Origin of the sequence: Streptomyces cavernicola (assembly GCF_029968035.1) — a bacterium.
In the GTDB taxonomy this organism is placed as follows: domain Bacteria; phylum Actinomycetota; class Actinomycetes; order Streptomycetales; family Streptomycetaceae; genus Streptomyces; species Streptomyces cavernicola.
This window is the reverse complement of record NZ_JASCIQ010000043.1, coordinates 1-57004: the sequence shown is the minus strand read 5'-3', so window position 1 is coordinate 57004 and position 57004 is coordinate 1. Positions and strand designations below refer to the sequence as shown.

Here is a 57004-nt window from a genome sequence, read left to right as displayed (position 1 = left end):
CGCATGCGTGTGGTCGTTGTGGCCGGGGTAGCCCGGCCCGAGGATCTCCGAGAAGCCGTGGGTCCTCGACTGCTGCGCGAGGCGGCAGAGGGTGGGCGAGCCGGTGAGGTCGGCGGCGTCGCCGTAGAGGTGGCGGCTGGTCGGGGAGCCGCCGACGGCGCTGTTGCAGGACTGCGAGCGGAAACCGCTGGAGATCGTGAGCGGGACGTCGCCGAGGGCGTGCCGCATCGCCTCCAGCTTCCACATCGTCTTCAGCGCGTTCGCCTTGGCCGTGGCCGCCGGGACCGCGCCGCCGGACCAGTCGGAGTTGCACTTGTTGAGTTCGGCGTACGTGAAGTGGATCGGCGTGCAGTCCGCGTCCTGGAGGGCGTAGATCTTCTCGAAGGTGGCGGGGCCCGCGACGCCGTCGGCGGTCAGGCCGTACGCGGACTGGAACTTCTTGACGGCCGCTGCGGTGCGGGCGCCGTACTGGCCGTCGTACGAGAGGCGTTCGCCGGAGGTGACCCAGCCGGCGACGCGGATCTGGAGCTGCGTCACGTCACTGCCGGAGGCGCCCTCGGACAGCGTCCGGCTCCACGTGTAGCAGCTGTCGGCCTGGGCGGTGCCGGCGGTGGCGCTCACACCGAACACCGCGCAGGCCATGGTCATGACAAATAATCCGAGCGTACGTGCCGTGCGTCTGAGCATCTCGGCCTCCCGACCGTCGAACCCGAGTGCACCGCCCCGGTGGCGGCCGACCCAAGAGTGGAGGCGGTCAGCTACGCGCGTCAACCCGTCCGGGGCCCGGCGGCCGAGAGTTCATCCGCGCGTCGTCGCCGTGCGGTCAGAGGGGCCACTGGGACGTGGCCGTGGTGCCGTCCGGGCCGCCGTCGTCGTCCACCGTGAGGATCAACCCCGGCCGCCCGTCGGGGAGTCGGGCGTCCGCGTCGACGTGCACGCGGATCTCGGACACGTTCGGGCGGCGGGCCGCCGCGGCCAGGGCGTGGTGCAGCGCGGCGAGCAGTCGGGTCGCCACGGGCTCCGGGACGCGGCTGTCGACGGCACCCCTGAACTGCGTCGACGGCGTCACGCCGAGCACCGCCGCCGCGCCCGCGGCCTCCTTGAGGACCTTGCCGCGCAGGCTCGTCGGGGCGTCGACGGGCGGCTGCTGCAGGGCGAAGATCGCCGTGCGGACCTCCTGGATGGTCGACTCCAGCTCGTCGACCGCCTTGCCGATGGCCGTGCCGATCTCCGGGGCGACCGCCCTGCGCTGGGTGGACTCCAGCATCATCCCGGTCGCGAAAAGCCGCTGGACCACGAGGTCGTGGAGGTCGCGGGCGATCCGGTCGCGGTCCTCGAAGACCGCGAGGCGCTCGCGGCTGCGCCGGGCGTCCGCGAGGACCAGGGCGAGCGCGGCCTGCGAGGCGAACTGGCCGGCGAGTTGCCGCTCCACCGACGTGTAGCCGCGCGCGCCCCGGGTGCGGGGCAGGGCCAGGGTGCCGATCAGCCGGCCGCCGCTCTGCAGCGGAAGCAGCAGGCTCGGGCCGAACCGGCTGCGTACATGGGTCGTCATACGCGGGTCCGTCGCCGAGTCGTCGACGAACACCGGCTCCCCGCCGAGGAGTTGCTCCAGAACCGGGCTGCCCGGGGCGATCGTGGCGCCGACCAGGTCCGCCGGGTCGCCGTGCGTGGAGGCCGTCACGATCTCCATGCCGCCCTCCTCGGTGGGCTGCAGGATCACCCCCGCGTCGGCGTCCGCGAGGAGCCGCGCCTGCTCGGCCACCACGAGCAGCGGATCGTCGCTGCGCGCACCGCTGAGCAGGGCCGTCGTGACCGCAGCCGCGCCCTCGATCCAGCGCTCGCGCTGCCGGGCGTTCTCGAAGAGCAGCGCGTTGCCGATCGCGATGCCGGCCTGCGCGGCGAGGATCCGGACCAGGCGCTCGTCCTCCGCCGTGAACGGCCCGCCGCCGCGCTTCTCCGTCAGATAGAGGTCGCCGAACACCTCGTCCCGTACGAGTACGGGCACGCCGAGGAAGCTGTGCATCGGGGGATGCCCCGCCGGCGTGCCGCAGGAGCGCGGGTCGGCCGCCAGGTCGTCGACGCGCAGCGGGCGCGGGTCCCGGAGCAGCGCGCCGAGCACACCCTTGTCGCCGCAGGGCAGGTCGCCGATACGGGCCTTCGCCGCCTCGTCCAGGCCGACCGTGAACAGCTCGGTGAGCCGGGGGCCGCCGCTGCGCTCCGGGTCGACGACGCCGAGCGCGCCGTACCGGGCGTCCGTGAGGCGGGTCGCTGCGGTCACCAAGTCCTGGAGCGCGGTGCGCAGTTCGAGGTCCGTGCCGAGGCTGAGGACCGCTTCGAGCAGCAGCGGCTCCCGCTCCGGTGCGGGCCGGTCGTCGCCGGGTGCGGGCCGGCTGCCGCCCGGTGGGGGGTGGTCGCCGCCCGGTGCGGGGTGGGCGCCGCCCGATTCCGCTGCCATGCCCGTCCCCTTCCGGCCCGTTCCGGCCTCCGTCACGCGGCTTCGCGGCCGCTGATCGGGCGGCCGCGGGCCCAGTCCACCAGACCGAGCAGCGAGTACAGGCCCCACGCCCCTTCGAGCAGGGCGAAGCCCCACTGCTCCCCGGCCACCGCGTCGATGGCGAGGAGCGAGGAGCCGATGAAGTTCAGCCACAGATAGCAGGCCGAGCCGAAGGCGAGCCGGCCCGTCTGAGCGAGCACGAACGACGCCAGGATCAACAGGGCGCCGACGAGCTGCAGGGACATGGACACGATCAGGGCGTTCCCTTCGGGTCAGGCCGGACCTGGTCGGCGGTGCCGTTCGGTCGAGTCGAGCGGGGTCATGGGGGTACCTCCCTGCTCGAGCGAAGCCGAGAGCTTGGGGGCGCGTGCAGCTGCAAGGCGGAGGAGGGCGACATGGCGGAGCCATGGCAACCGACGACAACGCGGCAGATGTGCGTGCCAGGGCCCGCGACCCCGGCAGGATCCGAAGGGGGCGCCCTGCCCTACCCGGCCAGCGGGTCGAGGCGCATCGGGGAGATCTTGCCCTCGATCATCTCGCCGAGGCCGCGCACCGCGCAGGTGTCGGGGCGCTCCGCGATGTGCACCGGCATCCCCGTCGCCGTACGCAGCATCTGGTCCAGGCCCGGCAGGAGGGCGCTGCCGCCGACCATCATGATGCCCCGGTCGGCGAGGTCGGCGACCAGGTCGGGCGGGCAGTGGCGGAGCACCTTGCCGAGGCCGTCGAGCACGGCGGTCAGCGGGGTGTGGATGGCCTCGCGCACGGCCGAGGTCTGGACGTGCACCGAGCGGGCGAGGCCGGTGGCGACGTCGCGGCCGTGGATCTCGGTGGACTCCGGGCCCTGTGTGGTCAGGCCGTTGCCGCTGAGCGCCAGCTGCAGCGGGCGCACCGACTGGCTCGGCAGCATCAACTCGTGCTGGTGGCGCAGGTGTTGGACGATCGCGTTGTCGATGGCGTCGCCGCCGACCGGGATCCGCTCGGCCGTCACGATCGCGCCCATGGAGAGCACCGCGACCTGCGTGGTGGCCGCCCCGCACACCAGGATCATGGTCGCCTCGGGCTGTTCCACCGGCAGTCCGCAGCCCACCGCCGCGGCGATCAGCGTGTCCACCAGCTCCACCCGGCGCGCGCCGAGCCCGATCAGCGTCTCGGTGGCCGCGCGCTGCGCCAGCGGGTCGGCGTCGTGCGGCACGCAGGCCGCCGCGCGCAGCCGGGGCTTGCGGCGCAGGGTGCGGCGCAGCTTGTCGTCGAGCAGGTGGCTGAGCATCCGCTGCGCCATGTCGATGTCGACGACGGTGCCGCCGGAGACCGGGCGGACCACCCGGATGTAGTCGGGCGTACGGCCCGTCATCTGTTCCGCGAGCGCGCCGACCGCGATCAGCCCGCCGGTCCTGGTGTTGACGGCGGCGACGCTCGGCTCGTCGACGACGAGGCCCGCGCCCTTCACGTACACGCGGGTGCGAGCGGCACCCAGGTCGACGCCGAAGTGGCAGCGATGCAGCTGCTCAAGGCTGACGGTCATGGCAGTTCCTCCCGAGAGCGCAAGACCATGTCTGGTGGTTGTCTCCTGGCATCGTCCGGCGGCCGGAGCGATCTCGCGCGTTGAGAGCGGCCGGGCGGGGTGCCGCCGTACGGGTGGTTCCGGTCGCGGTCGGTGCATGGAGGTGCGAGGGGGGCGCGGGGGAGGCGTGAGGAGCGGGCGTCGGGGAGTGCGGGAGGGCGCGTCGGAGGGTCGGCAAGCGTTGCTCTTCGGCCATTCGCGTACGTGACCGGGTCGGCGGTGGCCCGTAACCCCTTGGGTAGAGCGTCTACGGTCCGCTGCTTTTTGGCCGTTGATGTTGAAAGTTGGTCACATGCTGTGTTGTTGCGGTCACGGTGCGAATGGAAATCTCCCTCTCGGTGCTCGGAAGGCACCTCCCGGCCGGGCCGCCGCTCGCTGAGCGCGACCCGGCCGGGCCGGGGCTTCGGCCACTGTCGTGGGGGCGGTGGTCGGGGGCTCGGGGGGAGAGAAGGGGAGCGGTCCCGCCCCGCCTTGCATGGGGCGGCGGGGCGGGATCGCCGAGCGGGCCGTGCCGACACACGGCCCGTGCACGGACTACGAGGAGGGGCGAGGCCATGGGGGCGCGCCGAACACCCAACGACCGTCTGCGGGAGCGCCTCGAGGAGGCCGAGTGGAACGGGGCCGAGCTGGCCAGGGCCGTGAACGCGGCGGGCCGGCAGGCCGGGGTCCGGGTCTCGTACGACCGGTCCAACGTCTCGCACTGGCTGGCCGGCACGCGGCCCCGGCCCTCGGCGCGCGATCTGCTCGTACGGGCCTTCGCCAAGCGGCTCGGACGCCTGGTCACCGTGGAGGAGCTGGGCTTCGGGACCGTCGGCACGGCGCGCGGCGAGACCACGGCGGGCACGCGGACCGGCTGGGTCCCGTCGTACGGCGGCGGAACGTACGGCGGTGGGCCCCACGGGCAGGGGACGGCGCCGGCGTGGGTGCGGGCGGCGGCGCGGACGATGCCCGTGCAGCGCGGGCCGGGCGACGCGGCGGACGCGGGCACCCCGGGCGGCCTCGCGGGCGCCGTGGGCCGGGGCGGGGCGGACGGGGCGTGGGGGCGCTCCGGGGACGCTCGGCGGGAGCTGGCCGAGCTGGTCCTGGAGCACCGCGACCCGAGGCAGCTGAAGCGGCTGCGTGAACTGCCGTACCGCGCACCGAGGTTGCCGCAGCTCGGCGGCGGTGCGGCGGCGACCCGCGGTTCGGTGGCGGCCCGCAACCCCCTGAGGTCCCGCACCTCCCTGGCGGCTCGCGCCTCGATGTCAGGTCGTACGGAGAGCGGGCCGGGAGCGGGAGCGGGGAGCGGCGGGGCGGACGGCCTCCGGGCCGGGGCCACCGTGCTCAGCGCACTCGACCTGCTCGAACGCAGCGGGGGCCGGGCCGTGCGCGAGCTGATCGTCGGCGAGCTCTCCGGGGCGGACCGGGCCGAGGCCGCCCGGCTCTGCCGGATGCTCGGCCGGGCCTGGGCCGACGACCTCGCCCACGGGGCGGCGCAGCGCGCCCTCGAACTGTCCGCCGCACTCGCCGCCGAGGCCGGCCGGCCGGTGCTGCGGGCGGCGGCGCTGCGCGACATGAGCGTCATCGCCCTCGAACTGGGCCGCACCACCGAGGCGTCGGTGCTCGCCGAGGCCGCCGTCGACCTGGGCTTCGACGGGGCGGGCGCGGGCACCCGGGCGTTCCTGCTCACCCAGCGCTCGGTCGCCCGCGCGGTCACCGGGGACGGGGCGGGGGCCGTGAAGGACATGGACGGCGCGGAGTACTGGATCGACCGGGGCGAGGACGACGAGAACGGCTCGTACTCGCTCGGCGCGCTCCTCTACCAGGTGGCCCGCATGCACCGGGCCGAGGGCGACCTGCGCCGCTCGGTGTCCGCGCTCGAACTCTCCCTCTCCCTGCGGCCGCCCGCCGAGCAGCGCTCCCGGGCGCTCATCCGGATCGAGCTGGCCCATCAGCGGCTCGGCTCCGGCGACTTCGCGGCCGCCGCCGACGAGCTGCGGATGCTGGTGCCGGGGCACGAGTCGCTGCGCTCGGCGCGGGTGGACGCGGCCCTCGCGTATCTGCGCAGCCGAGCCATGAGCCCGGACCCGGCTCCGCTGCCGCGGATCGCGTACCGGGGGCGGTGCTGAAATCCCCGGCAGGCCGGGCGGGCGTGCGCGTTAGCATCGCCTGTGACCAGCGAGACCTCAGCGAACAGTGGGCAGACGGAGACAGCGGACGCCGCGGCGGGGGCGGGCGCCGAGGCGGAGCGGGCGGTCAAGCGGAGGATCCTCGCCGACCTCACCCCGCTGCGCACCTCCCCGGACTACCGGCGGCTGTGGATCGGCAGCACCGTCTCCTGGCTCGGCCAGGCCATGACCGCGCTTGCGATCTCGCTGCAGGTGTACGACATCACGCACTCCAGCTTCGCCGTCGGACTCGTCGGGCTCTTCTCCCTCGTGCCGCTCGTCGTCTTCGGCCTGTACGGCGGGGCCGTCGCCGACATCGTGGACCGCCGCAAGCTCGGCCTCGCCAGCTCGACCGGGTTGTGTCTGCTGAGCTTCGTGCTCGCGGGCGCGGCCCTCGCCGGCTTCCACGAGGTGTGGCTGCTGTACTCGATCGTCGCGCTGCAGGCGGTGTGCGGAGCCCTCAGCTCCCCGGCCCGTACGTCGATGATCCCCCGGCTGCTCCCGGCGGAGCAGCTGCCCGCCGCCAACGCCCTGAACTCGATGACCACCACGTCCGGCATGATGTTCGGGCCGATGCTCGGCGGGCTCATCGTCGGAGTCTGGGGCTACCAGGCCGCGTATCTGCTCGACGCCGCGTCGTTCAGCGTCGCCCTCTACGCGATGTGGCGGCTGCCGTCGATGAAGCCGGACCGGGCCGCGGGCGCCGCCAAGCGGGCGTCCGTCGTGGACGGACTGCGCTTCCTCGCGACCCGGCCCAACGTGCGCATGACGTTCTTCACCGACCTGTGCGCCATGGTCCTCGCCCACCCGCGCGCCCTCTTCCCCGCCGTGGCCGTGCTGTGGTTCGGCGGCGACGCGCGTACGACGGGACTCCTCGTCGCCGCCCCCGCCGTGGGCGCGCTGCTCGGCGGGGTGTTCTCCGGGTGGCTCGGGCGGATCAGACGGCACGGGCTCGCGATCCTCCTCGCGGTCGGCGCGTGGGGCACGGCCATCGCGGTCTTCGGGCTCACCCGGAACCTGTGGCTCGGCATGTTCTTCCTCGCTCTCGCCGGGTGCGCGGACACGGTGTCCATGGTGTTCCGCTCGACGATGCTGCAGGCGGCCACGCCCGACGACATGCGGGGCCGGCTCCAGGGCGTGTTCATCGTGGTCGTCGCGGGCGGCCCCCGACTCGGCGACTTCCTCGCGGGCTCGGCGGCCGACCTGACCTCACCGCAACTGGCGATCACCGGGGGCGGGTTGGCGTGCGTGGTGGCGGTGGGGCTGCTTGCGCTGAAGTGGCGGGGGTTCGCTCGGTATGACGCGCGGTCGCCGGAGGCGTGAAGGTTCTCATGGCTGGGGGTTCGTGAAGCCCTGCAGTTCCTCCAGCGAGTCGACGATCAACTCGCAGCCCGCGTCCCGGAGTTGACGGCGTTCCTTGGCCCCGCGCGCGTACGCGACGAAGTGCAGGCCGAGGGCCTGTGCGGCTTCGTACTCGGCTACGGATGAGCCGATCATCGCGGCGGTGCGCGGCGGGTTGTTCAGCGCTTCGAGCGCGCGGCTCAGGCAGTCGGGGTCGGGCATCAGCCGGTCGAGGCGGAGCGTACGGCCGTGGAATCCGCCGTTGACGGAGACGTCGCCGTTGCGCCCCAGCCACGCGTCCATCGCCTCCGGCGAGGTGTCGGAGACGATCGCGACGTCGCGCCCCGCCCGGCGCAGTGCGGAGAGCAGGGCCGTGCCGTCCTGATTGCGCGAGGCCTGGTAGACCGCTCGCAGCTCGATGCCGTCCAGACGGGACCGCAGCGAGTGGGCGAGCGGGCGGCCGGCGTAGGTGCGCAGCACGTCGAGGGGGTGCACCCCGGCCTCGCGGAGGTTGCGCACCACCGGCTCGCCGCGCAACGTCTCCTCCACGTCCTGCTGCTCGGTGACGCCCACGAGCAGCTCACGACAGGCCTGCGCGGCGGCCCGCTCGCCCGGATAGAGGTGGACGAGGGGGCCGTCGAAGGAGACCAGGACGGTCGTGGCTTCGGTGAGCGGGTTGACCCCGTCCAGGCGTGGGCGGCGGGGCGCGAGCCCGGCGGGGGGCCGTTCGGTGGTCAGGCTGAGGACGGCGTGCTGGGCTGTGACGCGGGGGGACTTGGGCGCGTGCAGTTCCTGGCGGAGCTGGTGCAGGGCTGCGGCGCTGTCGAGGGGTGGGTGGAGGACGGTGATGCGGGAGGCGGCGTCGCGGAAGGTGGCGACGAGTTCTTCGGGCTCCTGGCCGCCGGGGAGTTGGGGGCCGGAGAAGGTCCAGTTGAACTCGACCTGGGCGGTGAAGGGGCGGGACGCGTGTGCGCTGGGCAGGGTGAGTGTGCGCTCTTCCCGCCGGTTCGCGAGCTCCGGAGCCGGCCAGACGCAGTACCGGGCGAGGGAGCCGAGGGGGCGGAAGAGGCGTGCGTCCGCCAGCTGGTCCCGTACGACCAGGCTGTCGTACAGCTCGGGGGAGAGGGCCAGAGCGAGGGGCTCCTGGACCTGCTCGGCCGCCAAGGCTTCGAGCAAGTCCGGGGGCCGTACGTCGAGGAGGGCGCGCAGGCGCGGGTTTCCGGGGAGAGCGCGGTGGATGTCGCCGAGGGTGCGGACGGCTCGGGTCAGGAGGGCACCCTGAGCGGCGGTCACGACGAACAGCTCTTGGCCGTCGTCGGTGCGCTGCAGAGTGAGGCGCCCGAGGTCCGACAGGTTCGCCCGCAGTGCCTGATGGAGCAGCGCATTGAGTGTCTCTCGTGTCCGGGCGTCCTGGGGCGTCTCGGTGAACTCGATGTACAGGCGGGCCTCTCCGAGGCTCGCGGCGATCTCCCGCTGCAGACGGCGGATCGGCGGGTCGGCCTCGGTGGGCGAGTCCAGCTGGTCCTCGTAGGCCTGGTACGTGTTGAGGGCCTCCACGCGACGGCCCAGGCTGTGCAGGGCGCTCATGCGCAGGCGGGTCGCCTCGGGATGGCCCCAGCGCTCGCGCAGGACGTCCGTCGCGTAGTCGAGGGCCTGCTCGAAGTCGCCGTCGGCGTAGTGGAGTTCGGCTCGGGTGAGGCGGAGGGTCACGGACAGCGCGGCCATGCTGTCGCGTGCGACGGCGGCGCGGACGCCCGGCACTCCGGGGAGTGGCTCCCCGTGCATCAGGTCGAGGGCTTCCTCCACCAGGCGCAGGCTGTCGGCCGCGCGGCCCTGTTCGCGGGCGCGGATCGCGTCGGCGGTCAGTTCCTCGACGCGCACGACATCGGTGGTGTCGCCCTCCCCGAAGCGGAAGAACAGCATGCCGTCGGCGGCGTCGCCCACCACGTCGTCGCCGAGCTCGGCACGGAGGAAGTCGAGGGCCGCGCGCAGCTGTTCCTCGGCGGACGCGCCGGGCGGCTGTTCGCCGATGTCGGCGAGGAGTTGCTCGTACGAGACGAGTTCGCCCCAGCGGATGAGCAGCGCGTAGAGTACGGCGTTCTCCAGCGACCCCGGCAGGCCGACCTCCGTCACCCGCCCGCCCTCCTCGTACCGGGGCGGGCCGAAGAGGCGGTAGAGGCGCGGGGGGCGGGGCGGGGCGGGTTTGCGGGTCAGGGTGGTGAGCGCGGTGAGCGCGGCCCTGGCCTGGTCGAGGGACCCGAACCTCAAGTCATTGACGAGCGTGGCGAGTTGACCGCGCCAGGCCTCGGGCAGGGAGACCAGCTCGTCCGCGCGCAGTTCGTCGGACGTGGGAGCCCGGCCCGTCGCCATCGCCTGGACGTGCGTGCCGACCTTGGCCAGGTCCTCCCGTACGGCGCTGTCCACGTCCCTGGCGAGTGCGAAGCCGCAGAGAATCAGGTGGTCGTCGTCCGTGACGAGCACATGGTTGGCGGTGAGGTCCCGGTGCGGGAGGCTCTGGGCGTGCATATCGCGTACGACGACGGCCAGTTGGTGGGCCAGTCGCCGGAACCGGGCCAGGGGCACGCCGCTCGCACCGCTCTCCGCCAGCAGCTCCCGCAGGCTCACCCCCCTGACCCGCTCCGTGACCAGGAACGCCCCCTGGTCCGTGCGGCCCCGGTCCAGGACGCGTACGACGTTCTCGTGGTGGAGGGCGGTGAGCAGGTCGGTGGTGCGGGTGAAGACGGGGTCGTCCGCGTCGAGCCCCGAGAAGTGCTGGATCACCACCTCCTCGCCCGTCTCCTCCTGCCGGGCCCGCCACATCGTCAACCCCATGGGGCCGAGCGGCCGGTACGGCCACGGGAGGCGGGTCGGCCAGGCGGGGCCGATGCCTGATTCCAGGTCGGTGAGGAGTTGGCGGAAGCTCTGCGGGAGTTCGACGTCGCGGTCCCAACGCTGCGCGTACGCGAGGTTGATGAGGATCTGCCCCAGTGCCTGCAGGTCGTCCACGCGGCTCGCGGCCGGGCGTCGGTGCAGGGCGAAGCCGCTGATCTTCGGGGTGCCGTCGGGGGCGACCAGGATGTTCTCCGCGACGAGCCGGCCGTGCACCACGCCCGCCGCGTGCAGCGTCGTCACCGCGTCGATCAGGGCGGCCGCCATGTCCTGGGCCTCCTGCGCATGCGTGCGGTACGAGGAGAGCTTCGGGCCGTCCACGTGTTCCAGGGCCATGAACGGCCGGCCCTCGTGCTCGCCGACCTCCAGCACGCGGACCAGGTTGGGGTGTTCGGGCAGCGAGCCCGGCCAGGCGGAGAGGTCGCGGTCGGCGAGGCGGACGACCACCCGCTCACCCGTCCGCTCGTCCACCGCCGACCAGTACTTCTCGTTGCGGCCGAGCGCCGGGCCGAGGCGGTAGCGGGCGGCGATGAGGGGGGACGGGGGCGGGGCGCCGCCCAGGAGTCGGGCTGTGCCGGGGCTCACCGTGGCGATCGGGCCGTCCGACGGAGCCGGTTCGTCGCCGCCCGTCGTGGTCGCCGTGAACTCGGGGGCCGCGAGCCCCGCCCGCGCGTCGATCAACTCGCCCACGTCGGAGAGGAGTTGCTCCGTACGTCCCTGTGCCGAGCGCGGCAGGGTGCCGAGGAGGAGTTCCCGTACGCCGGGACGGAACGCGTACGCGCCCGGCGTGGCGGCGGGGGGTGTGCGCAGGAGGCCGCTGAGGACGACCTCGGCGAGGTGCTGCGGCTGTGGGTCGGGCTCGATCGCCGCCTGGACGAGGCGCATCACCGGGAGTTCGGGCCGGCCCACCGCCAGATGTCCGGCGAGCCGGAACGCCTCGGGGGAGGCGTGCGAGCGGAAGCGGAGGATCAGGTCGGAGGGGGAGAGGGTGTCCGGGGGTTCCGTTCCCGGCGAGCTGTGAACCGGAGGCTGCAGGCCCAACCAGGCGACCGCGCCCGGGAGTTGGCGGCCGCCCGGGTCCGCGATCAGCTCGGCCCAGTGGCCCAGCCAGGTCGCCGTCGGCTCCAGAACCGGAAGCGGGAGCAGATCCTCGGACGGGGAGCTGTCGCCGTCGTACGACTCGAAGGACAGGGACGCGTTCGGGGCCGCCGGGGCCGTGGCCGTGAGCAGGCCGGGCGTGGTCGGCAGGGCCGTGGTGCGCCACAGGCGTTCCGGCAGGGGCTGGAGCACGGCGAGCGGCATGCGCGCGGCCCAGCGCCGCAGTTGCGCGTACCAGAGGTCGCCCGCCGGGCCCGGCCGCCACTGCGGGCCCGTGCAGTCGCTGACGAGGAGGGTGACCGTGCGCCCGTCGGCGGGGGCCGGGGCCCCGGAGTGGCGGACCCGGCCGTCGGGCCCGGCCCGGTGCACGCTCACCGTGCGGAAGATGCCCGACTGGGCGAGCGCGTCCCGCAGTTCGCGGACGAGGGGACGCCAGACCGGCATCGTCGGGCCTGTGTCGTACACCAGGTCCAGGCGCAGCCAGCGCTCCGCGGCCGGGCGGAGCACCGGCAGCCAGCGGGCCGGGTCGCCGCCGAGGGCGGCGATGCGGTGCGCGGTGGCCGGCTCGTCGAGGACGTGCCCGGTGGGTGCGGGCACGGTGCGCTTCAGCGGACGCAGGGCGCGCTGCAGCGTGAGGGGGCGCGCGAGCATCGGGGGCGCGGGGACGTGCAGGGTGCGGTGCCCGCCGGTGCCCGCGCCGGACTCGCCGCGGGCGGGCAGGTGCAGGGGTACGCGCCCGTCCGCGCGCCCGTGTCCGTGTCCGTGCTCGCTCGGCTCCGGCCCGGCAGGGCGAGGGGCGCTTGAGGGGTCGGGGGCCGGTGGGGGCGTAGGGGGTGCGTCGGGGGCCTCTTCGTCCCGTACGGGTGACGGGGGCCGCGCCGCCCCCGCCTCCGTGGACCCTTCCCCGCCGCCCAACTGCCCGGCCAGCCACAGGAGTTCGGCAAGCTCTCGCGGGCCTGGGCGTGCGGCCGCGCCCGCCTCGGCGAGGAGGTCGGCGAGGCGGGTGACGGACGCGTCCGTACGGCGGCCGGAAGGCAGGGGGAGGTCAGAAGGCATCGGGCTCCTGCGCGTCGCCCGCGGCTCGCTCGCCGCCGCCCGCCAGGCGGCTCAGATACGGCATCAGCTGCTCGGCGAGCTCGTCGCGGGAGCCGGCGGAGAGACCCGCGGCGCCGGTCAGGTAGATCGCGTTGAGCAGCTGGTCGGTGGCGAGCTCGCCGCTGTTGCCGCGCTCCAGGAAACGGGCGATCAGGGTGCGCGCGTACGCGTCCGGCTCGCCCAGGTGCGCGCGGACGATCGCCTCCAGGTGCTCCTCGTCGGACCGACGCAGGCGCAGCGTGACGCAGCGGCGCAGGAACGCGGGCGGGAACTCGCGCTCGCCGTTGCTGGTCAGGACCACGAACGGGAAGGCGTGACAGCGCACCCGGCCGCCCCTGACCGGCGTCCGCTCGTCGGAGCCGTCGACCATCACATGCGCCTCGGGCGTGGTGCGGGCGGCGCGCAGCAGCTCCGGGATCTCGTACTGGCCCTCCTCCAGGACGTTCAGGAGATCGTTCGGCAGGTCCAGGTCGCTCTTGTCGATCTCGTCGATGAGCAGCACCCGGGGCCTGCGGTAGGGGAGCAGCGACGTGCCGAGCGGGCCGAGGCGCAGATGGTCCTGGAGCTCCCCGCCCGACGGCAGGTCCTGCGCGGCGGCCCGCCCGGCCGCGTACAGGCGGGACAGCGGGTCGTACTGGTACAGCCCGTCCGCGAGCGTGGAGCGGCTGGTGATGTTCCAGCGCAGCACGGGCCCGAGCCTCAACTCCCTTGCCACCGCGTACGCGAGGGACGACTTGCCGCTGCCGGGCGGGCCGGTCACCAGCAGCGGGCGGCGCAGGTACAGGGCCGCGTTGACCAGCTGCACCGCCTGCTCCGTCGGCCGGTACGTGTGAGCGCGGTGCGTGCGGTCGGGGGAGGCGGCCGAGCCGTCGGCGGGCTCGGCCGGCAGGTCGAGGGGGCTGTCGCCGCCGCCGTCGAAGGCCCGCCAGGGCGGCGGTGGGGGCAGCGCGTCGATGCCGTCGTGCGGCTCGGCGGCGCCGGTGTAGACGGGCCACTGGGACATGCGGGCTTCTCCTTCTGGGGACGGTGCGGTCAGCCGACCGGTGAGCGACGGAAGCCGGCGGCGGCAGGGTCGGGGAAGCAGCGCGGATCCTCCCAGAGGAGCGTCAGGTGCCGGGCCCACTCCTGCTCCGGATCCTGCCGCAACTGCCATATCTCGTACGGGAGTTCAGCGGGCGTACGACATTCGAGATAGCCGTCGAGGGTGTCGAGGAACGAGGCGCCGGGGCAGGCCTCGGCCGTGTCGTGGCCGCCCTTGCAGCCGGTGTACGGCCACAGGATGACCGGCACCGGCGCGTTCAGGCCCGCCTTCAACTGTTGTTTGGCGCGCGGCGCCTTCGGCGGTGCGGCGAAGCCGAGGAGTGCGGTGCGGCGGCGCAGCGCCTGGGTGAGCGGCACCTGCTCCTGGTCGCTGCCGCACTCGACGCGGTGCAGCACGCTCCCGGACTGCGCGTCCAGGGCCCGCCAGGAGTCGTGCAGGCGGTGCTGGAGCATCGCGTCGCGGCGGCGCGCCAGGTCCATGACGACGACCGGCGCGAACCAGCCGAGCGGCGTCGGGTCGTCCTTGCTGCGCTCCCAGGCGTGCACCGGCTGGTTGATCCACTTCTTGGGCAGCGCGAACGCGATCAACTCGTCCGCGCCGGGCGCGATCAGGCGGTACGCCGCACCGATCCGCTCCAGGGCGTACGCCCGCACCTCGGCGCGCGGCAGCGCACGCTCGCCGACGGGGTGCCGCTCGCCGTCCCGGCACAGCGACACCGAGACGTTGAACCGGTTCTGGTCGGCGCCGCTGTGGTCGATCTCCACGAGGACGGACTGCCAGGCGCGGACCGTGTGAGTGCGCGGGTGCGTGCGCGGGTGTGCTGTGGCGGGGCCGGCCGCCGCGCCGCTCGCCACCGGGCGAGCCCAGCTCGGCGGCCAGCGGCGCAGCCGCTCCCGGGCGTCCGGGTCGCCGTCGGCGAAGTCCGCGAGCCGGGCGGCGAACCGGGCCGCGGCCTCCGGGTCCCTGACCTCCGCGAGGACGTACCAGGCCGCCTCCCACAGCGAGGCGAAGCCGAGCGGCGGCAGCGGCGGGCCGAGCGCGTCCACCGCGTCCCGGTACAGCTGGTCCGGACGGCACTCGGCGCCCGCCGCCTCGGCCCGCGCGATCAGGTCCCGCAACTGCTCCTTGTCCTCGGGCTCGTAGCGCGGGGTGGGGATCAGGTCGCCCAGCGGGGGCCAGTAGCGGGGCAGAGCGGCCGCGGGCAGCATCCGGCCGCCGCGCACCCGCGGGTCCCGGTCGGAGGCCACGGCCATGCCGACCACCTGGTGCGTGTCGGCGCGCACCACGGCCGCGCCGCTGAACCCCGGCGCGAGCGCCTGCCCGTACGTCCCCCAGGCCTCCAGCTGCACCCACTCGCCGGCGATCAACTGGTCGGCGGTGGCCCGGCATTCGGCGATCTTGCCCTCGTCGTAGTGCAGCGGGAATCCGTGTACGAGGAGCTTCGGCGCCGGTGTGCCGTACGCCGCGGCGGGCGGGGCGAACTCGGCGGGCTTGATCGGCGCGGGCCGGTCCAGGGCGAGCACGGCCAGGTCACCCGGGTCGTTGACGGCGCCGGACCAGCCGCCGTGCGCGACGACGGTGGCGGCGTAGGGGCCGAGGCCGGGGCCGTCGGGGAAGGTGACGGTGAGGGGCGTGTCGGCGGGGGCGTGCTGGGCCGCGGCGACGACGTGGGCGCAGGTCACGACGTGCCGTTCGGAGACGAGGAAGCCGCCGCCCACCTCGTTGCCGCAGGTGATGCGGGCGTGCCAGGAGGTGGTGCTCATGTGGTGGGTTGCTGGGCGCGCCGGGGCTGCTCCGGCTGCTCCAGCTGTTGGGGGTGCTGGGGCTGCTGGGGTTGTTGGGGTTGCTGCGGGGTCCAGGAGAGCTTGACCAGGAGGTGGCCCTCGATCGCCGTCTTCGCGATCACCGCACCCGCCTCGGCGGTCAGCTTCACGCCGAACTCGATCTCCACGGCGTCCGGTTGGAGGCTGCCGTCGCGGAACACCCGCAGTGCGGACTCGGCGGCCGCGCGGGCGCTCTCCAGGGAGTTCTCGAACGTACGGGGCGCCTGGACCGGGCCGTTGTCGCCGCCCCGGGCGGCGAGCCGGGCGCCGCCGGTCGGGTCGTCGCCGGCCACCTCGACGACGACGTGTGCGCCGTCGGCCGCCTTGAACTCCACCAAGTTGTCCATGTGACGCCGTCCCCCGTGGTTCTGTCCGCGTGTTGTCGTGCGCGTGCCGCCTCGATCAATTGCATTGTCGCGGACGGGTGTTGGGGACGACAACGCGGCGGCGCCGCCTCCCCCTGGGACGGGGGGAGACGGCGCCGCGGCGTACTTCGCTCTGCGTCAGACTTCTCTCTGCGTCAGACCAGCCAGCCGATGAAGTGGACGACGCCGGCGAGGAGGTCGGTGAGGAAGTTCATGGTGGTGCTTCTCCTTGTGCTGCGTGTGTCGCGCATGAGGGACTCATGCGCTTGGGACTCGCAATCACGGTCTGCAGCCCGTTGCTTGCGCTCCGTAAGCATCGTTGGTCACTTGGGGCCGATGCAATCTCAGCGGCGACGATCACCTGTTCCAGGGAACACCTGCTCCCTTGTTCGTTTCCAGGGGCAACGTTCTCTCCCCGTTCTGGGACTGCCGCCCCCGGCCCCCGTTCTGGGGCTGCCGCCCCCGGTCCCCGCTCCGGGCTGCGCCCCCGTATCCCCGGTCGTCTTTCGGCTGCTGCGCCGTTGTGGCTGGTCGCGCAGTTCCCCGCGCCCCTTAAAAACCAGCCCCTGCCGGGGCTGAAATCCCGCCCCCACCCGCAAAATCCAGCCCCTCCGGCGTTTGAGGAGCGGGGTCCGGGGCGGAGCCCCGCGGCGGGGAGGGGATCGAAAAGGCTCAGGCCTGGCCCAGGGAGCGCTTCATCACCTTTCCCATGTCGTCGCGCGGCAGCTCCCCCACGTATCGCACGGCCCGCGGCCGCTTGTGCGGGGCGAGTCGGGTGGCGACGTGGTCGGCGAGTTCTCGCTCGCCGGGCGGGCGCGCGGGGTCGTACGGGACGATCCAGGCGACGATGCGCTGGCCGAGGTCCGGGTCCGGCTCGCCGGTCACCGCGGCCTCCCGTACGCCGGGATGGTCGAGCAGCGTGTTCTCGATCTCGCCCGCACCGATCTCGTGGCCCCCGCTGCTGATCAGGTCGGTGGCCTTGCGGCCGACGATGCGCACGTACCCGTCCCGGTCGTGCGCCGCCATGTCGCCGGTGCGGAAGAACCCGTCGTCGGTGAACGCCTCGGCCGTGGCGTCGGGCCGGTTCAGGTACCCGGTGAACAGGTGGGGCCCGCGCACCTGGATCTCGCCCACCTCGTCCGGGCCCGCGATCGGCGCGCCCGTCCCGTCGACGAGTCGCAGTTCCACCCCGCGCAGCGGTACCCCCACCGTGCCGGCGCGCGGCCTGGCGTCGGCCCTCGCGCTGGTGTTCATGAGGGTCTCCGTCAGGCCGTACCGCTCGATGACGCGGCAGCCCGTCGCGGCCGTGATGCGGTCGTGGTCGTGCACGGGCAGCGCGGCCGAGCCGGAGACCAGCAGGCGCGCCCCGGCCAGGGCCTTGGCGAGGGCACGGTCGGCGGGCAGGGCCTCGGCGATGCGGCGGTACATCGTCGGCACGCCGAACAACATCGTGGCCCCGGCGGCGAGTTCACGCGTCACGCCCTCGACGGAGAACCGGCCGAGGTGCCGCAGCTCGCCGCCGCGGCGCAGCGGGCCGAGCAGGCCGAGGATCAGCCCGTGCACGTGGAACAGCGGCAGTCCGTGCACCAGGACGTCCTCGGCGGTCCACTGCCAGGCGTCGGCGAGCGCGTCGAGGGTCGCGGCGAGCGCCCGGCGCGGCAGCACGGCGCCCTTGGGCGGCCCGGTGGTGCCCGAGGTGTAGACGACGAGCGCCGGGGCGTCTGGGTCGGGTTCGGGCGGCAACGGACGCGACGGTGCCGGTGCCGATGCCGATGACGGTGCCGATGTCGGGGCTTCGGTTGCTACGTCGATGCGCGTCCACTCGGCCAGCGGGCCAGGGAGTTCTGCTTCCTGGGCGGCCAGTACCGCGACCGGGCGGCTGTCCGTCAGGATGTGCTCCAACTCCTGCCCGCCGACCTTCGGGTTCAGGGGCACGGCGGGCGCCCCCGCGAGCAGCGCGGCGAGGACCGCGACCGCCGTCTCCACCGTCGGCGTGGCCCACACCGCCACTCGCCGGCCGCCGTCGAGCCGCGCCGCCAACGACCCCGCGGCCGCGGCGAGTTCCGCGTACGTGAGACTGCGCTCGCCGAAGCGCAGCGCGGGGCGCTCGACGCCCGCGACCAGGTCCGGGAAAAGCTCCGGATGGGGTGAACTCACGCGTTCCGACTCCTTGTTCTTCGTCCGTGGCACTGCCGTCTGGCTACCCGAGCCCGACCCGCCCACGCAACTTCTACGCACCCTCTCGCGCACCCTCGGGGGCGCCCCGAGTCGCCCAGGGCCGTCCCGCGCTGAACGAGGTCGGCTATCGCACACTCAGAGCCTGTTTAGCGCCTGGTCCTGGCGTCGTCCACGTACAGAGGCGGAGCACCGTCGTGTACGACAACGGGGCTGCCGCCTGGGGGAAACGCAAGGAGGCACAGCATGGCGCAGAAAGCACCGCAGGGCCCACCTCCTGGACCGCGAAAGGGCCGCCCGGACCCCGAGGTCGCCCGTGGCGGTATTCCGCCGAGGTGCTGTAGGGGCGATGCGCGGGGCGTGCTCCGGGATCATCGGGGGAGGTCCCGGAGCGCGACCCGCTGCAGCAATCCCCACGTGAACTCCGCGACGCACGGCCGCCGTTCGCCGCCCTCCCGCTCCGGTACGGACAGGGCTAGGGCCTGTCGTTTGGATCAGGCCGGATCCGGTCGGCGGCGCGGGTCGGTCGAGTTGAGCGGGGTCTGGTGCGTGCAGCTGCAAGGCGGAGGAGGGCGACATGGCGGAGCCATGGCAACCGACGACAACGCGGCAGATGTGCGTGCCAGGGCCCGCGACCCCGGCAAGATCCAAACGACAGGCCCTAGGCCCCAGCGGGTCGGCGCCGAGCCCTCCAGGGGGCGGGCCGGCGGGAACGCGCGGGCCGCCTCGTCGACCGTGCAGGACCAGGGCGTGAGGTCGGCCAGGGTGCGCAGCCGCGGGCCGGGGGCGCCGGGGGCGCGGATCAGCCACTCGTTCCAGACCGCGCCCGTCGGGGCGAGCAGCACCTCGAAGCGGAGGTCGGGCCAGAGGGGGACCGGCCAGAGCAGGGCCTCGCACTCCAGGTCGCCGATGGTGCGGCGGAGCCGTTCCGGTGTGCCGAGGACCGAGCGGTAGCGGGCCGCGGCGGACCGGCCGCGGGGCGAGCGGGTCATCGCCTGCCAGCGGCGGTTCGCCTCGCGCATCTCGGCGGTGGTGGCGCCGAGCGCGCGCCGGGCGTCCTCGACCGGGCCGGGGTTGTGGTCGGCCATCCGGCGGAGCAGGACCAGTTGGAAGTCGGCCGGGCCGAAGGGGGCGGCAGCGCTAGCGGGCATGCGCCCCATGGTCGCGTACCGCCGCCGTGCCTGGGCGTCTGCCGCCCGCGAGGAACAGCACCGAGTTCACGTACCGCGGGCCCTTGAACGGCAGGACCCGGCGGAGCAGGCCGCGGCGGACCACATGGGCGGTGTCCGCCTGGTGGGCCGCGAGGTCGAAGTCGTCGAGCGGGACCCAGGAGCGGCCGGGCAGCACCCAGCCGCGGTAGCCGTGCCCGGCGAGCAGGTCGACCACCGGGGACGTGGGCTGGATGCGGGCCTCCAACTCCACGAGCAGCGCCGGGTGATCGCGGTCGAGCAGCTCGGCCGCGCCGCGCAGTACGGGCAGTTCGTTGCCGTCGACGTCGATCTTCACGAAGTCGACCCGGCCCTCCTCGCGCAGCCCGAGCCCGTCCAGGGGCAGGCAGGGCACGTCCAGGGCGCGGGCGTGGATGTCCCGGCGTACGAGCGAGGAGACGCCGCGGTCGCCGCGCGCGGCCCGGTCGTCGTGCGGGAGCCAGAGGCGGGCCGTGCCGGGGCGGTCGGTGGCCGCGGCCCGGACGACGCGGACGTTGGCCGGGGTCGCCGCGTCCAGGGCGCGGGCCAGGTGCGGCACCGGCTCGACGGCGATCACCCGGCGGGCGCGGCCTGCGAGCCGCCGGGACCAGGGCCCGTACCAGCCGCCGACGTCCAGGGCCGTGTCGCAGTCGGCGGGGCAGAAGTCGGCGAGCCTGGCCAACTCGGGCTCGAACCGCGGGTACACGGCGGCCGCGAGGCCGCCGACGAGGCGGGCCGGGAGCAGCGGGCCGATGCGGGCGGCGACGGTCATGTCGAATCGCCCCCCTCCTCGCCGCCCACGACCCGCTCCGCGGCGCCTGCCCCCGCGGCGCCCGCTCCCGCGGTCCCCGCCTCGATGCGCTGGTGGAGCCGCTCGTGCTCCTCGTCGGCGACCTGCTCGCCGGAGGACGGCAGCAGCTGCGGGATGCCGTCGATCAGCGGATAGCGGCGGCGCAGCCGTGGGTTGTAGAGGGCCTCCTCCGGTACGAGGAGATGCAGCGGGCCCTTGTCGAGCGGGCAGGCGAGGATCTTCAGCAGCGGGTCGTCGGGGGTCATCGCGGAGTCAACTCCTGGGTGGGGATGGGGGGTTGGGTGATGCGGCAGGGGTCGTCGTGGTCGTGGTCGTGGTCGTGTTTGTGGTCGTTGTCGTGTTCGTTGTGGCGGCGGTGCGGAGCGGCCGGCGCGGCAGGGGCTCGCGTCCCTGCGACTCCTTGTCCGCCCCGGCCCCGGCCGTGCCCCGGACCGAGGCCCGGACGGCGGCCCGCAGCGGATCCCGGGCGGCGGGCCGGGGTCCGGGCGGACCGGGGGCCTGAAGGGGCCCGAGCCCCTGCACCGGCTCCCGCTCCGGCTCCCGACCGTGCACCGGCTCCCGCTCCTGAACGGGCCCGTGCTCCTGAGAGGACACCCGCTCCTGAGAAGACCCCTGCTCCTGAGAGGACCCCCGCTCCGGAATCGGCCCCCGAGCCGGCGGTCGGGGACCGGGCGGGCCCGGGGCCTGGATCGGCGGGGGCTGTGCGTCGTGCCGGGGCAGGGCGAGCAGTACCGACACGGCGAGCAGCGTGCCGCCGAGCCGCAGCGCGAGCCGTACCGGGTCGTCCGGCAGCGTCTCGCCGAACGCGACCGTCCCCAGGACCGCCGTGTAGAGGGAGGTCACCGTCGTACAGACCGGCACGATCAGCGAGGCGCGCGAACGCTGCAGCGCGGCCTGCGACATGACCAGGCCGAACGGGAACGTGAAGAGCAGCAGATACGGATACGGGGACGTCAGCAGCGAGCGCGCCGCGGCGGCGAGCCCGGAGGCCGTGTAGGTCGGCAGCGCGCTGGAGACGCCCTTGATGGCGAGCGAGCTGACGCCGTACAGGAGTCCCACGGCCACCCCGTACGCGGCGCCGTTGGTCGGCAGCCGGTGCAGCCGCCGGGCGCGCCGCTCCGCCGCCGCGTACAGCCACACGCCGAGCGCGAGGGACGGCACGCAGACCGCGAGGACCAGGTGGACGGGGGCGTGCAGGCTGACGGTGTCGGCGCCCTCCTTCAGGGAGAACACGACCATGAGCAGGGCGGCGAGGATCGCGGCGAGCGCGTACTTCTCCCGGCCCGAGGTCTGCTCGCCGAGCAGCACGGAGGAGAACAGGACGAGCAGGACCAGGCCCGAGACGAACAGGCCCTGCGCGGCCGCGATCGGCAGGGTCCGGTAGACCGCCAACTGGGCGGCGAAGCCCGCGAGCAGGGCCAGCGCGCCGCCGATCCACAGCGGACTGCCGAGCACGTGCCGCAGCAGCGCCAGCGGCCGCCGCGTGGACAGCGACGGCAGCCTGCCGAGGGCCCGCTTCTCCAGGACGAAGCCGAGGCTGGAGAGCGCGTTCGAGAGCAGGGCCGAGGCGACCCCCCACCACACGGTCAGGTCCTGACGGCGTGGACGAGCAGGATCGACGCGGCGCTCGGCCGGACGCAGGCGAGCCGGTCGAGGGCTCGCAGCGGCCGCGGCACCCCGTGGAACGGCGCGCCCGCCACCCGTACGACACGGAAGCCCGAGGCGGTGAGGAACTCCCGCAGGGCGCGCGCCGTGTAGAGCCTCAGGTGGCCGACCACCTCGGTGCCGGGTCTGCCGTGGATGCCGCGCAGGCTCACCTCGGAGAACACCGGCTGCACCCCGGCGAGCAGCAGGGCGCGGTTGTACCAGGCGGCGAGGTTGGGCGTGGACAGCATCAGATGCCCGCCCGGCCTGAGCACCCGGCGCAGCTCGTCCAGGGCGCTGTCCGGGTCGACGAGGTGCTCGATGACCTCGCTGAACAGCACCGCGTCCGCGCTGCCCGAGGCCAACGGGAGCCCGCCGTCGGTGAGTTCACCGCGTACGACGTCCGTCAGGTGCGTACGCGCGCGGCGCAGCGCGTCCTGGGACCAGTCCACGCCGATCACCCGGTGCCCGGCGAGCAGCGGGGCCGCCGTGCGGGCCGCGGTGCCGTCGCCGCAGCCCACGTCCAGGACCACGGCGGGGCTGCCGCCCGCCGGGCCCAGCGCGTCGGCGAGCATCCGGGCCTGGCGCAGGCTGCGGGCGTCCCCGGAGGCGACCGGCACGGCCGGGTCCTCGTAGAAGTCGCGGAGCCCGGCGGGTGGGGTGTCGGTGGTGCTCATGGGGCCGCCCCCTCGGTCGCGTACAGGTACTCCTCGAACAGCTCCCGCAGCCGCGCCCCGTCGTCCGGGCCGAGCAGGGTCCGCGACCAGCGCAGGGCGAGGTGCAGGCGCCCGGCGGTGGACGCGGTCGTCACGGTCAGGCCGCGCGGCAGTCGGGCCGGGGCCGAGAACCACACGGCGTGCGCCCGGCCGGCGTCCCCGAAGTCCAGGGCGTACGGGATGCGGCCGATGTTGCTGAGCAGCGTCGTCGACGTCCACGGCCCGGCCGCCCGGCGCAGCCCCCGGGTCAGCGCGGCCCGTACGCCCACGGGCAGTACGGGCGCGGTGAGCAGCGCCGCGCCGCGGCCGAGCTGGGGGCGGTCCAGGGCGATGAGCGCACGGGTGCGCAGCGCGGTCGTACGGAGCAGATCCGGTATCCGGCCGGGGTCCAACTCGTGGGCGGTGAACGGGACTTCGACGAGTCGGGTGCCGTTCCCGATGGGCATGCCCGCGTCCCTGGGCCGGTCGTCCACGGGCATGGTGATGCGCATCGGCCGGGGTGCTCTGCCGCGGTCCCGGTTCCAGTGCGCGATCATCAGCGCGGTCGCCGCCATCAGCTGGTCGTTGACGGTGTACGGGGCGCCCTTCGACCGCTTCGGCACCGGCAGTTCGGCGACGAGCATGCCGTTGCCGGGGAGCGGTTCGGGGTGGCGGCCGGGTGCGACGTGCGCGGGCCGGGCGAGGCCGCCGGGCATCGGCGGCGGGGCCGGCGCCTCGCCCGTGCGCACCGGGGGAGCGGCCGGCGCGTTGTCCCGGCCGCCGTACAGCTCGGCGGCGGTGGCGAGCACGCGCAGGCAGGCCGGGCCGTCGAGCGCGGTGTGGTTGATGACGAGGAACAGCACGCAGCCGTCGGGCCGTTCGGGGTCCCGCACCACTTCGAGCCGCACCGGGGGCGAGGCGTCCAGCGGCGGCGCCTCGGCGAGGGCGCGCAGCCGGGCCCGCTGGAGCGCGGCCGGGCCCGGCTCCGGGAAGGAGACCACCGGCAGGTCGGGCCCGGCGGTCAACTCCCAGGCGTAGCGCCGCCGGTACCAGGCCCCCGGCGCCTGGCGCATCAGGATCCGCGGATGCCTCCGCAGCGCCTCGGTGAACGCCCGCGTGAGGCGTTCGCGGTCCACACGGCCCGGCAGGTGCACCTCGATGTGGACGGTCTCCGGCTCGTCGTCCTGCAGACAGTGCCGGGCGATCTCGTCCACGACGGGGAACGGCACCAGTGATGTCTCAGTGTGCCGTCGCTGCGCCGAGGGGTGGTCGAGCGCGGTCATCGTCCCTCCCCGGACCCCGGCCCTGACCCGGGCCCCGGCCCTGACCCGGGCCCCGGCCCTGACCCGGGCCCCGGCCCTGACCCGGGCCGCTCGGGTGGCGTCGCCCTGAAGCGCGGCCTGCGTGGTGGGACGACGCGGGCCGTCGGCGGGTCGGCCTGTGCGGACGAGGGCCCGCGTGCCGACACGGTCGGTCCCGCCGTGGCCGTGCCCATCGCCGGGGTGGCCGGGTCGGGCCGGTGCCGCTGCGGCAGCGGCGGGTACGGGGCGGGTGCGTCCGGCGGGAGCGGCACCTCCTCGACCGGGCGCTGCCCGTCGCCGCCCCGGTGCCGCCCGCCCCGCTCCCGTACGCCCACGAGGGCCGCGAACAGGCCGGTGAGGGCGAGGAGTTGGGCCGTCGGCGAGAACGCGCCGACGCCCGCGACCGGGGCCGAGCCCGCGTCGAGCGCGGCGGTGACACCGGCCGCCGCCATGGCGAGGAAGGAGATCGGCACGAGCAGCGCGTGCCGCCACCGGGCGACGAGCGCGAGTACCGGCACCAGCAGAGCGAGCGGCCCCGCGATGGCCGCGCCCACCAGGGTCAGGGCGACCGTGCCGAGCAGCAGCCCCGGCGCGGGCGGCGCCTGCACGGCGCCCCCGTCCGGGTTCTCGGCGCGGCGCCGGAACAGCACGAGGCCGAGCAGGAGCAGCACACCGACGGCGCCGCCGAGCACGCCCGCCCGGTAGCTCCCCGCGGGCTCGTACTCCAGCTCCACCGCGCCCCCGGCGCCCTTCGGCACCAGCCAGCCCTGCTGCCAGCCGTCGAGCCGGACCGAGGCCAGCTCCCGGCCGTTCAGGGTCGCCTTCCAGCCCTCGTTGACGTTCTCGTACGTCGTCAGATACGAGGCCTCGCCCGCGCCGACCGTCAGGGACCGGGCGTCGCCCGACCAGTCCCGGACCGACACCTCACGGGCGGCGCTGGACGGTTCGGCGACCGTGCCGTCGGTCAGCGTCACGTCGGTGATCGCGAGAGGTCCGGCGTCCCCGGCCTCGACGCGGTGCGTGCCGCGCTCCAGGTCGACGCTGCCGTCCCGCTCCTTGCCCGCGCACAGCTCGACCTCGATCGGGCGGCGCTCCGTCAGGTCGCGGACCGTGCCCTGCGCCTTCGTCGCGTGGAAGGTGCCGTCGACGGAGAGCACCGGGCCCTCGCCGCAGGCGAGTTCGAAGCGGCGGTCGGGGTCGGGCTGCTCGGTGCGGTACTCGGCGAGGGCCGGCACGTACACCTCGGTGAGGCCGACCGGCAGTTGCAGCTTGTCGTCGGCGACCGGGTTGTAGAGGGTCAGCGGGGCCGTCTCGGTGACCGTGATGTCGAGCCGGTCGGTGGTGATCGGCTCGAAGCGGGCCTGTCCGTTCTCGTCGACCCCGGCGACCGTCGCCCCGTCCGGGGAGCTGATCTCCACCTTCGTGGGCCGCGACGAGAGCCCGCCGGCCGCGGCGAGGACGAGCTCGTCGACCGGCTGCTTGTCCGGCCAGCGCAGGTGGATCACCGCGTTCCGGCCGCTGCCGCCCGCGATCCAGGCCGTCGTCAGATCGCCGTCGGTGAGGTTGCGCGGCGAGATGTTCGCGCCCGTCCGCGCGGTCGAGCCGGCGCTCGCCTTCAGCTGCTTGCCCTGCTTCTTCCGGTCCTCGGGGGACGCCGCCTCGTAGAGCAGCTCGTCGAGTTCGCGCCCGGGGATCGGGACGGCGCTCGCCCGCACCTCGTACGAGCCGGACGCGCCCGTGGTGAAGCGGCGGTGCAGGCCGGGCTCGACTCCGGCCGGGTTGAGGCCGCCCGGGTCGGCGGCGCGGTGCAGCGAGAAGCGGGTGGCGTCCGCGTCGGCGTCCCGCGCGTCGGACGGCAGGCTGAGCATCCGCGTGACCTGCACGTCCGGCACGGACACCTCGGCGAAGCCCGCGCCGGACAGGCCGGGCTTGGAGGCCTGCGTGTCCAGGATCGTCACCTTCAGCCAACTGCTGCTGCCCGCAGGGGCGTTGACGCGCTGCCGCTGCCCGTTCGGCTGCAGCTGGCTGACGCGGCTGCCCCGCTCGGTCTCCACCCGCACCTTCGTGGGCGCGGGCCGCACCCCGTTCTGCGGCAGCGGCGTCAGGGCGATCCGCTCCGGCACCTCGACGGCCTCGTCGAACGCGATCCGCAGCCACTGCCCGTCCGGCGTACCGGCGCTGCCCTCGGCCCAGCCGGTGTCGGGCGAGCCGTCGAAGGCGTTCACAGGGTCGTACTGCGGCAGGTGGAACAGCCAGTTCCCCGACGAGGAGGCGGTCACCGACTTCGCGCCGCGCAGCGCGGACGTCGTCTGATGCTCGACGCCCTCGGTCGGCAGGATCTGCTTCGGCTCCTCGCCGGGGTCCTGCAGGCTCCCGCTGTGGTTCCGCTCCTCGGGCGTGTACGTGTACGAGGTGTTGGCGCCGATCAGGCCGAAGCGGGTGTCGGCCCGGCGCAGCCCGTCCCCGACGGCCTGCAGCGGGGCCTTGCCGAGGCCCGGGTGGTGGTCGCCGGTGAGCACGGCGGGCCGGTTCCGCATCGCCGGGTCGGCGGCGAGCGGAAGCAGCGACTCGGGGCCGCCGCTGACGACGGCCGTGTCCGCGACCGCCTTCAGAGCGGCCCGGCCGGGCTCCCGCACATCGGTCGAGGGCCGGTAGATCTCCACGGCGCGGGAGCGCGGGTAGAGGCCCTCGACCTGGATCGGGGTGTCGTCGGCGATCCGCCCTCCGGTGGTCTTCGGCCCGAAGCCGGTGACCCGCTCGTACCCGGACGCCTCCAGGGTGCGCTTCACCGTGGCCGTCGGCACGTACCCGAGCTGGTCCGGGTCCAGGTCGTTGCGGACCACCACGTGGTGCAGCCCCGCCCGGTTCAAGTAGTCCTGCAGGCCCGGGACTTGGCCGCCGGTCTGCAGGGCCTGCTCGACGGCGTCCAGGGCGCGCCGGTTGCCGGGCGCGCCGAACGGCACGTAGTCGCGCTGAGCCCAGCGGGATTCGGCGAGCACGTCGAGGGGCTGGTCGATGGGTGAGCCCCAGGTGTAGATGCCGTGCGTGGTGGCGGGCACGACCAGGGCGCGTGAGTCGGGCGCGTTCTTCTTCAGCCAACTCGCCGTCGCCGCCCAGTGATCGGGGAGTTCCTTGAACGCGCCGGGCTGCAGGATCGACCCGTTCACGTACGGCAGGACCAGGCCGGGCAGGACCAGGACCGCGGCGAGCAGCGGGGCGAAGCGGCGTGCGCGCAGCGGCCGTGCGTCGCGCGCGACCGTGGCCACGCCCACCAGGTGCGCGAGGCCGAGGGCGAGGGCGAGCGCGAGGCCCGTCTGGAACTTGTAGATGTTGCGGAACGGCACGATCACGCCGTCGAGCAGCCCCTGCACGGCCCCGTGGAACGGCCCGCCGAGCGAACCCCCGTACCCGGCAAGGGTGATGAGGGCGACCGAAAGCACCGTCAGGACCAGCCAGCGCCGCTCGGGCAGGTCGCGGCGGGCGAGCCCGGCGAGGCCGAGCGCCGCCGCGAACGCCGAGCCGAGGATCGCGAGCCAGGCCGTGGCGACGGTCCAGCCGGCCGGCAGCCAGGCCTCGCCGAAGTGCAGATACGCAACCCAGTTGCCCGCGCCGCGCAGCGTCTCGGTCGCGGACATGGTGTCGGTGGTGGTCTGCGCGGACTCCACGTACGGCAGGAAGTTCTCCCCGTACACGCCGAGCAGGAGCAGCGGCACCACCCACCAGGCGGTGGCGAGCAGCACGCCCGGCGCCCACCAGGCGATCAGCTTCCGCTTGCGCGCCCCGCCGGGCCGGGACAGCAGATACAGGCCGACGGGGAGCAGCGAGGCGAGCACCGACGCCGCGTTCACGCCGCCCATGAACGGGATGATCAACGCCGACCTGAGCGCCGCGACCCGCGCGCTCACCGCGTGGTTCGTCAACGGAAGCAGCACCCACGGCAGTACGGCCCCCGGCAGCGCCGCCGCCGACGTCGAACCGATCACCACGGTGTACGTCGGCCACAGCGCGAACGCCGCCGCCGCGAGCAGCCGGGACCTCGCCGAGCCCACGCCGAGCCGCTCGGCCAGGCGCAGCGCGCCCCAGAACGCGGTGGCGACGATCAGCGACATCCACAGGCGTTCCGCCAGCCACACCGGGAGCTGCACGAGGTCGGCGAGCCCGTAGAACGGCAGCGACGGGAACGCGTACCCGACGTACTGGTTGAAGATCCCGCCGAAGCCCGCCTGGTCCTGCCACAACTGGCCCAGGTCGCCGAGGAACCGCCACGGGTCGGCGGCCACGCCCAGCTTCGTCTCGAACGTCATCCGGCCCGGGGCCGCGGCGACGAACAGGACGAACGCCACGGCCCAGAAGCCGAACAGCCACCACCTGGACCGTGGCCCCGCGGGCGGAGCCGGCGGGGCGCCCGGGATGGGACGGGGCGCCTGGGGAGGCAGCTGTGGAGCCTGGACCGTGCTGGTCATGGACACCGCCGGAGAAGGAGAAGAAGGTTCCAGGTGGCGAACTCGCGCAGCACCGGCACCTTGGGCACGGTCTCCGCGAGGAACGGCCAGTAGCGGGACCTGGCCGACAGGACACGCACGTCGGCACGGGCCCGCACCTGCCGCAGGGTGGGCCCGACGTGGACGGCGAAGAGGTTCTCGCCGAGGGTGTGCTTGGCCTGTTTCCCGGTGCGCCGCCGGTAGCGGGCCACGGCGCGGTCGGCGCCCAGATAGTGCCAGGGCGCCCACTCATGGCCGCCCCAGGGCGAGTACCAGTTGGTGAACGACACGTAGATCAGGCCGCCGGGCCTGGTGACCCGCACCATCTCGCTGAGGAACGTCGCCGGGTCGTCGACGTGCTCCAGGACGTTCGAGGAGAACGCGACGTCCGCGACGCCGTCCGCGAGCGGCAGCAGATACCCGTCCGCGAGCACGGAACCGGCGGGCGGCTCCTTGCCCAACTCCCCGGCGTCCGGCTCGAAGAGATACGCCTGCGCGCCGCGCCGCCGGAACTCCTCGGTGAAGTACCCGGCACCGCCGCCGACGTCGACGACGGTACGCCCGGCGAGGCTCCCGTACTTCTCGACCTGGTCGGCGGCGTCACGGGCGAGGAGGGTGTAGGTGTGCTCGGGGTCGGCCTGTTCCTTCATGAAGGCGCGGAAGAGGGTGAGGGACCTTTTGAAAGAGGGGTCCCTCAACGTACTTGTCGGAGGCATCAGTTGGTCCTCCGCGCCGCGACAGCCTCTACCGCCACCTCGCGAAAACGCCGCACCGTGTTCGCCCACCGATAGTCCGCCGCCCGGCTTGCCGCCGCCTTGCCCATGGCCGTACGCCGCTCCTCGGACAGGGCGAGGGAGCACCACGCCGCGGCGAAGGACGACTCCCCGTGGGCGAGCACGCCGGTGACGCCGTCCTCGACGGAGTCGCGAAGCCCCGGTACGTCGAAGCCGATCGCCGGGGTGCCGCGGGTCGCGGCCTCCGTGACGACCAGGCCCCAGCCCTCCACCGCGGAGGGGTGGAGCAGCAGCCAGGACGCGCACAGCAGCCGGTGCTTCTCCGCCTCCGAGACATGGCCCGCGAACTCCACGGAGGGGCCCGCGAGTTGTTCGAGCCGGCCGCGCTCGGGGCCGTCGCCGACGATCACGAGCCGCCCGCCGGTCACGGGCCGGACCCGCTCCCACAGCCGGAGCAGCAGATCGATGCGCTTGTACTCGACGAGCCGGCCCATGGCGAGGAACAGCGGTTCCTCGGAGCGCGGTTCGAGCGGACCGGGGTCGTCGACGCCGTTGTGCACGACGCGGATCCGGTCGCCCGGCACGCCGATGTCGCGCAGCGCGTCGGCCGTGGAAGGGGACACGGCGACCAGCAGGTTGCCGCGCTGAGCCCCGGCGAGCGCCCAGTGCTCCAGGCGTCTGCCGAGCCGGGCGGCGGGGCCCGGGTAGCGCATGCCCCACAGCTCGGTGTGGACATGGTTGACGAGGCACAGGGTGGGCCCGCGATGCCACAGCGGCGCCAGGTACGGCATGCCGTTGCAGACCTCGACGAGCAGATCGCAGTCGCCGACCTGCCGGGCGAAGGCGGAGCGCGCCCTCAGGTAGTGCCCGAGGTCACCGCCCGCCGACACCACGCGGTAGTCGCGGTACGCGGCCGGGCCGCCGCAGAGCAGCGTGACCTGGTGGCCGCTGCGGGTCAGGCCCCCGGCGAGCTGGTCGACGAGGAGTTCGGAGCCGCCGGCGGCCTCGTTGCCGAGGTCGCGGCGGGACAGGAAGACGATGCGGCGCGGGTGCGGGGGACGGGCGCCGGACGGTGCGGGGAGCAGCGCCTGAGTCTCCCCTTGGGGATCGTGGGCGCGCAGTGTGGGAGGTACGTGCTGGGGCATCCGTGCTCCAACTCGTCTCGGGGTGCGGAACGAATGTGGGGGGTTGAGCGGGACCGCACTGGGGCGGGGTGGTGCGCGGTGCGGGAACTGCGGGGACGTGCTCGGGGGGCTTACGGGTGGGGCCTGAGCGGGGTCGGTCGAACGAGGGCGAACGGGGTTGTGCGGATCGCCTGATCTCTGTGGTGTCGCTGTGTCCGTTCGGTGTGTTCGTCGGGTGGGGATGGACAGTTTTCGCCCCGGCGTTCGATGCGGCTACTCACCGAGGTGACAATTTGGCGCTGTTCTCGGGCCGTTCCCTCATCACTTCGTGCGGGAATCCAGGCGTTCGGCGTCCGAAAGTGATCCTGCGTACGTTTTTGGGCCCAACTCGACGACCACGGGCGGGAGTTGAGGCGAGGGGCGTCACGCCTCCGGCGCGCCCTCGTCCCCGCCCGGCCGCACCCGCCCCCGTACGACGAGGAACGCGCCGACCGCCGTCAGGGCCAGGCCGAGCCCCGCCGCGCCGACCGGGACCGTCTCGCCGAGCAGCTGGAGCCGGCTGCTGTCGTCGCCCGCGAGGGCCACCTGCACCTTCTGCGTGGCCTCGGTGAACGCGACCTTCCGGCTGTCCAGGAGCACCACGGCGTCCTTGTCCGAGCCGGGCTTGCGCAGCGTCTTGCGGGGCCCGATCTGCGCGTACACGATCCGGCCCGTGCGCCGGTCGACGACCAGCTCCACGCCGTGGTTCGCGTACCACTCCTCGGCGAGTACCTGGCTCGCCTTCGAGCCGACGAGCCGGCCCGGCACCTGCCGCGTGCCGGTCTTCGTGGCCTTCACGGTCCCGGTGAAGCGCAGGCCCTCGTAGCCCTGGACCTTCTTCGTGCCGCTGAACTTCAACGGCACGGTCGCGCCGAGGGTGCCGTCCCACCAGCGGTACGTGCGCTCCTCGACGTCGAACGGGAACTTCAGGTAGGCCTCGCCCTCGAAGTAGGGCTCCTCGTCGCAGCAGTGCACCGGCGCGTTGGTCCTGCGGTCGGTGACCCAGCGCTCGGTGGTCCACTGCAGCGAGTCGTGCGGGTCGGCCGCGGGCAGCGACTTGTCCGGGTCGACCGAGGTGGACACGTCCCAGACGGCGTGCTCCTCGGTGGAGTCGGCGACGTCGCCGCGCACCTGCCGGGTCACCGTCAGATCGGCGCCCTCGACGGTCTTCACCTTGTCCGTGTCGAAGTAGGCGCCCTTGCCCTCGAAGACGGTGACCGTGTCGATGTCGAGGGGCGTGCGCTTGGCCCGTGGCTCCACGTACCAGGCGAGCAGCGGCGCGAGCACGAGCAGGAAGACGCCGACCCCCAGCAGGACAAGGGAGAGAGGCGAGGCGGTACGGCGCATCCGGGCACTCCAGGGCGTGTGGGACCACTCGACCGGCGCGCGCACGCGGCGGGAGCGGCAGTGGATGAGAGGTGCGTGAAGTGGCGCACGAAAAGCTGGACTCGGCCCCGCGGACGACGAACAGGGCGCCTGCGCAGGCGGTCGCAGAGCCCTGGCCCGGGACCGTAGGCCGACTCTTGACGCACTGTCAATGGACCCTGGACACTGGGCAGTCGCCGGATGGGGACCGGCGAGGGGGAACGATCGCGTCCACGACGCGGTCCGGGGTGGTGTCGCCGACAGAGAGGCTGACCTGCCATGAACCGACTTCTCGCAGCAGTGCTGACCACGCTCTGCGCCGCCGCGCTCGCCGTGGGCGCCGCACTCGGAATCGTCGCCCTCCTGGGCGTCACACCGGAACAGCCCAACACACCCCTGATCAGCTACGAGCAGGCGCAGCAGGGACGTTGACCACGATGAGCGCACGCTCCGCCTGGCGGGTGGTGCCGCGACCCAAGATGACCAGGTTCGCCGATCTCGCCATGGCCGAGGTGCCCCGCCTCGCCGACGACATCCTGCGCGAGATCCGCCGCGAGTACCCGCATCTGCCCGTCGTCCTCAACGACTCGGGCGAGCCCATGGCGCTCGTCGGCATCCGCCGGGCCCTGGAGGTCTTCGTCCAGCAGATCGCGCACACCGAGGACCGGCCGCGCCAACACCCCGAAGTCTTCCAGGAGTTCGGCCGCGGCGAGGGCCTGCACGGCCGCAGCCTGGACTCCCTGCAGGCCATCTACCGGCTCGGCGTCCGCCTCGCCTGGCGCCGCCTCGCCGAGATCGGCCAGCTCGTCGACATCCCGCCGCCCGCCATGTACGAACTCGCCGAGGCGGGCTTCGAGTATCTGGACGTCCTTGTCGACCAGTCCGTACGCGGCTACGCCGAGGCCGCGGCCCGGCAGGCCGGTGAACGGCTGCGGCTGCAGCGGAAGTTGCTGGAACTCCTGCTCGTCGAGCACCGCACCGACCGCACCGACCGAGCCGATCCGGCCGATGCGATCGCCGAGCGCGCCGCCCGCGTCGGCTGGGCCCTGCCCGAACGCGTCGCCGTCGGCGTGCTCCTGCGCCCCGCCCGCGAGGCCGTCGCCCCCGCCGTCGGCCCGGACGTCCTGCTCGACATGGAGACCGAACAGCCCCGCATGGTCGTCCCCGACCCGGACGCGGCCGGCCGGCCCGAACTCCTGCGCCGCGCCATGACCGGCTGGGCCGGGGCGATCGGCCCACCCGTGCCGCTAGTCGACGCCGCCAAGTCGCTGCGCTGGGCGGAGGCCGCCGTCCGCCTCATGGAACGCGGACTGCTTCCCGGCGGCGAGGTGCTGTTCTGCGCCGAGCACACCGAGGCCCTCGTCCTGCTCCAGCCCGAGGAACTCCTCAACGACCTCGCCCGGCGCACCCTCGCCCCGCTCGCGCACTGCGGCCCCGCCCACGGCCGCCGCCTCGCCGAGACCCTCCTTGCCTGGCTGGAGACCCGCGGCGGCGCCCCCGAGGTGGCAGCCCGCCTCGGCGTCCACCCCCAGACGGTCCGCTACCGGCTGCGGCAGATCCGCGAACTGTGGGGCGACGAGATCGACGACCCGGACCGCCGCTTCGAACTGGAACTGGTCCTCCGCGCACAACGCCTCAGAGGCGGCATCTCCGGCCCACGAGCGGAGGGCGCGGCGTAGGCCCTGTCTTCGGGTGTCTCCCAAGCGCCTCCCCAGGACTCGACACACAACCTTCACACCACCTGCCTCACCCGTTACGGGACCGCCCCTAGCCTCCCGAACTTATGGACTACTGCCACCCGTGCCGCCGGCACCTCAACGGCGCCGTCGTGTGCCCCGGCTGCGGCACGCCCGCCGAGGCCTGCCGGCGGTACGCCGAGGAGATGGCGGCGGCCGAGGCAGCGGCCGCCGGGCCCGACGCGGACCGCGGGGACGAGCCGGGCGAGCCCCGCCGCTCCCGCCGCGCCGCGGGCCGCGCGCGCCGCCGGGACGCCGAACGGCGCCGCCGCCGGACCCGCGCGCTCGTCGTCGGCGCCGGGTTCCTGCTCGTCGCGGGCGGCGTGGGCGCGGCCCAGCTGGGCGGCGACGCCGAGCCCGTGGACCGCGCGGCCCCCGCACAGCCGGACGGCCCCGAGAGCACGGACGCCGCCCAGCCCACCCAGACCGCGACCGAGACCGGCCGGGCCGACCGCAGCAGCCGCAAGCCCTCGACCACGGCCACTGCGACGACCGCCACCCCGGAGGCGACCCCGACGGCGATCCGTACCCGGGAACGACCCGACAAGGCCACCAAGTCCCCGTCCCAGAAGCCGAGTTCGCGCCCGCCGAGCACACAGCGCCCGCCCAGCGAACGCCCCACGTCACCGCCCGAGACGCAGCCCTCGGAACCGGAGCCCACGCCCTCGGAGACGTGCGACCGGTTCCTGTGGTGGTGCACGTAAACCGGTTCCTGCGGTGCCGCACGTAAACCGGTTCCTGCGGTGGCGGGCCTGAGCCGAGGCGCGCCTTCGGCTCACGCCTCCAGCATCTGCTTCAACAGGTCCCGCAGAGACACCCGCTGCTCCCGCGACAGCGAACCCAGCGGCTCGCGCGCGAAGTCGTCGAGCCCGTCCCGCAGCTCGCGCGCCGTCCGCGCGCCCTCCTCCGTCGGCGCGGCCAGCTTCACGCGCCGGTCGGCCGGGTCGGGGCGGCGCTCGACCAGGCCGCGGGACTCCAGGCGGTCCACGATGCCCGTGACGTTGGACGGCTCGCACTTCAGCTGCTGCGCGATCCGCCGCATCGGCATCGGTTCGAGCGACAGCAGCCCGAGGACCCGGGCCTGGGCTCCGGTCAGGGCGTGCTTGCTCGCGGCCCGCTCGTACTCGTCGTGGTAGCGGTTCACCACGGAGCCGATCAGCTCGACGACCTCCAGGGTCAGCGGGTCGGTGCGGGGCGTACGGGATGTGGCCATGCCCTCAGCGTACCCATTTACTTGACAACATGAAATATCCAGGCGCATGGTTGTTTCACGTTCTGAAGTAAATGTGATCCTCGATCCTCGATCCACGACCCGCGGTCCACGATCCACGGGTATGCCATTCAGGAGGCCGCCCCCATGTCGTCCCTGCCTTCCACCAGCCGCGCCTGGCACCTCGTCGCCCGCCCGCACGGCTGGCCCCAGGACTCCGACTTCGAGCTCCGCGAGACGCCGCTCGCCGCCCCCGCCGAGGGCCGCATCCTGGTGAAGAACCTGCACTACTCGGTCGACCCCTACATGCGCGGCCGCATGAACGACGTGAAGTCGTACATCCCGCCGTTCCAGCTGGACCAGCCCATGGACGGCGGCGCGGTCGGCGAGGTCGTCGCCTCGAACGACCCGGGCTTCGCCGTCGGCGACACCGTCCTGCACGGCCTCGGCTGGCGCGACTACGCCGACGTACCGGCCAAGCACGCCAAGAAGGTCGACGGCTCGCTCGCCCCGCTCTCCGCCTACCTCGGCGTCCTCGGCATGCCGGGTCTCACCGCGTACGCGGGCCTCCTGGAGGTCGCCTCGTTCACGGAGGGCGACGCGGTCTTCGTCTCCGGCGCCGCCGGGGCCGTCGGCAGCCAGGTCGGCCAGATCGCCCGCATCAAGGGCGCCTCCCGCGTCATCGGCTCGGCCGGCACGGACGAGAAGGTCAAGCTCCTCACCGAGGAGTACGGCTTCGACGCGGCCTTCAACTACAAGAACGGCCCCGTCGCCGAGCAGCTGAAGGAAGCCGCGCCCGACGGCATCGACGTCTACTTCGACAACGTCGGCGGCGACCACCTGGAGGCCGCCATCAGCCGCCTCAACGTGCACGGCCGCGTCACCGTCTGCGGCATGATCGCCGGCTACAACGACACCGTGCCGACCCCCGGCCCGCGCAACATGGCCATGATCATCGGCAAGCGGCTGCGGCTCCAGGGCCTGCTCGTCGCCGACCACCAGGCGCTTCAGCCCCAGTTCGTCCAGGACGTCGCCTCCTGGATCGCGTCCGGCGAGCTCAAGTACAACGAGACGTTCGTCGACGGCATCGAGAACAGCGTGGACGCCTTCCTCGGCGTCCTGCGCGGTGACAACACCGGAAAGATGGTCGTCAACCCGACCCGTTAAGGTTCACGCAGTGACCGTTCCGGGTCGTGGGCGCGAGCCCGGCGCGGCACCGACGATGGAGGAAAGCAGCAAAATGGCCATCCAGCAGTCCGAGGTCAAGTACACCGCCGTAGCCACCGCGGAAGGCGGCCGTGACGGCCGCGTCGCCGCCGACGACGGCAAGCTCGACGTCGTCGTCAACCCGCCCAAGGAGATGGGCGGCTCCGGCGAGGGCACCAACCCCGAGCAGCTCTTCGCCGCCGGTTACGCGGCGTGCTTCCAGGGCGCCCTGGGCGTCGTGGCGCGTAACGAGAAGGTCGACATCACGGGCTCGCTCGTGACCGCCGAGGTCGGCATCGGCTCCAACGACGAGGGCTTCGGCATCATCGTCGCCATCAAGGGCTCCATCCCGACCGTGGACGCGGCCACCGCCAAGTCCCTGCTCGAGAAGGCCCACCAGGTGTGCCCGTACTCCAAGGCCACCCGCGGCAACATCGAGGTCTCCCTCGCCGTCGCCTGAGCCACCGCGCACCCCGTCGACATCGACTGACGGACCGCGAACCGCCCGAGGGCCGCACTCCGGAATTCCGGAGTGCGGCCCTCGGTGTGTGTCGCAGGGGCGCGGGATCAGCCGATCAGTGCCCGTCCGACCTGCGGGAACAGGCCCTTCGGGTGCACCCGGAACATCGGCTCGGTACCGAAGAGGACGACCTCCGCGCCGCCCGCGCGCCCGCTGACCACGGACGCCCGGCCCGAAGCGTCGCCCGGACCGCCCTTGCCGTTCTCGGCCGCCCGCCAGTGCCCGGCGACCAGCGGGTTCCCGCTCGCGTACGACTGCTCGACGCGGACGCCCGAGCCGAGACCCGTGAACCACATCGGCGAGTACACGAAGCTGTGCGCCGGGGCGCCCTCGGCGAGCGGGCCCTCGTTGCTCACCCGGACCACGCCGTTCGCCGCCTCGTTGCCCTCGACCGCCGTCACGTCCAGCAGCTTCGCCGAGTCGTTGAACGCGGCGCCCGTCGCGCCGCGCGCCACCACCCGGCCGCCGTCCGCGAGGAAGCCGTCGAGCGCCTTCTTCGCCGAGGCGTTCAGCTTGTCGTGCGCAAGCCCCGAGGACACGAACAGGGCGTCCGTGCCCTCCCAGTCGAAGCCGTCGTTCAGGGCCGCCGTCGACACCGGCGTCACGTCGAACTTCATCTCCCGCAGCGCGAACAGCTCACCCGGCGTGACCGCCGCGGCGACCTTCGTCGGCTGCTGCGCGTTGGCCGCCGCGACCGCCTCCGGCGAGTCCAGGCCCGCCCCCGCGTCACCGGCCACCGCGCCCCGCACCGCCGAGCGCCGCACGTCCAGGTCCGTGCCCTCCGGCACCGCCCGCACCTGCGCGCCCCACAGCAGACCGAGGCTCCAGCCCGAGATGTCGTACATCGTCGACACCTTGTCGCTGATGTCCCGGCCCTCGGCGAGCAGCACGTTCGCCATGCCGCGCTTCGACTGGTGCAGATCCACCACATACGAGCCGGCCGGGTACGCACGCCCGTCGAGCCGGAACGCCTCGCTCGCGCGCTCCACCCGTACGTCGTTGTCGAGCAGGTGGTTCACCAGGCGGGCCGTGGCCGCGTCCGTGCGCTCCCCGTCGCCCGCCGGAATGACGTACGCGCGCGGGAACTCGGTGGTGTAGACGTCCTCCGGGCCGATGCCCGGGACACCCGGCACGGTCTCCTCGGAGACCTCCACCTGCTTCTCGCCCGCGTCGGCCCGCCGGAACGTCTCGATCTGGTCGGCGATCAGCGAGCTCCGCTTCGTCCGCGCGAAGTCCAGCGTCGCACGCATCGCCGCGCCCGCGATGTCCACGTTGATCCCGGACCTGCGGCGCAGCTCGTCCACCGGCAGCGAGTCGTAGTCCGCGTTGTTCACCCGCATCGGGAACTCGATGGTGTGCGAGGCGACCGCGCCGTGGAACGGCATGTACTGCGGAGTGAAGATCGGCGGCCAGTCGTCCCAGCCCTCCTCCTGGTCCCGGAACGGGATCACGGCGGGCTTCACCCCGTCCTTCGCCTCGGTGTAGCCGAGACCGTTGACGGCCTTCTCCATACCGAGAGCGTTGGCGTACGTGTTCTTCAGGAACAGGTCGTACTCGTAGTTCTCGCCGTGCGGGGGAGTGGTCGGCTCGATCAGGGTGCCGTTCACGTACCCGTGCAGGTCGATCATCACCGCGGGCTGCTTGTCGATCGCGATCTGCCGCATCGCCCGCGTCTCCGGCTGCGACGCGGTGACGAAGTCCCGGTTCAGGTCGAAGCCGTTGCCGTTGGCACGCGTACCCGCGATCCGGCCGTCCGGGTTGGCCGTCACGTTGAAGTACACCCGCGAGGTGTCCAGGAGCTGCTCGGTCTCCTCGCTCTTCGACGTGGCGAGTTCCTCGATGAGTTCGAGGGCCGCGTCCGTGCCCTCCCACTCGTTGCCGTGGATGTTGTTGTTGACGAACACCGGCGTCTTGTAACGGGCCTTGATCTGCGGATCCTCGGCGGCCTCCGCGGGCGAACTCTCGATCTGCTGCCGCATCCGCTCCTGCTCGCCCGCCGCCCGCGCCGACTCCGGCGAGGTCACGGTGACCAGATACAGCGGATGCCCCTTCGAGGACTCCCCGGCGACCTCCACACTGACCCGGTCACCCAGCTCCTGCAGCTCGTTGAGGGCCGGAGCGATCGAGTGGTACGGGGTCAGGCCCAGCTTGATCGACTTGTCGCCGGGGTTCTCCGGCTGGGCCGGCAGCACCTGCTCGCGCGGGTAGCCGCCGGTGCGCGCGGCCGGCCCGGCGGTCCCGGTTCCGGTCGCGCTCTTCAGGGCCCGCTCGGCGGCCGTGACCGGCGACTTCGCCGCACTGTCGGCGACGCTCGCACCGCTGTCCCGCACCGGACGCGGAGCCCCCGGGTCGGCGCTCGCCCCGAGCGGAGCGAGCAGCACGGCGGCCGTCGCGGTGGCCAGAGTGATGAGGGCGGGTCTCGGTATGCCCACACGTACCTCCAAATGTCCCGAACCGTTCGGCCAGGAAGATCAATACGCGAGGTCTACCGGATCCAACTCCCCGCCAACAAGGGTGTGTTGGCCACGGAAATTTCCAGCGCCCACTGTGCGCCCTCTGTGACAGCACCGTTGCCCCGCGCCGACTGCTCGCCGACACGCTCCCGTTAGGGTGTTCGACATGGCGATGCGTGATCTGGGAACCGGTTTTGGATATCTCGCGAAAGGCCAGCGCTGGGTCGCGAGCCACGGGCGCTGGCTGGGCATCGGCCTGATCCCGGGCCTCATCACCCTCGTGCTCTACGCGGCCGCCCTGACCGGTCTCGCCCTCGGCGCGGACGACCTGATCGCCTGGGCCACGCCGTTCGCCGACGACTGGTCGTCCCCCTGGATCGACCTCTTCCGCGGCTTCCTCACCGTGCTGCTCTTCGCCCTCGGCCTGTTCCTCGCGGTGATCACCTTCACCGCGGTGACGCTCCTCATCGGCCAGCCCTTCTACGAGTCCCTCTCCGAGCAGGTCGACAAGTCCGAGTCGCCCGACGGCACCGCACCCGAGTCGGGCCTGCCGCTCCTGCGCGAACTGTGGATCTCGGCCCGCGACAGCCTCCGCATCCTGGTCCGCGCCCTGCTGTGGGCGGTGCTCCTCTTCGCCCTCGGCTTCATCCCCGTACTCGGACAGACCGTCGTCCCCGTGATCGGCTTCGGCGTGACCGGCTTCTTCCTCGCCCAGGAACTCACCTCGGTCGCCCTGCAGCGCCGCCGCGTCGAGGTCCGCGAACAGCTCGCGATGCTCCGCGCCAACCGCATGATGACCTGGGGCTTCGGCGTGCCGCTCGCCCTGTCCTTCCTGATCCCGTTCGTCGCGGTCTTCCTGATGCCGGGTGCGGTCGCGGGCGCGACGCTGATGGTCCGCGACCTGCGCGGTGAGAATCAACTCCCGCCGCAGCAGCCGCAGTCGGGCGACCCGAGCCTGTACGCGGCGGGCGGGCAGCCCGCCGCGCCGTACGGCCAGCAGGCCCCGGGGGCGTACGGGCAGCCGCAGGCCCCCGCCCCGCACGGCCAGCCGATGCAGCCCGCCCCGCAGGCCCCTGAGGCGTACGGGCAGCCGCGGCAGCCGATGCAGGGCAACCCGTACGCGAAGTAGCGGTGTCGCCGCGGGCGCTGGATGTCTCCCCTCCCCGCCCCTTCCCGAAAGCTTGCAGCAGCTTCGGGGCTGCGCCCCGGACCCCGCTGTCTTTTGGCTTTCCCGCCGTCGTGGCTGGTCGCGCAGTTCCCCGCACCCCTATCGGGGCACGTGACATCCCGCCCCAGCCCGCAAAATCCAGCCCCTCCGGCGTTTGAGATGGGGGTCCCCCCTGCTCGAGCGAAGCCGAGAGCTTGGGGGAGGGGGTCCGGGGGCTGGCCCCCAGGAGCCGACCGCAGGTCTTTCGGGAAGGGGCGGGGTGGGGAGAATCAACGACCGGCCGCAGCCACCGACACAATCCCCCGCACCTGCGAGACGATCGCGAGCCGGTTCCGGACGAACTCCGGGTCCGTGACCGTGCCGCTCGCCGGATCCGTGTTGCCCGCCCCGAACTGCAGCACCGGCGTGTGCACATGGCCCCCGGGCAACTCGTGCAGACCGAGCCGGTCGCGCAGCAGCGTCGCCCGGTACGCGATCTCGTTCGACAGATAGTCGCCGCCCCCGCCCGCGCGGGCCGTCGAGCCCTCCGTCGGCCCGTCCGGCCGCTTCACCGGCTCGCTCGCCCCGGCCGGGATCTCCGTCACCTCGGTGTTGTCGTACACCGGGAACGGCCCCGTGTCCGCCGCCACGATCCGCTCGTACGGCAGCGTCGTCCGGGTCCACTGAGGCTGCGTCGCCGGGTCGCTCACCGGCACCGTCTCCGTGCGCGACACGTTCACGTTGTCCGGGAAGCCGCCCCGCCAGGCCCCGTTGAACCGCTCCACGTCGAAGCGGCCCACCCGGCCCTGGCTCACCGTCGTGAACGCGTCCACCCGCGGCAGCTGCGCCCGCAGCGCCCGCTCCACCGCCCCGTCCGCGAAGTCCTGCCAGCGCACCGGGAAGACGGCCACCTCCACCCGCGCCCTGCGCCCGTCCGCCGTACGCACATACGTACCGTCGAGCGCGAGCGCCGCCGCCCCCGAAGGGTTGCTGATGCGGACGTCCCGGTCGAGCGTGAACGGGTCGAACCCGGTCAGCAGCACCTTGCGCTCACCACGGTCCGGGTACCGGATGTCGTCCTGCCCGCGCGAGGCCCGCTCAAGCTCCCCGAGCAGTGCCTCCCGCCGCTCCTCGGTCAGCTCGAACTCGGCGTCCAGGGCCCGCAGTTCACGCGTCATCGCCAACCGCGCCCAGTACAGCGGCCGGTCGTCGTCCCGGCTCAACTCCCCGTCCGCCACCGGAACCCGCCCCTGCACCCGGCCCACGGCCCGCTCCCACAGCCGCGCCCCGTGCCGTACGACGACCCGCCGCGCCTCCACGTACGAACCGGCCGCGCGCAGCGCACGCGCGAACTCCGGGGCCGCATCGGCGAATCCGCCACGGCGCAGTATTTCCTGCGGGGCGGCCCGGTCGAGCCGCTGCTCCTCGACAGTGGGCTGCGAGGCGGGTGCGGGTGCGGGCTCGGGCGCGGCGCCGAGGGCGAGAGACGAGGAGAGGGCGAGCACAGCGGCGCAGAGCCGCATACGTATGACTGACACAGGGGTCCTTCCGCGAGCCGTCGAAACTCCGAAAGGGAGGAACTACCCAGCCGTCACCCGCCGGAACGCCAACTCCGCAAGCCGCGCCTGCCCGCTCTTGCCCGGATGGAAGAAGTCCCAGCGGCTCAACTGCCCGGTGCCGAAGCGGTAGTCGAAGACCGCGCCGTCGTCGTACCGGCACCGCTCGTCCTTCGCGCACACCTCCGCCAGCGCCTCGTTGTACGCCACCACCCGCTCGTACGCCGCGTCCCTGCGCTCCGTCGACCGGGCGTCCAGGGCGTCCGGCTCGCCCAGCATCGTCGGGCAGATCCCGAGGCTCCACACCTGCTTGGCCATCGCACTGCCCTTGCCCTGCGACCAGAGCTGCTTCAGATCGGGCACGCTCGCCACGTACACCTGCGCCTTGGGCCGCTCCGCGCGCAGCGTGCGCAGCGACTCCGCGAAGTCGCGGCGGAACTCGGCGACCGGCGTCATCGCGTCCACCGAGGCACGGCACACATCGTTCGCGCCGACCAGCACCGTCACCAGGTCCGGGGACTCAGCCGCCGCCCGCTCCATCTGCTCGGGCAGGTCGGCCATCCGGGCCCCGCTGTTCGCGAAGTTCCAACTCCGCTTCGCCGCCGCCTGCTTGCCGAGCAGCCGCACCGCGAGGGAGCGCACCGCAGGGTCCGTGCCCGTCGCCCACGAGGCCTCCGGACAGTCCGCGAGCACCGAACAGGCGTCGAAGCCCCGCGTGATGGAATCCCCCACCGCGGCAACGGAGTTCGGCGAGGTGTCCCAGACGGGCTCCGGTCGCGGCGCCGGCTTCCGGCTCGACTGTGCGGGTTTCGGTGCCGACGCGGCGCCCTCGGAGTCATCGCACCCGGCGAGCGCCGAAGCCGCCAACACCGCCGCAACGGCGAGCGCGGCCCCGCGACGAAGAGGACGGACGAAACCGAACTCCCGCATCTTGTCGTCCCCTCTGTGACAGCTGTGGCGTCCTGCCGGGTGAATGCCGAACGATTCCCCGCACCGGGACCGACGGTACGTCACACTCGGGCCGCCGCCGCACGGTAGCTTTGCCACAGTCGACCCAGGGGCAGGCCGCTGTCTCGGTTCCGGTAAATTGCATCACGTCATATCTGTCCGAATTAGTCGTCATTGGCTACGTTCGGTCAGCATTGCTCGGCACGGGCGCGAGGCCGCTGGGGAAGGCGAACCTCGACCCACACTGGAGGTCCGGTGACGACACGTGGAGTTCTGTACGTGCACTCCGCTCCGCGCGCGCTGTGCCCGCACATCGAATGGGCAGTCGCGGGCGTACTCGGCGGGCGTGTGAACCTCGACTGGATCCGGCAGCCCGCCGCCCCCGGCACCTGGAGATCCGAGTTCTCCTGGAGGGCCGAGCCCGGCACGGCCGCCAAGCTGGCCTCCGCCCTGCGGGGTTGGCAGCTGCTGCGCTTCGAGGTCACCGCCGAGCCGAACGCGAACGCCGAGGGCGAGCGGTACAGCGCCACCCCCGACCTCGGCATCTTCCACGCCGTCACCGGAATCCACGGCGACATCCTGATCCCCGAGGACCGGCTCCGCGCCGCCCTCGCCCGCTCGCAACGCGGCGAGAGCGAGCTGCAGTCCGAGCTCACCGCCCTCCTCGGCAAGCCCTGGGACGACGAGTTGGAGCCCTTCCGGTACGCGGGGGAGGGCGCGCCGGTGCGGTGGCTGCACCAGGTGGTGTGAGTTCTGGCGCTGTGAGTTCTGTACGCAGAAGCCCCGCTCGGAAATCCGAGCGGGGCTTCGACGTATGGGTCCGCTACGAGGGCGGCACCCTTCAGACCGTACGGAACGCAAGCACCACGTTGTGTCCACCGAACCCGAACGAGTCGTTCAGGGCGGCAATGGTCCCCTCGGGAAGAGCACGCGGCTCGCCGCGGACGATGTCCGCGTCGGCCTCCGGGTCAAGGTTCTCGATGTTGATCGTCGGCGGGGCGACACGGTTTTTCAGCGCGAGGACCGTGGCCACGGTCTCCACACCGCCCGCGCCACCGAGCAGGTGACCGGTCATCGACTTCGTCGCCGACACGGCCACGTGGTTCAGGTCGTCGCCGAGGACCTTGCGCAGCGCCTTCAGCTCACCGATGTCGCCCTGCGGGGTCGACGTGGCGTGCGCGTTGGCGTGCACGATCTCGGCGGGCTTCAGGTCCGTCTGGTCAAGCAGGTTCTGCACCGCCTGCGCGATGCCGCTGCCGGACGGGTCGGGCTGCGTGATGTGGTGGCTGTCGGCCGAGATGCCCTGGCCGACGGCCTCGACGTAGATCCGGGCGCCGCGCGCCTTGGCGTGCTCCTCGGACTCCAGGATGATCACGCCGGAGCCCTCGCCGAGCACGAAGCCGTTGCGGTCGACGTCGTAGGGGCGCGAGGCGCCCTGCGGGTCGTCGTTGTTCTTGGACATCGCCATCATGTTGCCGAACGCGACGATCGGCAGCGGGTGGATGGCGGCCTCGGTGCCGCCCGCGATCACGACGTCGGCACGGCCGGTGCGGATCATCTCGATCGCGTACCCGATGGCCTCGGCGCCGGACGCGCACGCGGAGACCGGGGTGTGCACACCGGCGCGGGCGTTCAGGTCGATACCGACGTTGGCCGAAGGGGAGTTGGGCATCAGCATCGGCACGGTGTGCGGGGAGACACGGCGTACGCCCTTCTCCTTCAGCACGTCGTACTGGTCGAGCAGCGTCGTGACGCCGCCGATGCCGGAGGCGATGACCGCGCCGAGACGGTCGGGGTCGACGGAGCTCTCCTCACCGGCGGGACCGGCGAAGCCCGCGTCCTGCCAGGCCTCGCGGGCCGCGATCAGCGCGAACTGCGCCGAGCGGTCCAGCTTGCGGGCCTGCGGGCGCGGAATGATCTCGGTCGGCTCCACGGCGATCTGGCCGGCGATCCGGACCGGCAGGTCGGCGGCCCACTCCTGCTCGAGCAGGGAGATGCCGGAACGGCCCGCGAGCAGGCCCTCCCAGGTAGAAGCCGCGTCGCCACCCAGCGGTGTGGTTGCGCCGATACCGGTGACGACCACGGTGCGATTGGTCGAGTTCACAGGGATTCTTTCTCCACGTAATAGGGATACAACGGCGCCACCGCCGGGTGGCGTTGAGCGAGTAGCAGAGGGTCAGCTCTGGTGCTTCGCGATGTAGTCGGCGGCGTCGCCGACCGTCTTGAGGTTCTTGACGTCGTCGTCCGGGATCTTCACGTCGAAGCGCTCTTCGGCGGCGACGACGACCTCGACCATGGACAGCGAGTCGACGTCCAGGTCGTCGGTGAAGGACTTGTCCAGCTGGACGTCCTCGGTGGGGATACCGGCGATCTCGTTCACGATCTCCGCGAGACCGGCGACGATCTCTTCCTGAGTGGCGGCCATGTGGCGCTCCTTCGTATGTATCAGATGGTTTGCGGCATCGGTCGGGATGTTCCGCGCAGACGGTGAATCTCCGCGAAGTCCGTACGGTGCCTAGGGGAGGGTAACGACAGTGGCGGCGTACACGAGACCCGCCCCGAAGCCGATGACCAGCGCGGTGTCGCCGCTCTTGGCCTCGCCGGTCGCCAGGAGCCGCTCCATCGCGAGCGGGATCGAGGCGGCCGAGGTGTTGCCGGTGGTCTCGATGTCACGGGCGACCGTGACGTGCTCCGGCAGCTTGAGAGTCTTCACCATCGAGTCGATGATCCGCATGTTGGCCTGGTGCGGAATGAAGACGTCCAGGTCGTCCGGGCTCAGGCCGGCGGCGTCGAGCGCCTCCTTGGCGACCTTCGCCATCTCGAACACGGCCCAGCGGAACACCGCTTGGCCCTCCTGCGTGATCGCAGGGAACTTGGCGACCTCGCCGGACCGGTAGTCGGTCCACGGCACGGTCTGCTTGATCGTCTCGGACTTGTCGCCCTCCGAGCCCCAGACCGTCGGGCCGATCGCCGGCTCCTCGGACGGGCCGACGACGACGGCGCCCGCGCCGTCACCGAACAGGAAGGCCGTCGCCCGGTCCTCCAGGTCGGTCAGGTCGCTGAGCCGCTCCACGCCGATCACCAGGACGTACGGGGCGGAGCCCTCCGTCACCAGGCCCTTGGCGAGGGTCAGCCCGTAGCCGAAGCCGGCGCAGCCCGCGGAGATGTCGAACGCGGCGGCCTTCTCGGTGCCGAGCTTGTCCGCGATCTCCGTGGCGACGGCCGGGGTCTGCTTGAAGTGCGAGACGGTCGAGACGATCACGGCGCCGATCTTGTCGGCGGTGATCCCGGCGTCGGCGATCGCCTTGCCGGACGCCTCGACCGACATGGCGGCGACGGTCTCCTCGTCGCTCGCCCAGTGCCGGGTGGCGATGCCGGAGCGGGAGCGGATCCACTCGTCGGACGAGTCGATCGTCTCGAGGATCACCTCGTTCGGCACGACCCGCGTCGGACGGTAGCCGCCGACGCCGAGGATGCGTGCGTACGGTGCGCCCTTGCTTGGCTTGATCTTCGACATGCGTTCGGGGCTCCTACTCAGGCCGTCTGCGAATGTTCGGCGATCAGGGCGCGGGCCGCGTCGAGGTCGTCGGGGGTCTTCAGGGCGAGCGTCTTCACACCCGGCAGGGCGCGCTTGGCCAGGCCCGTGAGAGTGCCGCCGGGGCAGATCTCCACGAGCGCGGTCACGCCGAGCTCCTTGAACGTCTCCATGCACAGGTCCCAGCGGACCGGGTTGGCAACCTGGCCGACCAGGCGCGCGATCACCTCGGCGCCGGAGTCCACGGCCGCGCCGTCCTTGTTCGAGACGTACCGGACCTTCGGGTCGGCCGGGGAGAGCTCCTTAGCGGCCTCGTCCAGGACGGCGACCGCGGGGCCCATGTGCTCGGTGTGGAACGCGCCCGCGACCTTCAGCGGCACCACGCGGCGGGTGCCCTCGGGCTTGTCCTCGGCGAGCGCGGCGAGCTGCTCCATCGTTCCTGCGGCGACGATCTGGCCGGCGCCGTTGACGTTCGCCGGGGTCAGGCCGAGCTTCTCCAGGTGCGGCAGGACGGTGTCCGGCTCGCCGCCGAGCAGCGCCGACATGCCGGTCTGCGTGATGGCCGCGGCGTCCGCCATGGCCAGGCCGCGCTTGCGGACCAGCTGCAGGGCGGCGGAGTCGTCGAGGACGCCCGCGAGCGCGGCGGCGGTGATCTCGCCGACGCTGTGCCCGGCGACCGCACCCGGCGCGACCTCGCCGAGAGCGGAGGCGGAGAGCAGTCCGGCGGCCACGAGCAGCGGCTGGGCGACGGCGGTGTCACGGATGGCGTCGGCGTCGGCCTGCGTGCCGTAGTGGGCGAGGTCGAGGCCGATGGCGTCGGACCAGGCTGCGAGCCGGTCGGCGGCGCCGTCGAGTTCGAGCCAGGGGGTCAGGAAGCCGGGCGTCTGGGCGCCTTGGCCGGGAGCGACGAGTACGAGCACTCTCACACTCTCTCTTGTGGACGGCGGCAACCGCCCGTGGGGACAGGGACGAAGAACAGTCAGGGGAATTGTGGATCCCCGACAAAAGTCTAGGACTGGGGATCTCCGTCGACCAGACGCCCCAGGATCAGCGCGATCCGCAGCGTGAAGGCCGAGCGGACATCGGAGGGTGACCATCCGGTGACGTCAGTCACACGTCGCAGCCGGTAGCGCACGGTGTTGGGGTGCACGAACAGCATCCGCGCGGCGCCTTCGAGGCTGCTGGCCTGCTCCAGATAGACGCTCAAGGTCTCCAGGAGCGCGGAACCCGCCTCCTCCAACGGTCTGTAGATCTCCTCCACCAACTGCTCGCGGGCGGCCGGGTCTCCGGCGATCGCGCGCTCCGGCAGGAGATCGTCCGCGAGCACCGGGCGCGGCGCGTCCTGCCAGGCCGAGCAGGCCTTGAGTCCGGCGGCCGCGGCCTGCGCGGACCGGGTGGCGGCGAGCAGGTCGGGCACCACGGGTCCGGCGACCACGGGCCCCGCCGCGTACGGGCCGATCAGGGCCTTGGCGACAGCCAGGGGGTTGTCGCTGCCGCCGGCGATGACGACGAGCCGGTCGCCGAGCACCCCGGTCAGAACCTGCAGCTTGGCGTGGCGCGATGCCCGACGGATCGCCTCGACGGTCAGCTCGCTGTCGCCGTCGGGCGCGGTGCCGAGGACGACGCACACATGCTCGGGGGAGTTCCAGCCGAGCGCGGCGGCCCGGCTGACGGCGCCCTCGTCGGCCTCGCCGGACAGCACCGCGTTGACGACGAGCGATTCGAGCCGGGCGTCCCAGGCGCCGCGGGCCTCAGCGGCCTGCGCGTACACCTGCGCGGTGGCGAAGGCGATCTCGCGGGCGTAGACGAGCAGCGCCTCGCGCAGGATGCCCTCGTCGCCGGGGGCCGCGACCTCGTCGATCGCGGACTCCATCACCTCGATCGTCGTACGCACCATCTCGACGGTCTGGCGCAGCGTGATCGCGCGCGTCAGCTCGCGCGGCGCCGTGCCGAAGACGTCCGTGGAGATGGCCTGCGGGGCGTCCGGATGCCGGAACCACTCGGTGAACGCGGCGATGCCGGCCTGGGCGACGAGGCCGATCCAGGACCGGTTCTCCGGCGGCATCGCGCGGTACCACGGCAGCGTCTCGTCCATGCGCGCGATCGCCTGCGCGGCGAGGCTGCCGGAGGACTGCTCAAGTCGCTTGAGCGTCGCGGCATGCGAGTGCGGTACGGGCGGCTGCGGAGATTCGTCTACGGGTTCGGGCACGGGACAAGACTGCCTTATCCGGGCGGGTCGGCGGAGTGCCGGGTCTACCGTGGGGGGCGTGATGGACGTACGGCGCGCCGACGAGCGCTACCCCGGAGGCGACCCGAAGGCCGGCATCGAGTCGTGGCACGCCTTCTCGTTCGGCCCGCACTACGACCCCGACAACCTGCGCTTCGGCGCGATCATCGCCTGCAACGAGGAGCGGCTCGCGCCCGGCGCGGGCTTCGACGAGCATCCGCACAGCCACACCGAGATCGTCACCTGGGTCGTCGAGGGCGAGCTGACGCACCGCGACACGACGGGCCGCGAGTCCGTCGTCCGCCCCGGCGACGTGCAGCGGCTCAGCGCGGGCGGCGGCGTCCGGCACGTGGAGCGGAACGCGGGCCCGGAGCCGCTGGTCTTCGTGCAGATGTGGCTGGCCCCGCTGCAGCCCGGCGGCGACCCGTCGTACGAGGTCGTGCACGGCATAGCCGACTCCACCCCGTACGAGGTCGCGGAGGCGGGCGCGATGCTGCACGTACGGCGGCTCGCGGCCGGCGAGCGGACGGCGGTCCCGGACGCGGAGCTCGCGTACGTCCACGTCACCCGGGGTGAAGTCGCCCTCGGGGACGTGGAGTTGGGGCCGGGGGACGCGGTGCGGCTCACCGGGGGGCGGGGCCTGGAGCTGGTGGGGCGGTCGGCGGCGGAGGTCCTGGTGTGGGAGCTGCCCGCGCCGTGGGTCCCGCCTAGCTCCTGAGTTCTGCGAGCACCGCGTCCGTGAACGGGGGCCAGGCGTCGATCGCCCACTGGCCGAAGGCGCGGTCGGTGAGGGCCACGCACGCCGCCCCTGTGTTGTTCCCACCCGCCCACCCGGCGTCCGGGTCGATCCACAGGAACGTGCCCGACTGGCCGAAGTGCCCGAACGTGCGCGGCGAGGACGAACTGCCCGTCCAGTGCGGGGACTTGGAGTCGCGGATCTCGAAGCCGAGGCCCCAGTCGTTGGGCTTCTGGTGGCCGTAGCCGGGCAGGATCCCGGACAGGGCCGGGTGCACGACGGACATCGCCTCGACGACCGTACGCGCGTCGAGGAGCCGCGGCGCCTGCACCTCGGCGGCGAACCGCACCAGGTCGTCCACCGTGGACACGCCGTCCTTCGCCGGGGAGCCTTCGAGGGTGGTGGCGGTCATGCCGAGCGGTTCGAGCACGGCCTGCCGGGCGTACTCGGCGAACGGCATGTCGGCGGCCTTCGCGATGTGGTCGCCGAGCACCTCGAAGCCGGCGTTGGAGTAGAGCCGCCGGGTGCCCGCGGGGGCCATCACCTTGTGCTCGTCGAAGGCCAGGCCGCTGGTGTGCGCGAGCAGGTGCCGCACCGTGGAGCCCTCGGGCCCGGCCGGCTCGTCCAGCTCGATCGCCCCTTCCTCGTACGCGACGAGCGCCGCGTACGCCGCGAGGGGCTTCGTCACCGAGGCGAGCGGGAAGCGGTGCGCGGAGGGGCCGTGCGAGCCGACGACGGTGCCGTCCGCGCGGACGAGGGCCGCTGCCGCGGTGGGGACGGGCCAGTTCTCGATTTGGGCGAGGGCATGCATGCGTATGAGGTTACGGGGTGGGGTTCGGGCGGCCCGATCCGCACCGTTGACTCGGGCCCCGCCCATCGGCCTGGCGGCCTCGTCCTCAATCGCCGGACGGGCTCCATTTGAGGACCAGCTCGCGTATGACCTCCACCCGTTCCGCCGCGATCAGGCAGTCCACCCTCGCGCGGCCGCCCGCCTCCGCCGTGAAGGGGATCAGCACGCCCGGCCGCTCGCCCAACTGATCGGTCACTGCTGCCAGTTCGGCCGGGGCCGGAGGGCGGAAGACCGGGTCCTGGAAGGACGTCGGGCAGTGCACCAGGAGGGGGCCATGGAAGGTCAGTTCCAGGCCGTGGTGGTACGTGAGGTCGTGGTCTGCGGCGAGGCGCAGGGAGTCCGTGTCCCAGGCGAGTACCTCCCAGTCCCACCAGGAGCCTTCCGGGAGGACGAGCCCGCTCATGCCCCGTCCCCCGGCAGCAGCAGCCGCATCGCCGGTTCCCGCATGTGGTGGAAGCCGAGCGAGGTATAGAGGGACTCCGCCTCCGGCGACGCGGTCAGGTCGACCTTGCGGATGCCGCGTTCGGCGTACCAGTCGAGGAGGGCCCGCATGCAGGCGCGGGAGTGGCCGCGGCGGCGTCGGGTCGGGTCGGTGCAGACGTTGAAGACGTACCCGATCGCGCCGTCGGGGTTGTCCGGGGAGCCCAGGCGGTGCTCGATCTTGCCGGTCGCGCAGGCGGCGAGGCGGCCGGGGGCCGTCGGGTCGTCGACGACCGTCGCCATCAAGTCGCCGTCGGGGCGGGCGAGTTCGGTGCGCAGGTGGCGGGCCGTGCCGGCCTGCCACCCGATGTCGTCGCTGGGGCGCAGCGAGTCCAGCATGATCTTGCGGAGCCGGATGAGCTCCTCGGCGTCCTCGGGCGTGGCGCGGCGTACGGGACTCATGGCCGGGAGCGTAGTGAGAACACCGGGTGATCTCCTCCCGATTTCGCTTGCTTGGAGTGCACTTCAGGGTCATAGCGTGGAGGCATGACGGTGATGGAGAGCACTCCCGTGACCCCCGAGCAGGAACCGCTGGAGACGGTGGAGCGGTGTGCCGGGGCCGACCCCGAGCACCCGCGGCCCGACGGCCGGGACCGGTACACGATCAGCGAGGTGGCCGCCCACACCGGGCTCAGCGCGCACACCCTGCGCTGGTACGAGCGGATCGGCCTGATGCCGCACGTGGACCGCTCGCACACGGGTCAACGCCGGTTCACCAACCGGGACTTGGACTGGCTCTCGCTCGTCGGCAAGCTGCGCCTCACCGGCATGCCGGTCGCGGACATGGTCCGCTACGCCGAGCTGGTGCGGCAGGGCGAGCACACCTTCGAGGAGCGGCAGGCGCTCCTGGAGCAGACGCGGCGCGACGTCCTCGGGCGGATCGCCGAACTCCAGGGCACCTTGGCGGTACTCGACTACAAGATCGACTTTTACGCGGACGCCCGGCGGGCGTCGGAGAGGGCCTGGGCCTGATGAGCACGGAGAACGGCACGTACAGCAGCACCGAGAAGATCGCGACCACCCGCCTCGGTGCGGGCGGCCCCGAGGTCGGCGTCCAGGGCCTCGGCTGCATGGGCATGAGCTTCGCGTACGGCGAGACCACCGACCCCGACGAGGCGCGGGCCACCCTGGAGCGGGCCCTTGAGCTCGGCGTCACCCTGTTCGACACCGCGGACATGTACGGCCACGGCGAGAACGAGAAGTTCATCGCGCCGTTCGTGAACGCCCACCGCGACGAGATCGTCCTCGCCACCAAGTTCGGCATCGTCCTCGACAAGGACGACCCGTTGAAGCGCGGCATCAACAACGACCCCGCGTACATCCGCAGTTGCGTCGAGGGCAGCCTGCAGCGCCTCGGCGTCGACGTCATCGACCTCTACTACATGCACCGGCGCGACGTGAACGTGCCCATCGAGGAGACCGTCGGCGCCATGGCCGAGCTCGTCGCCGAGGGCAAGGTGAAGCAGCTGGGCCTCAGCGAGGTCACCGGGCCCGAGCTGGAGGCCGCGCACGCGGTGCACCCGATCGCCGCCGTCCAGTCGGAGTGGTCCCTGTTCAGCCGGGACGTGGAGGCCGGTGTGGTCCCGGCCGCGGCCCGTCTCGGCACCGCGTTCGTGCCGTACTCGCCGCTCGGCCGCGGCTTCCTCACCGGAGCGTTCACGGACGCGAGCGCCGAGCTCGGCGCGGACGACTTCCGCCGTACGATGCCCCGCTTCAGCGGCGACAACGCGACCGTGAACGCCGCGCTCCTCGCGCCCGTGCGGAAGCTCGCCGAGTCCCGTGGCGCGAGCCTCGGGCAGATCGCCCTCGCCTGGGCGCAGCAGCGGGCCGATGTGCACGGCCTGCCCGTGATCCCGATCCCGGGCACCCGCAGGCGCAGCCGCGTCGAGGAGAACGCGGCCGCGACCCGACTGGTCCTGACCGAGAGCGAGTTGGAGCTCCTGGAGCCGATCGCCGCGCAGGTCGCCGGCGGCCGCTACGCCAACATGAGCTTCACCTCGGCGGGCCGCGAGTAGCCGAGACGCGGCGGCCGCCGGCCGGGGGCTGGGTACCCTCGGAAAATTTATGTCTCACTGTGACATCACTTTTACGGGGTCCCCCGGCCGGCGGCCGCCCCTCACGCCAGGCCCAGCGCGAACGCCGCGAACCCCGCCGCGAGCACCCCCGCGGCCGCCCGCCGGATTCGGGCGGCCCGCGTGCCCGCGCCCCAGGGCTCCTCGAAGCGGCGCGCGTACCGCCCGAGCGCCACGAGCAGCAGCGCGAACAGCGGCAGCCAGGCCGCCCGCGCCGCGACCCACGCGAACGAGTCGGGCGAAGTCGTCAGGCCCGCGAGCTCCCCGAAGCGCGCGCCCGTGGCCGCCGCGGCGAACATCGCCGTCTGGTGCCAGCACAGGATCGTCATCGCCGACAGGTTGATCACCACGACCGGCGCCCACAGCGCGGGCCTGCGAAGCAGCGCGCCGATCCGGTCCCGCAGCAGGATCGCAGCACCGCTCTGCGCGGCCGCGAGCGCGAGGACGAGCAGCGACGGCGGATGCGAGTTGGTGCGCGCCTCGCCGGGCACTCCCACCATCGACGCCGGGTAGTGGAAGGCCAGGAGCAGCACCGCGAAGAGCGCCGTGCCGCCGAGCAGCAGCAGCCACGCGCCGCGCCTGCCGAGCCTCTTCTCGGCCAAGGAGACGCCCAGTTGGTACGCGAACAGCCACCCCGGCAGGATGTTCAGGACGCTCAGCCAGGACGGCACGGCCTCCGCGTACGGCCCGTAGCGCAGGAAGTCCACGGCGGCGACGGTCGCGAGGAGCGGGGCCGCCGACCAGGCGCCGAGGCGTTCGGCGGCGCGGACGCAGAGCGGGGTGAGAGCGGTGATCACCGTGTAGACGCCCACGAACCACAGGGGTTGGATCACCAGCGTCGAGCCGGTGCGCAGCGAGTCGCCGGGCACGCCGAGCGCGGAGAGCAGCGGGATCAGCAGCGCCCACACGGCCGTCACGCCGAGCACCGGCCGCCCGAGCCGCGCTGTCCGCCCGCGCAGCCAGGCGGCGGTGGACCCGCCGCGCTCCCGGGCCCGCCGGTAGGAGAGGACCGAGGCGTACCCGCCGACCAGGAAGAAGATCCCGAGCAGTTGCAGGAACCAGCTCACCGGCGCGAGCCCGCCGAGCGCGGACAGCGGGCTGGCGTTGTGCAGCGCGCCGTCCGCGTCGAGCGTGAACCCGCCGAGCAGCCAGTGCCCGGTCGGCACGGCGAGCAGCGCGAGCGCCCGCAGCCCGTCCACGGCCCGGTCGCGATGCGCGGGCGTACGGGCCTCGACGGTCGCGGCCGTACGAGCCAGGGCGCGACGGGCGGAGCGCAGGGGAGCGGCGGACCGGCGGCCGCCACGGCTCAACTGCTGGACGGGTGGGGCGAGTTCGGAGTGCAACGACATGGCGAGTCCTAGGTGGGAGGTCTCAGCAGGGGTTCGGCAGCGGGAGGTCTCAGTGGGCGCTGCCGACGGCGATCTCGGCGAAGGCGCGGAGCGAGTCCGTGCCGGGCGCGAAGTAGCCGGTGTGGCCCTGGGCCCGCGCGGTGGGTACGGGGCGGGCGCCGAAGGCCGGGTCGGCGGGGTCGGCGCCGTGGCCGAGGCCGAGGAGGCGGATGTGCGGGACGTCGTCGATCCAGTCGTCCGCGTTCTTCGCGGCCCAGACGCGCGCTCCGGTGCGCAGTTCGGCGGCCCGGTCCACGCGCATGCCGGGGGAGCCGGCCACGACCAGGTCGGCCGCGGGGGCGTCCGGGGCGGCGAGGCCGCACACCACCGAGCCGTAGCTGTGGCAGAACAGCGCAGGGCGCGGGCGGCCCGCCGCGACCAGGCCCTGCGCGAGCCGGGCCAGTCGGGGCGCGCCCGCCTCGGCGAGCCGGCCGGTGGCGGCGTCGGGGCCGAGCCCGACCGGGGTGGTGTAACCGGCCCAGGCGATCACGGCCGTGCGGTGACCGGCCGTGCGGTGACCGGCCGTCGCCGCGTACAGGGATCGGGCCATGCCGGCCGGGGTGCCGTACCGGTCCTTCGTACGGTCGAAGGTGTTCAGGTCGATATCGGAGCCCGGCACGATCACCGCGATGTGCTCGGCGGCCGTCAAGTCCCCGTAGACCTCGGCGACTTGGCCCCGGCCGCGCGGGTCGAAGGCGAGGATCCGCCGGCCGGGCCCGGCCAGTTCGGCGTACCGCTCGGCGCGGGCGCGGGCCGCCGCCCGGTCCTGGTCGGGCAGCCGCGGGTCGGCGGCGCGGGCCAGCTGCCCGGCCCGTTCCTGCCGCAGGGCACGGGAGTTGGCTGCGTACCGCAGGGCCGGCGGGGCGCCGTCGAGGTTGCCGACGACCAGGGCGTGCCGCTCGGCGAGCGCCTGGCGTTGCGGCTCGCTCAGGCCGGCGAAGAACTCGGCGATCCGGGCCGGGGACGCGGTCGCCGGGTCGGGCAGGGGGCGGCCGTGCAGGTCGGGGGCGCGGTCGGCACGCCACGCGCCGGCGCCGGGAAGCGGGCCGGTGACGGCCTGCTGTTCGGAGCCGACGGCCCAGCCGGCGCTGCCCGCGACGACCGCCGCCGTCAGCACGGCCGCGAGCAGCGTCCTACGGCCCCGCCCCCAGTGCTTCTTCGTGCGCTCCGCCCGCTCCGCCTGCCGCCGCTCGGCCATGGCCGTCGCCCCTTCCCGTACGTTCCGTACATCCGTCTCGATGACGGGAGGGAAGGTAGGAAGACGGCCGTGCCCGACACGTCACACCGGGGAGCCAACTCCCCGGTGATACCCGGGTCTTGGGGCCTGCTCGCGGGGTGCTACCCCGGTAGGGGGTGTGGTTCTCAGCCCGCTTCGCCGGGCGCGACGAGCCCCGACTCGTACGCGAAGATCACCGCCTGGGCGCGGTCGCGCAGGTCGAGTTTGGCGAGGACCCGGCCGATGTGCGTCTTCACGGTCTGCTCGGCGAGCACGAGCCGTCCGGCGATCTCCTGGTTGGACAGGCCGCGGGCGATCAGTTCGAGCACCTCGGTCTCGCGCGGCGTCAGCCCGTTGAGGCGCAGCGCGGGGTCCTTGGCGCGGACCGGTCTCTGCCGGGCGAAGTCCGCGATCAGGCGCCGCGTCACGGACGGGGCGAGCAGCGCGTCCCCGGCGGCGACCACGCGGACCGCGGCGATCAGGTCGGCGGGCGGCGCGTCCTTCAGGAGGAACCCGGAGGCGCCGGCGCGCAGCGCCTCGTACACGTAGTCGTCCACGTCGAACGTGGTCAGCATCAGGACCTTCGGCCGGTGCACGACGCCCGGCGGGGGATCGAGCAGGGCGCGGGCCGCGGCGAGGCCGTCCATCTCCGGCATCCGCACGTCCATCAGGACCACATCGGGGTGGGCGGAGCGGCTCAGCTCCACGCCCTGCCGGCCGTCGGGCGCCTCGCCCACCACGTCGATGTCGCTCTGCGCGGCGAGCAGCGCGGCGAAACCGGCCCGCACCATGGCCTGGTCGTCGACGATGAGCACACGGATCGTCACGGGCTGTCCGGTCCTTTCGTACGCAGGGGAAGCCTGGCCTCGACGTGGAATCCGCCGGCGTCCACCGGCCCTGCGTCGAGCGTGCCGCCGGCCAACCGTACGCGCTCGCGCATGCCGACCAGGCCGTGTCCCGTACCGCCGTGCTCCAGGGGCGGCGTCGGGGAGAGCGGCGGGCCGTTGTCGACGAGGACGACGAGATCGCCGCGGTCCACGCGCACGGCCACGTCCGTACGGGCACTGCTCGGTGAGTGCCGCACGACGTTGGCCAGGGCCTCCTGCACGATCCGGTACGCGGACAGCTGGACGGCCTGCGGCACCTCGGCCGGGTCGGCGGAGAACGTCAACTCGGTGGGCACACCGGCCCGCACGGTCGCCTCGACCAACTGCTGCAGCCGGTCGAGGCCGGGCTGCGGGGCGAGCTCGCCCCGGGTGTCCTCGCTGCGCAGCACCGAGAGCAGCCGCCGCATCTCGGTGAGCGACTCCCGCGCGCTGCCCGCGATCGCCGCGAACTCCTCCTGCGCCTCGGCCGGCAGGCCCTGGATGCGGTACGGCGCGGAGTCCGCCTGGACCGTGATCACCGACATGTGGTGGGCGACGACGTCGTGCAACTCCCTTGCGATACGGGCCCGTTCCTCAAGGAGGGTGCGCTGCGCCCGCTCCGCCTCGCTGATGGTCTCCTGCACGACGAGCCGCTGCTGCGCCTCACCGCGGGCGCGCAGCGCGTACGTGAGGACGAGGACGACGCCGCTGAGCACGAACAGCAGCAGCTGCACGCCGTCGCTGCGGTCCTGGGAGAGCAGCTCGAAGAGCAGCCCGGCGAGGCCCGTGGCCAGCCAGACGGCGACGAGGGTGCGCCGGGACTCGCGCAGGCCGAGCAGCAGCATCAGGAGCAGGTACCCCACGACGACCATGGGCGTCCACGGCCAGCTGCGGCCGGGGGTGCCGTCGGCGCCGAGCAGCGCGAGCGCGCCGAGCACGTCCGCGACCCCCACGATCCACCAGGCGGGCAGCGGTCTCGTGACGGCGAGCAGCAGCGGGGCGGTCTGCGCGCTGCCGAGCGCACCGGCGAGGGCGCCGCCCATCCGATAGTCCTGGACGAGGACGGTGACGGTGACGGGCAGCAGCGAGGCGACGAAGGCGAGCACGACGGCGTACGGCAGGAACCGCACCCAGGCCTTGCTCGCCCCGGAGAGGGGGGCCTGGCCGGAGGCGGCGGGCGTGATGAGCGCGGTCCCGAGCTCCCGCAGCCCGGCGCGCAGTGTTTCTGGCGTTTCCATGAGGGCTTCAGCGTAGGCAGGCGGGCGTGTAACTGCCGTCATACCTGGGTCTTCAGGGCGGAGTGCTACCTGGGTATGACAGCCCTGCGGACAGACCCGGGGCTGCACCCCGGCCCCCGCCTCCGGGGCTCCGCCCCGTTCCCGGTCGTCGTTCGTCTGCTGCGCCGTCGTGGCTGGTCGCGCAGTTCCCCGGGGGGCCGGGGGGGGGG

At 73.3% G+C, this 57004-nt stretch carries 46 protein-coding genes and 1 pseudogene (1 of these 47 cut by a window edge); 12 read left to right on the top strand and 35 right to left on the bottom strand.

Translation table 11 applies throughout. From position 1 onward, the window contains the following. From QIS96_RS31265 to mreB, 4 genes are all read right to left on the bottom strand, one after another. Window positions 1–687: the 5' portion of a D-Ala-D-Ala carboxypeptidase family metallohydrolase gene (locus QIS96_RS31265; protein WP_282546191.1), read on the bottom strand. The gene continues 48 nt to the left of window position 1, outside the view; only the first 687 of its 735 coding nucleotides appear in the window; it begins with the start codon at window positions 685–687; the stop codon falls past the left edge of the window. A 136-nt stretch (window positions 688–823) separates the two neighbouring features. Then, the gene (locus QIS96_RS31260) at window positions 824–2455 is read right to left on the bottom strand and encodes a GAF domain-containing protein (protein WP_282546190.1); all 1632 of its coding nucleotides are present in this window, start codon (window positions 2453–2455) and stop codon (window positions 824–826) included. Window positions 2456–2487: 32 nt separating this feature from the next. After that, window positions 2488–2739 carry a CBU_0592 family membrane protein gene (locus QIS96_RS31255; RefSeq protein WP_282546209.1) on the bottom strand — a complete coding sequence of 84 codons (252 nt, stop codon included), beginning with the start codon at window positions 2737–2739 and terminating at the stop codon, window positions 2488–2490. 239 nt (window positions 2740–2978) lie between these two features. Continuing rightward, window positions 2979–4016 carry a rod shape-determining protein gene (gene mreB, locus QIS96_RS31250; protein ID WP_282546189.1) on the bottom strand — a complete coding sequence of 346 codons (1038 nt, stop codon included), beginning with the start codon at window positions 4014–4016 and terminating at the stop codon, window positions 2979–2981. Between the two features lie 593 nt (window positions 4017–4609). Between mreB and QIS96_RS31245 the strand changes: the two genes are divergently transcribed. Then, on the top strand, window positions 4610–6163 hold the full coding sequence (locus QIS96_RS31245) for a hypothetical protein (RefSeq protein WP_282546188.1): 1554 nt from the start codon (window positions 4610–4612) through the stop codon (window positions 6161–6163). Window positions 6164–6301: 138 nt separating this feature from the next. Further along, a complete protein-coding gene (locus QIS96_RS31240; protein ID WP_282546208.1) occupies window positions 6302–7525 on the top strand; it encodes an MFS transporter in 1224 nt (407 codons plus the stop codon). Between the two features lie 6 nt (window positions 7526–7531). Here the strand turns inward: QIS96_RS31240 and QIS96_RS31235 are convergent, their stop codons facing one another. From QIS96_RS31235 to QIS96_RS31165, 15 genes and pseudogenes are all read right to left on the bottom strand, one after another. After that, window positions 7532–12586: an SAV_2336 N-terminal domain-related protein gene (locus QIS96_RS31235; RefSeq protein ID WP_282546187.1), complete on the bottom strand. Its 5055-nt coding sequence runs from the start codon at window positions 12584–12586 to the stop codon at window positions 7532–7534. Beyond that, window positions 12576–13628, bottom strand: coding sequence for an AAA family ATPase (locus QIS96_RS31230; protein ID WP_282546186.1), 1053 nt, complete (start codon window positions 13626–13628; stop codon window positions 12576–12578). Before QIS96_RS31230 ends, QIS96_RS31235 begins: the two co-directional genes overlap by 11 nt. A 29-nt stretch (window positions 13629–13657) precedes the next feature. After that, complete coding sequence (locus tag QIS96_RS31225; protein WP_282546185.1) at window positions 13658–15430, bottom strand: VMAP-C domain-containing protein; 1773 nt, start codon at window positions 15428–15430, stop codon at window positions 13658–13660. Then, entirely contained in the window at window positions 15427–15837 is a 411-nt protein-coding gene (locus QIS96_RS31220) for a CU044_2847 family protein (RefSeq protein WP_282546184.1), read from the bottom strand. Before QIS96_RS31220 ends, QIS96_RS31225 begins: the two co-directional genes overlap by 4 nt. 690 nt (window positions 15838–16527) lie before the next feature. Next, window positions 16528–18012: an AMP-binding protein gene (locus QIS96_RS31215; RefSeq protein ID WP_282546183.1), complete on the bottom strand. Its 1485-nt coding sequence runs from the start codon at window positions 18010–18012 to the stop codon at window positions 16528–16530. A gap of 512 nt (window positions 18013–18524) precedes the next feature. Continuing rightward, on the bottom strand, window positions 18525–19190 hold the full coding sequence (locus tag QIS96_RS31210) for a hypothetical protein (RefSeq protein ID WP_282546182.1): 666 nt from the start codon (window positions 19188–19190) through the stop codon (window positions 18525–18527). Continuing rightward, a complete protein-coding gene (locus tag QIS96_RS31205) occupies window positions 19171–19989 on the bottom strand; it encodes an FkbM family methyltransferase (protein WP_282546181.1) in 819 nt (272 codons plus the stop codon). The genes QIS96_RS31210 and QIS96_RS31205 overlap by 20 nt, the downstream gene beginning before the upstream one ends. Then, complete coding sequence (locus QIS96_RS31200; RefSeq protein ID WP_282546180.1) at window positions 19986–20273, bottom strand: Trm112 family protein; 288 nt, start codon at window positions 20271–20273, stop codon at window positions 19986–19988. Before QIS96_RS31200 ends, QIS96_RS31205 begins: the two co-directional genes overlap by 4 nt. Window positions 20274–20700: 427 nt before the next feature. After that, a pseudogene (locus tag QIS96_RS31195) lies at window positions 20701–21612 on the bottom strand (DMT family transporter); the annotation flags it as partial. A gap of 2 nt (window positions 21613–21614) precedes the next feature. Further along, on the bottom strand, window positions 21615–22349 hold the full coding sequence (locus tag QIS96_RS31190) for a class I SAM-dependent methyltransferase (RefSeq protein WP_282546179.1): 735 nt from the start codon (window positions 22347–22349) through the stop codon (window positions 21615–21617). Then, the gene (locus QIS96_RS31185; protein ID WP_282546178.1) at window positions 22346–23650 is read right to left on the bottom strand and encodes a condensation protein; all 1305 of its coding nucleotides are present in this window, start codon (window positions 23648–23650) and stop codon (window positions 22346–22348) included. The genes QIS96_RS31190 and QIS96_RS31185 overlap by 4 nt, the downstream gene beginning before the upstream one ends. Next, a complete protein-coding gene (locus QIS96_RS31180) occupies window positions 23647–28131 on the bottom strand; it encodes an alpha-(1->3)-arabinofuranosyltransferase domain-containing protein (protein ID WP_282546177.1) in 4485 nt (1494 codons plus the stop codon). The genes QIS96_RS31185 and QIS96_RS31180 overlap by 4 nt, the downstream gene beginning before the upstream one ends. Further along, window positions 28128–28799: a class I SAM-dependent methyltransferase gene (locus QIS96_RS31175; RefSeq protein ID WP_282546176.1), complete on the bottom strand. Its 672-nt coding sequence runs from the start codon at window positions 28797–28799 to the stop codon at window positions 28128–28130. Before QIS96_RS31175 ends, QIS96_RS31180 begins: the two co-directional genes overlap by 4 nt. Window positions 28800–28864: 65 nt before the next feature. Further along, window positions 28865–30028 (bottom strand): glycosyltransferase family 4 protein, encoded by a 1164-nt coding sequence (locus QIS96_RS31170; protein ID WP_282546175.1) that lies wholly within the window; start codon window positions 30026–30028, stop codon window positions 28865–28867. 402 nt (window positions 30029–30430) lie between these two features. After that, window positions 30431–31393 carry a DUF3068 domain-containing protein gene (locus QIS96_RS31165; protein WP_282546174.1) on the bottom strand — a complete coding sequence of 321 codons (963 nt, stop codon included), beginning with the start codon at window positions 31391–31393 and terminating at the stop codon, window positions 30431–30433. Window positions 31394–31690: 297 nt separating this feature from the next. On the opposite strand from QIS96_RS31165, the gene QIS96_RS31160 reads away from it, so the two are divergent. The 3 genes from QIS96_RS31160 to QIS96_RS31150 all read left to right on the top strand — a co-directional run bounded on the left by QIS96_RS31160 (window position 31691) and on the right by QIS96_RS31150 (window position 33851). Further along, window positions 31691–31843 carry a hypothetical protein gene (locus QIS96_RS31160; protein WP_282546173.1) on the top strand — a complete coding sequence of 51 codons (153 nt, stop codon included), beginning with the start codon at window positions 31691–31693 and terminating at the stop codon, window positions 31841–31843. A gap of 5 nt (window positions 31844–31848) precedes the next feature. Next, window positions 31849–33090, top strand: a complete 1242-nt coding sequence (locus QIS96_RS31155) for a PucR family transcriptional regulator (protein WP_282546172.1) — start codon at window positions 31849–31851, stop codon at window positions 33088–33090. A gap of 104 nt (window positions 33091–33194) precedes the next feature. Further along, on the top strand, window positions 33195–33851 hold the full coding sequence (locus QIS96_RS31150; protein ID WP_282546171.1) for an SCO2400 family protein: 657 nt from the start codon (window positions 33195–33197) through the stop codon (window positions 33849–33851). A gap of 71 nt (window positions 33852–33922) precedes the next feature. Here QIS96_RS31150 and QIS96_RS31145 read toward each other — a convergent pair whose 3' ends face one another. Beyond that, window positions 33923–34360 carry a MarR family winged helix-turn-helix transcriptional regulator gene (locus QIS96_RS31145; protein ID WP_282546170.1) on the bottom strand — a complete coding sequence of 146 codons (438 nt, stop codon included), beginning with the start codon at window positions 34358–34360 and terminating at the stop codon, window positions 33923–33925. Between the two features lie 144 nt (window positions 34361–34504). Here QIS96_RS31145 and QIS96_RS31140 point away from each other — a divergent pair, with 144 nt between their 5' ends. Together QIS96_RS31140 and QIS96_RS31135 are read left to right on the top strand one after the other, a co-directional pair. Next, window positions 34505–35524: an NADP-dependent oxidoreductase gene (locus QIS96_RS31140; protein ID WP_282546169.1), complete on the top strand. Its 1020-nt coding sequence runs from the start codon at window positions 34505–34507 to the stop codon at window positions 35522–35524. A gap of 73 nt (window positions 35525–35597) precedes the next feature. After that, window positions 35598–36023 (top strand): organic hydroperoxide resistance protein, encoded by a 426-nt coding sequence (locus QIS96_RS31135; protein ID WP_282546168.1) that lies wholly within the window; start codon window positions 35598–35600, stop codon window positions 36021–36023. A gap of 107 nt (window positions 36024–36130) precedes the next feature. On the opposite strand, the gene QIS96_RS31130 is transcribed toward QIS96_RS31135, so the two are convergent. After that, window positions 36131–38515, bottom strand: a complete 2385-nt coding sequence (locus QIS96_RS31130) for a M14 family zinc carboxypeptidase (RefSeq protein ID WP_282546167.1) — start codon at window positions 38513–38515, stop codon at window positions 36131–36133. A 193-nt stretch (window positions 38516–38708) separates the two neighbouring features. On the opposite strand from QIS96_RS31130, the gene QIS96_RS31125 reads away from it, so the two are divergent. Next, on the top strand, window positions 38709–39665 hold the full coding sequence (locus QIS96_RS31125; protein WP_282546207.1) for an EI24 domain-containing protein: 957 nt from the start codon (window positions 38709–38711) through the stop codon (window positions 39663–39665). Window positions 39666–39973: 308 nt separating this feature from the next. Here QIS96_RS31125 and QIS96_RS31120 read toward each other — a convergent pair whose 3' ends face one another. Together QIS96_RS31120 and QIS96_RS31115 are read right to left on the bottom strand one after the other, a co-directional pair. Further along, window positions 39974–41221, bottom strand: a complete 1248-nt coding sequence (locus QIS96_RS31120) for a C15 family peptidase (protein ID WP_282546166.1) — start codon at window positions 41219–41221, stop codon at window positions 39974–39976. A 42-nt stretch (window positions 41222–41263) separates the two neighbouring features. Next, on the bottom strand, window positions 41264–42169 hold the full coding sequence (locus QIS96_RS31115; RefSeq protein WP_282546165.1) for an SGNH/GDSL hydrolase family protein: 906 nt from the start codon (window positions 42167–42169) through the stop codon (window positions 41264–41266). A 273-nt stretch (window positions 42170–42442) separates the two neighbouring features. Between QIS96_RS31115 and QIS96_RS31110 the strand changes: the two genes are divergently transcribed. Continuing rightward, a complete protein-coding gene (locus QIS96_RS31110; protein WP_282546164.1) occupies window positions 42443–42937 on the top strand; it encodes a DUF3145 domain-containing protein in 495 nt (164 codons plus the stop codon). Between the two features lie 91 nt (window positions 42938–43028). On the opposite strand, the gene fabF is transcribed toward QIS96_RS31110, so the two are convergent. The 5 genes from fabF to QIS96_RS31085 all read right to left on the bottom strand — a co-directional run bounded on the left by fabF (window position 43029) and on the right by QIS96_RS31085 (window position 47931). Continuing rightward, window positions 43029–44291, bottom strand: coding sequence for a beta-ketoacyl-ACP synthase II (gene fabF, locus QIS96_RS31105; RefSeq protein WP_282546163.1), 1263 nt, complete (start codon window positions 44289–44291; stop codon window positions 43029–43031). 72 nt (window positions 44292–44363) lie between these two features. Then, the gene (locus tag QIS96_RS31100; RefSeq protein ID WP_282546162.1) at window positions 44364–44612 is read right to left on the bottom strand and encodes an acyl carrier protein; all 249 of its coding nucleotides are present in this window, start codon (window positions 44610–44612) and stop codon (window positions 44364–44366) included. 90 nt (window positions 44613–44702) lie between these two features. Beyond that, window positions 44703–45704, bottom strand: a complete 1002-nt coding sequence (locus tag QIS96_RS31095; protein ID WP_282546161.1) for a ketoacyl-ACP synthase III — start codon at window positions 45702–45704, stop codon at window positions 44703–44705. Between the two features lie 17 nt (window positions 45705–45721). Next, the gene (locus QIS96_RS31090; protein WP_282546160.1) at window positions 45722–46642 is read right to left on the bottom strand and encodes an ACP S-malonyltransferase; all 921 of its coding nucleotides are present in this window, start codon (window positions 46640–46642) and stop codon (window positions 45722–45724) included. 89 nt (window positions 46643–46731) lie between these two features. Next, window positions 46732–47931 (bottom strand): PucR family transcriptional regulator, encoded by a 1200-nt coding sequence (locus QIS96_RS31085; protein ID WP_282546159.1) that lies wholly within the window; start codon window positions 47929–47931, stop codon window positions 46732–46734. Between the two features lie 61 nt (window positions 47932–47992). Here QIS96_RS31085 and QIS96_RS31080 point away from each other — a divergent pair, with 61 nt between their 5' ends. Beyond that, entirely contained in the window at window positions 47993–48667 is a 675-nt protein-coding gene (locus QIS96_RS31080) for a pirin family protein (protein WP_282546206.1), read from the top strand. Here the strand turns inward: QIS96_RS31080 and QIS96_RS31075 are convergent. The 3 genes from QIS96_RS31075 to QIS96_RS31065 all read right to left on the bottom strand — a co-directional run bounded on the left by QIS96_RS31075 (window position 48657) and on the right by QIS96_RS31065 (window position 50417). Next, on the bottom strand, window positions 48657–49496 hold the full coding sequence (locus tag QIS96_RS31075) for a serine hydrolase domain-containing protein (RefSeq protein WP_282546158.1): 840 nt from the start codon (window positions 49494–49496) through the stop codon (window positions 48657–48659). The two genes, QIS96_RS31080 and QIS96_RS31075, sit on opposite strands and share 11 nt — an antisense overlap. Window positions 49497–49581: 85 nt before the next feature. Next, the gene (locus tag QIS96_RS31070) at window positions 49582–49938 is read right to left on the bottom strand and encodes a hypothetical protein (protein ID WP_282546157.1); all 357 of its coding nucleotides are present in this window, start codon (window positions 49936–49938) and stop codon (window positions 49582–49584) included. Further along, window positions 49935–50417 (bottom strand): GNAT family N-acetyltransferase, encoded by a 483-nt coding sequence (locus tag QIS96_RS31065; RefSeq protein WP_282546156.1) that lies wholly within the window; start codon window positions 50415–50417, stop codon window positions 49935–49937. Before QIS96_RS31065 ends, QIS96_RS31070 begins: the two co-directional genes overlap by 4 nt. 84 nt (window positions 50418–50501) lie before the next feature. Between QIS96_RS31065 and QIS96_RS31060 the strand changes: the two genes are divergently transcribed. Next, the gene (locus tag QIS96_RS31060; protein WP_282546155.1) at window positions 50502–50987 is read left to right on the top strand and encodes a MerR family transcriptional regulator; all 486 of its coding nucleotides are present in this window, start codon (window positions 50502–50504) and stop codon (window positions 50985–50987) included. Further along, window positions 50987–52030 carry an aldo/keto reductase gene (locus QIS96_RS31055; protein WP_282546154.1) on the top strand — a complete coding sequence of 348 codons (1044 nt, stop codon included), beginning with the start codon at window positions 50987–50989 and terminating at the stop codon, window positions 52028–52030. The genes QIS96_RS31060 and QIS96_RS31055 overlap by 1 nt, the downstream gene beginning before the upstream one ends. A gap of 101 nt (window positions 52031–52131) precedes the next feature. On the opposite strand, the gene QIS96_RS31050 is transcribed toward QIS96_RS31055, so the two are convergent. From QIS96_RS31050 to QIS96_RS31035, 4 genes are all read right to left on the bottom strand, one after another. Then, window positions 52132–53436: an acyltransferase family protein gene (locus tag QIS96_RS31050; protein ID WP_282546153.1), complete on the bottom strand. Its 1305-nt coding sequence runs from the start codon at window positions 53434–53436 to the stop codon at window positions 52132–52134. 49 nt (window positions 53437–53485) lie between these two features. Continuing rightward, window positions 53486–54604 (bottom strand): alpha/beta hydrolase, encoded by a 1119-nt coding sequence (locus tag QIS96_RS31045; RefSeq protein WP_282546205.1) that lies wholly within the window; start codon window positions 54602–54604, stop codon window positions 53486–53488. Between the two features lie 233 nt (window positions 54605–54837). Next, the gene (locus QIS96_RS31040) at window positions 54838–55518 is read right to left on the bottom strand and encodes a response regulator (protein WP_282546152.1); all 681 of its coding nucleotides are present in this window, start codon (window positions 55516–55518) and stop codon (window positions 54838–54840) included. After that, window positions 55515–56795 carry a sensor histidine kinase gene (locus tag QIS96_RS31035; RefSeq protein ID WP_282546151.1) on the bottom strand — a complete coding sequence of 427 codons (1281 nt, stop codon included), beginning with the start codon at window positions 56793–56795 and terminating at the stop codon, window positions 55515–55517. Before QIS96_RS31035 ends, QIS96_RS31040 begins: the two co-directional genes overlap by 4 nt. Between the last annotated feature and the right edge of the window lie 209 nt (window positions 56796–57004).

Bases quoted from the DNA above. Each gene is read 5' to 3' on its own strand.
- QIS96_RS31260 (WP_282546190.1), bottom strand. From the start codon at position 2,455: ATGGCAGCGGAATCGGGCGGCGCCCACCCCGCACCGGGCGGCGACCAC.
- QIS96_RS31255 (WP_282546209.1), bottom strand. From the start codon at position 2,739: ATGTCCCTGCAGCTCGTCGGCGCCCTGTTGATCCTGGCGTCGTTCGTG.
- mreB (WP_282546189.1), bottom strand. From the start codon at position 4,016: ATGACCGTCAGCCTTGAGCAGCTGCATCGCTGCCACTTCGGCGTCGAC.
- QIS96_RS31245 (WP_282546188.1), top strand. From the start codon at position 4,610: ATGGGGGCGCGCCGAACACCCAACGACCGTCTGCGGGAGCGCCTCGAG.
- QIS96_RS31235 (WP_282546187.1), bottom strand. From the start codon at position 12,586: ATGCCTTCTGACCTCCCCCTGCCTTCCGGCCGCCGTACGGACGCGTCC.
- QIS96_RS31230 (WP_282546186.1), bottom strand. From the start codon at position 13,628: ATGTCCCAGTGGCCCGTCTACACCGGCGCCGCCGAGCCGCACGACGGC.
- QIS96_RS31225 (WP_282546185.1), bottom strand. From the start codon at position 15,430: ATGAGCACCACCTCCTGGCACGCCCGCATCACCTGCGGCAACGAGGTG.
- QIS96_RS31220 (WP_282546184.1), bottom strand. From the start codon at position 15,837: ATGGACAACTTGGTGGAGTTCAAGGCGGCCGACGGCGCACACGTCGTC.
- QIS96_RS31210 (WP_282546182.1), bottom strand. From the start codon at position 19,190: ATGGGGCGCATGCCCGCTAGCGCTGCCGCCCCCTTCGGCCCGGCCGAC.
- QIS96_RS31205 (WP_282546181.1), bottom strand. From the start codon at position 19,989: ATGACCGTCGCCGCCCGCATCGGCCCGCTGCTCCCGGCCCGCCTCGTC.
- QIS96_RS31200 (WP_282546180.1), bottom strand. From the start codon at position 20,273: ATGACCCCCGACGACCCGCTGCTGAAGATCCTCGCCTGCCCGCTCGAC.
- QIS96_RS31190 (WP_282546179.1), bottom strand. From the start codon at position 22,349: ATGAGCACCACCGACACCCCACCCGCCGGGCTCCGCGACTTCTACGAG.
- QIS96_RS31185 (WP_282546178.1), bottom strand. From the start codon at position 23,650: ATGACCGCGCTCGACCACCCCTCGGCGCAGCGACGGCACACTGAGACA.
- QIS96_RS31180 (WP_282546177.1), bottom strand. From the start codon at position 28,131: ATGACCAGCACGGTCCAGGCTCCACAGCTGCCTCCCCAGGCGCCCCGT.
- QIS96_RS31175 (WP_282546176.1), bottom strand. From the start codon at position 28,799: ATGAAGGAACAGGCCGACCCCGAGCACACCTACACCCTCCTCGCCCGT.
- QIS96_RS31170 (WP_282546175.1), bottom strand. From the start codon at position 30,028: ATGCCCCAGCACGTACCTCCCACACTGCGCGCCCACGATCCCCAAGGG.
- QIS96_RS31165 (WP_282546174.1), bottom strand. From the start codon at position 31,393: ATGCGCCGTACCGCCTCGCCTCTCTCCCTTGTCCTGCTGGGGGTCGGC.
- QIS96_RS31160 (WP_282546173.1), top strand. From the start codon at position 31,691: ATGAACCGACTTCTCGCAGCAGTGCTGACCACGCTCTGCGCCGCCGCG.
- QIS96_RS31155 (WP_282546172.1), top strand. From the start codon at position 31,849: ATGAGCGCACGCTCCGCCTGGCGGGTGGTGCCGCGACCCAAGATGACC.
- QIS96_RS31150 (WP_282546171.1), top strand. From the start codon at position 33,195: ATGGACTACTGCCACCCGTGCCGCCGGCACCTCAACGGCGCCGTCGTG.
- QIS96_RS31145 (WP_282546170.1), bottom strand. From the start codon at position 34,360: ATGGCCACATCCCGTACGCCCCGCACCGACCCGCTGACCCTGGAGGTC.
- QIS96_RS31140 (WP_282546169.1), top strand. From the start codon at position 34,505: ATGTCGTCCCTGCCTTCCACCAGCCGCGCCTGGCACCTCGTCGCCCGC.
- QIS96_RS31135 (WP_282546168.1), top strand. From the start codon at position 35,598: ATGGCCATCCAGCAGTCCGAGGTCAAGTACACCGCCGTAGCCACCGCG.
- QIS96_RS31125 (WP_282546207.1), top strand. From the start codon at position 38,709: ATGCGTGATCTGGGAACCGGTTTTGGATATCTCGCGAAAGGCCAGCGC.
- QIS96_RS31115 (WP_282546165.1), bottom strand. From the start codon at position 42,169: ATGCGGGAGTTCGGTTTCGTCCGTCCTCTTCGTCGCGGGGCCGCGCTC.
- QIS96_RS31100 (WP_282546162.1), bottom strand. From the start codon at position 44,612: ATGGCCGCCACTCAGGAAGAGATCGTCGCCGGTCTCGCGGAGATCGTG.
- QIS96_RS31095 (WP_282546161.1), bottom strand. From the start codon at position 45,704: ATGTCGAAGATCAAGCCAAGCAAGGGCGCACCGTACGCACGCATCCTC.
- QIS96_RS31080 (WP_282546206.1), top strand. From the start codon at position 47,993: ATGGACGTACGGCGCGCCGACGAGCGCTACCCCGGAGGCGACCCGAAG.
- QIS96_RS31075 (WP_282546158.1), bottom strand. From the start codon at position 49,496: ATGCATGCCCTCGCCCAAATCGAGAACTGGCCCGTCCCCACCGCGGCA.
- QIS96_RS31070 (WP_282546157.1), bottom strand. From the start codon at position 49,938: ATGAGCGGGCTCGTCCTCCCGGAAGGCTCCTGGTGGGACTGGGAGGTA.
- QIS96_RS31065 (WP_282546156.1), bottom strand. From the start codon at position 50,417: ATGAGTCCCGTACGCCGCGCCACGCCCGAGGACGCCGAGGAGCTCATC.
- QIS96_RS31060 (WP_282546155.1), top strand. From the start codon at position 50,502: ATGACGGTGATGGAGAGCACTCCCGTGACCCCCGAGCAGGAACCGCTG.
- QIS96_RS31055 (WP_282546154.1), top strand. From the start codon at position 50,987: ATGAGCACGGAGAACGGCACGTACAGCAGCACCGAGAAGATCGCGACC.
- QIS96_RS31050 (WP_282546153.1), bottom strand. From the start codon at position 53,436: ATGTCGTTGCACTCCGAACTCGCCCCACCCGTCCAGCAGTTGAGCCGT.
- QIS96_RS31035 (WP_282546151.1), bottom strand. From the start codon at position 56,795: ATGGAAACGCCAGAAACACTGCGCGCCGGGCTGCGGGAGCTCGGGACC.